Below are 57671 nucleotides of genomic sequence, written 5' to 3'. Positions count from 1 at the left end.
AAAAAGTATTTCTAGCGGCGCCCAAAGATAGCCCAAGCGATAACCACCAAAGCGCGTTTGTAGCTCACGCATCAGCAAAGCATGGAATGCTGCACCCATGACTTTTAGACCACTGCGGTGCTTAATAGGACGATAAGGAGGTAGTTGTACAGACATGGCGTTACAGGACTTTACCGAAAACAGCCCCTATGATAAGTAAGCGGGACATAAGTTACAACAATTAATCTGTACCTAAACAGATAAAGCTATGATTTAGCAAGAAATCAGTAGGTAATTATTATGTTTTATGGTGCCCATTGAGCCATTCACCATATTCTTAAATAATTTATTTCAGGCAAAAAAAAACCAATCAAATAGTGATTGGTTTTTTTAATATTACAGGTATTGCTAAAAATGGTGGCGATGAAGAGACTTGAACTCTTGACCTCACGATTATGAGTCATGCGCTCTAACCAGCTGAGCTACATCGCCATTTTAGGATGCAAATTTTACCCAAGATGTTGACTGTCGTCAACCCCTATAAGGGCATTTTTTTGCAAAAAAGATGAATTTTATTCAAATTAGCTGCATTTTTATTACGAACAATAAAAAAGGTTTGGTAAACCGATAAGCCGGGTTCTGTCGTGGACAATCATTCCTCTAGGCGCACAATCGCTCGTACGCTCAAGCAACCTACCCGCATCGAACGCGGGCCGCGCCATGCCGATGCCTATTTGGTCTTGCTACGCGTGGAGTTTACCATGCCGTGAACTGTTGCCAGCCACGCGGTGCGCTCTTACCGCACCCTTTCACCCTTACCGATGACATGAATATCTTGCGATACTCATATAAGCCAAAGGCGGTCTACTCTCTGCTGCACTGGTCGTCAAGTTACCCTGCCCAGCCGTTAGCTGGCACGCTGCCCTATGTAGCCCGGACTTTCCTCCCCTGCTCAGTCTGTTGCCAGTGTGCAGCGGCGATTGCCTAGTCTACCAAGCGCGCTAGTATAGCAAACTTATGGCAGAGTGCGAACGTCTTTTGAATTTATTTTTAGTAGCAGTACAAATAGGTTAAATAAAGTCTATTGGTAAGCCTAAATGGTGATCTTTTAACAGGTTATCAGTGGCAAATATTGCATTTTTCAAATCGGGTAGCTGTAGCCAATGCGCCATTGGATAATGCTGTGCTAGATAGTTTTGTAGAAAATCAATTGTGCTATTTGCAATCTCAGCATCCGTCTGAGCAGCATTATCATGAATATGGTTATAAATAACACTATGTACAGATAACCCACGTACTTTTATTGCCTCTAAACTCAGTAACGTGTGATTGATGCTACCAAGCCGACCTGAGGTGACCAAAACAACCGGATAACCTTGAGCAGCAATATAATCTAAAGTTAATAGTTGCTCAGTTATTGGCACGAGCAATCCACCAGCACCTTCTAGTAATACCAAGTCATACGTAGCTTGTAATCGTTTGGTGGCACTAGTGATCAGTTTAGGATCTAGCACTTCTCCTGATAATCGAGTCGCTAAGTGCGGTGATGCAGGCTTTTCATAGCGATGAACGCAAGTGGTAAAATCAAGATCACATGGCTGTAGAGGAATAGCCATGAGTTGACGATGCGCTATGATATCGTCAGCAATGCCCATCTCGCCATTGAGTGGATTAATCGCCACGCCCGTTTGCACCAGCTTTTGAGTGATGACGTTGACGCCTTGCTGCATGAGTGCCTTTGCAATCATACCCGTCGCATAAGTTTTGCCGATGTCAGTATCGATACCAGAGATAAAGAGAACGCTCATCATTAACCCTTTTGCGTTAAATAAATACTGACCACTTTTAATAACGCTTGGCAAAGGGTAGCAAGTTCGTCATCTGCAATCACATAAGGCGGCATGATATAAACCAGTTTCCCAAATGGTCTGACCCAAATACCATTCTCAATCAATAAAGCCTGAAAGATAGGCATCTCAACAGCGTCATGTAACTCAATGACTGCGACCGCACCCAAACAACGTACCTCAGCAACACCTTCTAGCAGCGCAGCTGGCGCTAGCTGCTGCTCCATAGTCCGTTGCATATTTGCAGTACGTGCTTCAATATCATAGGAGAGTATTAAATCAATTGAGGCACAAGCGACGGCACAAGCCAGCGGATTGCCCATAAAGGTCGGACCGTGCATCAGTGCCGGATAATCACTTTGGCTAATGGTATCGGCAATTTTTCGAGTGCATAAAGTCGCCGCAAAAGTCATATAACCGCCAGTTAATGCCTTGCCAATCGTCATGATATCAGGACTGATACTCGCATGCTCACAAGCGAATAATTTGCCACTACGCCCAAAACCAGTCGCGATTTCATCGGCAATTAGTACTACTTTGTATTTATCACAAAATTTGCGAAGCAGCTGCAAATACTGAGGACTATAAAAGCGCATCCCACCTGCGCCTTGAATAATCGGCTCGATAATAAAACCGGCGAGCTGATCGCTATTTTTATCAAAGAAATCTGTTAATTCATCATATTCAGACTGGCTAATATCACGTTCAAAGCCTAGTGGCGGAGCTGGCACAAAATGCTGCATAGGTAATTGCTTGCCATAGAGACTATGCATGCCATTGATAGGGTCGCAGACACTCATCGCATGCCACGTATCACCATAATAACCTGAATGGGTCGAGGCAAATTGGCACTTTTGCGGACGCTTAGCAGCAATTTGATATTGCAATGCCATTTTTAAAGCCACCTCTACCGCAATGCTACCACTATCCGCATAAAATATGGCATCCAGTCCAGTAGGAACGATTGCAAGCAGCTTTTTGCCCAAATCTATTGCGGGTTGATGGGTCAAACCACCAAACATGACATGCGCCATTTTACCCAATTGTTCAATCATCGCTGCATTCAGTTTGGGATGGTTATAGCCATGGACGCTTGCCCACCACGATGACATCCCATCAATCAGACGCGTGCCATCTTGCGTGACGATATAAATACCATCAGCGTGATCAATCACAATATTAGGATAAGTCGGCGGTAGACTAGCATAAGGATGCCAGAGATGTTGCTGGTCAAAGTCGTTCGTTGATTTCGTAGATGAGAGTGATTCTGTCATATTTTATTGACCAGTAATGCGTTTATATTTTGACAACAAATCGCTTTCGGTTTCGACATGATTGGGATCATGAGGAATACAATCGACAGGGCAAATGACTACGCATTGCGGCTCATCAAAATGACCGACGCATTCGGTGCATAAATCAGGGTCAATCACATAAATGTCATCGCCCTCTGAGATGGCTTCGTTTGGGCAGGCAGGCTCGCACACATCGCAGTTGATGCATTCATCAGTAATTAATAACGCCATAGACTGCTCCTTATATTTTTCTTATAGCACTTGTATCGTTGGCTTTGACGATTTCGATGCGTTTAAATGTTCGACACATCTTCATTTTCAGCAGGTATTTTGCTATCTAAGATTGAGTTTTTCAGCAAAAGCTTGTGACACACATGGCGGGACAAATTTAGTCACATCACCACCGAGTTTGGCGATTTCTCGAATCATCGTCGAGGAGATGAATGAGTAATTCTGCGATGGCGTCAAAAACACCGCTTCAAAGTTTTCATCAAGCTCACGGTTCATATTGGCCAGCTGAAATTCATATTCGAAATCTGACATCGCACGCAGACCTCGTAAGACAGCAGTGGCATTTTTTTCACGCATAAAGTCAACGAGTAGACCTTCAAAACTCACGACCGATACTTGCGGTAAGTCAGCAAATACCGTCTCGACTAAGGCGACGCGCTCCTCAAAATTAAATAAAGGCTTTTTGTGATGTCCTGAAGCAACCGCAATAACGACCTCATCAAACAGTTTGGTGGCGCGTGTGACCAAGTCTACATGACCATTGGTAATAGGATCAAAGGTACCAGGATATAAAATTCTGGTGTGCAGCTTTGAGGAGTTAGCAGAAGTAGAGTGGCTCATAGCGTGGCTAATAGGGTCAGTAATAGTAGGCTATATGCTAGCAAATTTTGCTCAAACTTAATACTTATCGTCGATGCATTTGTAAATAGTTACCGCCTTAACCTCACTTAATGTACTCAGTCTTCTGTTTGCGCCCGATTGCTGTGTACCCACCTTAAATGACTTCGACTATATTGGCTACATTTGTCCTAATAGCCGACTTACATTTTTGTTAGAGGCTTTGCTACAATAGGCGGTTCGACTCATCCATTTTATAAACCAAATAAAAGACAATGCCATTTATTGAGTTAGGATGAGGAATCAGTAGGACTAGTCAGATAAGGAATTTGTATTTGTAGGCAGTCCTTATGGAGAAATTATGTCAAAAAAATCAAAAAAACCAGAGAATCAAATTTGTGCCAATAAAAAAGCTCGACACGAGTATTTTATTGAAGAAACGTTTGAAGCAGGATTGTCGTTACAAGGTTGGGAAGTAAAAGCCATTCGCGCGGGCAAAATGACCATTACCGAAGCTTATATTATCTTTCGTAATAATGAGGCATTCCTGTTTGGCGCGCATATCCAGCCGCTACTATCCAGCTCGACGCATGTCAGTCCTGATAGTATCCGTACCCGTAAACTGCTGCTCAATCGCCGCGAAATAGAAAAGTTAATGGGTGCAGTCAACCAAAAAGGCTATGCCTGCGTGCCATTATCCTGCTATTGGAAAAACTCGTTGGTGAAATGTCAAATTGGCTTGGCACTGGGTAAAAAACAGCACGACAAACGTAAAACGCTTAAAGACCGTGATTGGGAACGTGATAAGCAGCGTGGCTTTAAGAAGGATTTAGATTAAAGCCATCTTTCAACAGATTGGTGTTAATCTTAAAAAAATGGACGATTCAGCATAGTGTTGAATCGTCCGTTTTTATTTGTTCAATCAAGGTTACTTATTAATTTTCAAATAGCTGGCGCAATCTTTGTCGTTTACGATTGTTGATGAGCGCGGCGCAACTGCCTAACCCCATGGGCGATTAAAAAGACAATTCCTAACCAAATCAAACCATAGCTATAAATCATCGCCGATTCAAACGGGTTGCCTAATACGGTGATTGCCAATATGAATAATAAAGCAGGCTCCAAATAGCTCATCATGCCATAGACGTTGACTGGTAGCATCTGACTGGCATCAACATTGGTTTTCATCGCAAGCACGCTCATGACACCAAGTCCCGCCAGCATCAGGATAAAAAAGCCAGAACCACTTACCACGCTCAAACTGCTGCTCGGCGCGAATAAAAACAAATAAACCAATGCAAATGGCGCGAATATCGTTAAATCAACCAATAACCCAGTCACCGCGCCAATCCCTTGCAGACGACGCAAAATATAATACAGCGGATACGTGCCGCAGACCCAAAGCGTTGCCCAAGAGACACTTTGCGTACGGATAATTTCACTGCCGACTCCTAATGCGGCAAAGCCAACCGCCAACCATTGCAGACGGCTTAACTTTTCGCCAAAAAAGACGCAGCCAAATATAACCATCATCAGTGGAAATAAAAAATAACCCATCGCGGTTTGTACACCTTGCCCATTCACGGGTGCCCACATAAATAACCAAAACTGGCTTAAGAATATCGGTGTGGGCAATAGCAACCACGCCCACTGCTTAACTGTGCCTAGCGCTTTGAGTTTATCGATGTGAAAACCTAAGCGCCCACTGATCAGCAAATATCCCACCAATGCCGCCCACATTGCCAGCATCCGCCAGATAAAGACTTGCGTACCTGATAGCGGCGCTAAAAAGCTGCTGTAAGCGTAAAGTACGCCAAATAATAAATTCGACAAGATTGCTAGTATGACGCCCAATATTAATGTGCGTTGCTGGGCGCTACCCGCTGTCCAAATCGCTGGTAATGGCAAGCGTGAGACAGTCGTTGCAAGCGTATTTGCGAAGACAGTAGAGAGCATTGAAGTAGACATAAAAGCACCGTAAGTTTACATAGATATTAGAAAACCAGCTACGAGCTTTTACTTGTTAGGGTTAAGCTTTGGTTGCTAGGCTTTAATTGCTAAGTTTTGATTGTTAAACCTTGATTAATAGCGTCTATTTTATTCAGTAGCAGTGAGATATTATTGCTATAAAACTTTATTTATGAATAAATTTAGCTTTTATAACCTTTAAAAATAAATATTTTCTTAAATTTTGACTTATAGTGATAATAATTATAAAAAATCCAGTGAATGAAATGCTTTCTAAAAGAGAGAACACCATGAGCCAAGTTTTAGATGATATCGATAAAGCGATTTTAAATTTATTACAAGACGATGCGACCTTGCCATTAAAAACGGTGGCAGAACAAGTGTATGTGTCTATCGCTACTGCCCAGCGCCGTATTCAAGCATTAATCAGCAACGGTGTCATTACCAAGCAAGTCGCTATCGTTGACCCAAATAAGGTGGGTTACGGACTCACTGCTGTGGTAATGATAGAGATGGCACGCTCAAATACCTCGATGCAACATCGGTTTGAGCGCTTGATGAATACACAGCCACAGGTGATGAGCTGTTATGAGGTGTCTGGTGATGCGGATTTTATGTTGATGGTCAATGCCAAAAATATGAGCGATTACCATCGATTCACGACTGGTTTGCTCACCTATGAGAATAATGTGCGCAACTTTAAAAGCCAATTTGTGATGAACTTTACTAAAAGTGGCACAAAGATTTTGCTCGATTAATTTGATTATGAAAACTGCTTGGCTGTTTAATTAAAAGTAGATAAGTCGCGGTCAAACAAGGTACGATATCAACGAAAGTTTGGCAGTAAATAATAGATGCCGCACCAGTAGTCCATCGCCTAGTAGACAAGGAAGCCTTACCATGACTAAAAACACCTGTACCATTAGAAAAGAAGAAAGTAATAATCCAGTACTAAAAGCATTAAGCTTTAAGACAGTGATATCAGTGGCGTCCCTTGCGGCATTGCTCGCCAGCTCAGGCTGTGCCACTAGCTCATTATTAGACAGTGACAATCGAGTCAGCAAAACGACAACTAAAAGTGTGTTGTCTGAAGATCAAATCGTAGCTTTTGGTCGCCCTGCACAGGCATTACCAAAAATGCCAAATGCGACCATGGTTATCGTTGGCGAAAAGAACAGCTATGTGCTGACCCAAGGTGGGACAGAGATGGTGGGTTTATTAACCAACTTAACGCCAAAAAATATCCAAGTCGATAATGAGATGAACTTTTATGTGCCCAATAACGATGGCTACTTTCAGGGTGAAATGAAGCTGTCTTATGCCAAACTAAAAGATGAATTTAAACGTTCTGACTATCAGTTCTTTTTGCAAAACAACGGCAAAGAATGTACCTCAGCCAGTGACCAACGTATCAATGCTCAGCGCTTTTGCTTTAGCGTTCCTGTCAAAGGCGCTATTTATCCGCAAGTGAGTAATCTCAGCTTAATCCAATCCAATTATCGCCCTTTAACTAAGCCTTATACGGTGAGCTTTTATACCCAAAGTCAGCAAAATCAAGTGTCTCGTAGTGGCGCCAATACAGCTCAGAAGCTGGTTTTATTGCCCTTTGCGTTAGCTTTTGACGTAGTTACTTTCCCATTTCAATTATTAGAGCAGTAAATCCTTACTATAAACGATGATTTGGAATAAAGATGTGCTTAGTTTCTACAAGCCTTTTTATTCATAGATTACTTAAACTATCAATAACTTATCGTCAATCCTTTGTCATCGTTTATCACATCATGAGCGTAATTCATGTTAAAATGAGCGCTTTTAAATTAGCCGTTAATATTTTTAATGAATAACGGCTTTTTTTAGTGCCATTTTTCTAATTAACAGGTCCGCTCATGTCTGCCGATACCATCGCCCGCACCGCCTTTAAACAAGGCACCAAACCACTTTACGACTACGACAAACATTGGGCAAGCTGTTACGAGCCAGCGCCTTATTTGCCTATGAGCCGCAAAGAGATGGACGATTTGGGCTGGGATGCCTGTGATGTCATCATTATTTCAGGCGATGCGTATGTCGATCATCCAAGCTTTGGTATGGCGATTATCGGTCGTCTACTAGAGTCACAAGGCTTTCGCGTGGGTATCATTGCTCAACCAGATTGGAAGAGCAAAGATGCCTTTATGGAGTTGGGCAAACCTGTCTATGCTTATGGCGTGACCGCAGGCAACATGGACAGCATGATCAACCGTTATACCGCCGATCGCAAGATTCGTAGCGATGATGCGTACTCGCCGGGCAACGTGGCAAATAAACGCCCTGATCGCGCCGCTATCGTCTATAGCCAGCGCTGCCGCGAAGCTTATCCTGATGTGCCAATTATCTTAGGCGGTATCGAAGGTAGCTTACGCCGTATCGCTCATTATGATTACTGGTCGGATAAAGTCCGCCGCAGTATCTTGATGGATGCCCGTGCCGATGTTTTATTGTACGGTAATGCTGAGCGCGCCATCGTCGATGTGGTACATGGTCTGTCTAAAGGCTATAGCTTTGAGCAGATGAGCAAATTGCGCGGTACCTCATATCTATTGACGCCAACGCGCCGCCATTGGCAAGACGATATGACTGAAGTTGCTAGTAATGACGTCGATACCGTGGGCCGTGTTGACCCGATTATCAATCCGTATGTGATGACCGAAGACGTGGATCAATGCTCAATCGAGCAAGACAAACCCAGCGATTCACCAGTTGGGCAAGCGCTCTCAGGAATGGCTTCACAGTATCCGGGCTTTGTTTCTGAACCAGTTGCGAATAAAATTCTAAATGCTGAGCAAGTTGACGAAGAAACGCAAGTGGTGCAAATGCGTGGTTTTGACAAGCCAATGACGGCGCGTAAGCATAAAATAAAAATGCCACCACGTGAAAAGACAGTCATTCGTCTGCCTGATTATGAGCACGTCAAATCTGACCCTGTGTTGTACGCTCATGCCAGCCGTATCTTACATCTTGAGACCAATCCGGGTAATGCCCGTGCCCTCGTGCAACGTCATAGTAGCGGCGCTGGTAACTCACACACCTCCATCGATGTCTGGCTCAATCCACCACCGATTCCGCTCTCGACCGAAGAGATGGATTACGTATTTGACTTGCCGTACGCACGCCTACCGCATCCAAGCTATGGCGATGCACGCATCCCTGCTTATGACATGATTAAATTCTCTGTCAATATCATGCGCGGCTGTTTTGGTGGTTGTACGTTTTGCTCGATCACTGAGCACGAAGGACGCATTATCCAAAACCGCTCGGAAGAATCTATCCTACGAGAAGTCGAAGCCATTCGTGATACCGCACCTAACTACACTGGCGTTATCTCTGACCTTGGCGGGCCAACGGCCAATATGTATCGTCTGAGCTGTAAAGACGAGACCATTGAAAAAAATTGCCGTAAGCCATCTTGTGTCTATCCTGACGTCTGCGAAAACCTAATTACCGATCACAGTAATTTGACCAAACTATATCGCAAAGCCCGTGATATCAAAGGCGTGAAAAAGATTCTTATCGCCTCTGGCTTGCGCTATGACTTGGCGGTGAAAGACCCTGAATACGTCAAAGAATTGGTCAGCCATCATGTCGGTGGTTATCTAAAAATTGCACCTGAACATTCAGAAGAAAACGTCTTATCGAAAATGATGAAGCCGGGCATGGGCAGCTATGATAAATTCAAAGCCATGTTTGAGCAGTACAGCCAAGAAGCGGGCAAAGAGCAATATCTAATTCCTTACTTTATCGCCGCGCATCCGGGCACGAAAGATGAGGATATGATGAACCTTGCGCTGTGGCTAAAAAGCCATGGCTACCGCGCTGACCAAGTACAAGCGTTTTATCCTAGCCCGATGGCGACAGCGACCACCATGTATCATACGCATAAAGATCCACTGCATAAGATCAGCCGTGATGAAGGTGACATGGATATCGTCAAATCTGGTAAACAGCGCAAATTGCATAAAGCGTTCTTGCGCTATCATGATCCAAAAAACTGGGTACTGCTGCGTAAAGCGCTACAAGATATGGGTCGTGGCGATTTGATTGGTAAAAACCGTGGCTGCTTAATCCCGCCGTTCAACGCCAGTTTAGAAGGGCGAGATGCGGCACAAGACAGCTATCAATCAGCGCGTAAAAAGAACAGCCGCTTGGGTAATGATTCGGTGAAGCGTAATAATAATTCGTCAACCAATGGCGCATCCGCTAAAGGCGCTACGGGTCAAAACACGGTCAGCAAAAACACCAAAAAGCGCGTGAGTAAAGGCAATTTCCAAACCCAGCATACTGGTTTGCCACCGCGTAAAACCAAGTAGTTAAAGCTCTTTATCTCAGTGATAAATATAGATACTTAAATGAGTGGCAAACACTTATTTAAGCTCATCAAAAAAGCGTCTATCGGTCAAAAGATCGATAGGCGCTTTTTTATTTGAAGCAGCTTATTTTTAATAAATGCATAATCAAAGCCTAAACACCAATCAAAACGCGCCAAATGATGCGTTACATTAGTCAGTGATTAAGTAACTTAATGAACACGTAACAAACAATTTCTAACATTCTTCGAGCGCTGTTTTCGTTACCATATGCGCTATATGCTTAACGCATTATTAAAAATAAATACATTATGATTTTTATATCTTTGGAGAATGCCATGAACACCCTAACTAAATTTGCTGTTGCGCTACCTACCCTTGCCTTATTAAGTGCTTGTGCGACCACGGCTCCTACTACGCCAAATGCATCAAACACGCCTGCATCAGAAAGCGTCACCGATGCCGCTTATGATCGTATGGCACCAGCACCTTATACCTGTACTGACGACAGCACCATCATGGCTAAACAATCTATCAATAAAAAACAAGTGATGCTCAATGCGACCTTGCCTAAAGTAAAATGGGCTGAGCAACCAATCATCTTAAATGGTGATGTACAAGGTGATACTGCAAGCTACGTTAATGAGTCAAATCCAGAAGCTGTCTATGCATGGCACATGAAAGGCGATAAAGGTATTTTTGCCATCAAATGGGCAAACGGTAAAGAATATCAAGTAAACTGCCAAATCTAGTTAGCTAGCTATAAACAGCCTGCCAGTTTTAAAAAACCAGCGACATATACAAGACAGTCATCATAGGATGGCTGTTTTTTTTGCGTATTGATTGAACAATATTGCATTGAATATCTGTATAAAAACTGACATCAAAACCACAGATTCAGGTCAAGCATTGGTGAGAATGAACGGTTTGCTGCTTTTGTCTAGAGAAGCATCAAGAAACCTGTCAAAATAGCACTGATAGGACATTGTCTATGATTAATAATACTAAGGATACGTCGATGGCTAAGCGCTTAATGAATATGATAATCATCGCTACTGCCAGCATGTGGGCACTGGCTGGCTGCGACAACAATGCTGAAACGGCCGCTCAAGCTTCTGAGCCAGCAGTGGCGACCGCAGACTCCTCAACGACAGCCACTAAGACTATCGACTGGGCTGTCATGGCGAGCGGTGAGAAGCCCGCTGACCCTGCCAATTATCAATATCCGTTTGCGCTTGATAGCCAAAATGTGCTCGACTACGCAGAGTATTTCAAGGTAGATAATGCCACTGCTCAACACAACCTCACTATCAGTATGGCAAGTAATGAGGCACTATCCAAAGCCTTGGATCAGCTCAGTGAAAGCTATGTCTCGCATGAGCTAACCGATGGCAATGAGATGAAACTTGTCATTCATACCACGCCTGATATCGCTGCCAGTAGCTATGATTATGTGCTGTCTGATGACTTTGCGAAAGGGTTGGTATTGCCTATCGTGATACAGCCAGATGGTAAAAAAGGTGAAGCGAAGGCACATGGAGAGGTAGTGGAGTAATTTAATTTGTAGGGTGCGCCCTGCGCACCTATAGAGTATTAAAATTCATACGGTAAATATAAATGTCACAATACATTCGTTCATACACGAAAGGTGCTACCTACTTTTTTACTTTGGTGTCATACGATCGAAGAAAAATACTGTGTGAAGATGACTTCTTAAAAGCCTTTAAAAAAAGCATCAAACAAGTTCAACAACAATATCCTTTTAAAATCATTGCATGGGTACAACTACCCGACCATCTACACTGTATTTGGAAAATGCCTACTGACGATGCTAATTATAGTATGCGTTGGTCGCAGATAAAACGATTAACCACCCAAGCCTGTCCGCAATATCATTTACCAATAGATGTGTTAAGCCGTTCAAAAATTAAAAGAAGCGAAAGAGGTATTTGGCAACGTCGATTTTATGAACATGAAATAAAAGACGAAGCAGACTTCATAAGGCATATGGATTATTTGCACTATAATCCTGTTAAGCATGGGTTAGTTAAAAATGTAGTAGACTGGCCATATTCGAGCTTTCATCGTTATGTGAAGCAAGGTGTTTATGCGGAAGACTGGGGTAATGAGTCAATTGGTTTTTCAGAGAGTTTTTCAGATAAATTAGAGTAGTTTTTTTCTAGGTGCGCTGGGCGCACCCTACGCTAACTAATCAAAAACAGTAATTGAATGATATCCAAAATTTAACGGATACTCTGATACAACCTTCTCTCTTCCATTCAAGTCTTCTATCTCCCTCCAAAAGCTCCCATAAGGTTTAGGAGTTAACTTCAAAGATATCTCCTTTTTATTTATCGCTTTTTTAATATCCTTATCACAATACATAGGTATTTCAAAAATAGTATTTCCAAAACAGATGGTTCCTACATATTCAAAAAAATCTTCTTCTAACACTTCATTTTCAGATGTATCTTTACTTCTATGTAAAATACTTACATAAGGAGAGCTTAAGTTATTGTAAGGCATAAATGTAGAAACTACTTTTATAGGTATTTGATCTGAAATCTTATCCAACTTATCATCTATTAAAAAATTTCTAACAACCTCAAAGTACATTCTATGCTCTCTAGGTAGTAAGCCATATAAAACCTTCATAAGCCCTTTATAAACATTTATAGGAGTATGTTTTGCTATTTCACAAACGTAAGTAAACTCTTTATTCTTAAAGTTTAAATCTAAATTATCATTAATTGGTATAATATAACTACCTTTTTCTTCTGAAAACTCAAACCCCTTTTTTCCATTCTTGGAGTAAGAACTAATATACTTTCTCGTTTTGCCTTTTATTTTACTAAATACTCTGCGAGGTCTTAAATATTCACTAAGCTCTCTCTCTATAGTGTTGCCAAATTCTGAGTTGCACTGATCACACTCATCGTAATGTAATAAATACTTATTCCCTAAAAACTCTGGGATTACATGTGGTTTATTTTTAAAACTGACATCAGGTTCACTTTTTAAGCAAAATGCACATTTTTTAACACTTCCTTCAAAAGGATAAATATAAGTATCTCTATCTAGGCTAAGATAATCCCTATTGTCAAATATGGAAACATACTCTTCCATATTTTCTGCAATTTTTTTAGAAAGTCTTTTATGGCTCAGTCTATCACTAACTTTGTGCTTACTCTCACTATAAGTTATTGGATAAGAAACCTCGGCATAATTAGCATATAGTTTCTTATATTTACTTATATCAGCATCCATACCCTACTCCCCAACCATCGCCAAAAACTCTTCCTCACCCACTATCTTAACGCCCAATTTTTCCGCTTTGGTGAGCTTCGAGCCAGCTTTATCCCCTGCCAGTAGCGCAGTGGTTTTTGCAGAGATACTGCCTGAGACTTTTGCCCCTAGTGCTTGCAGCTTGGCTTTGGCTTCATCACGCGCCATGCTATCGAGCGCGCCAGTGATGACCCACGTTTGCCCATCGAGCGGCAATCCTTCTGATGCTACTTGCTCGACTTTATCCCAATGCACACCTGCTTCACGTAATGCAGTAATGACTTCGATATTGTGCGGTGCGCGGAAAAATTTATAAGCAAGCTCGGCAGTAATAGCGCCAACATCAGGCGTTTGTAGGAGCTTATCGATATCAGCAGCCATTAGGCTATCAAGGTCGCCAAATTGCTGTGCCAAATTCTGCGCCGTGGTCTCACCAACGCCGCGAATACCCAGCGCATAAATAAAGCGCGCGAGTGTTGTATGCTTACTGGCTTCGATAGCGCTGAGGATGTTCTGTACTGATTTTTCGCCCAGTTTCTCAAGCGTAATCAGCTCGTCTTGATGATTGTGCAATTGATAGATATCAGCGACTGTCTTCACCAAGCCATGCTCAAAAAAGTTAATCAGCCAACTTGCGCCTAAGCCATCGATATCCATTGCCCGACGCGAGACAAAGTGGATGAGCGCCTCGACCTGCTGCGCGGGACAAAATAGCCCACCAGTGCAACGCGCTAACGCTTCATCTTTGGGCAATACCACAGGCGAGTCACACACTGGGCAGGTCGATGGCAGCTGTACCGGTTCAGAATTTTCTGGACGCTGATCTGTCCAAACACGAGTCACTTTAGGAATCACATCACCTGCACGATGGACGCTGACCATATCACCTGCGCGCACATCTAGACGCTGAATCTCGCCAAAGTTATGCAAGGTGACATTGCTGACCGTGACGCCGCCGACTTTCACGGGTTCTAATTTACCAACGGGCGTAATGGCGCCAGTGCGTCCGACTTGCCACTCGATAGCATGCAAGCGGGTCATGACAGTTTCGGCAGGGAATTTATAAGCGGTTGCCCAGCGCGGCTCACGCGATAAAAACCCAAGCTGCTGCTGCAATGCCAAGCTATTGACCTTGATGACCATGCCATCAATCTCAAACGGTAGCTCGCCGCGTGTTTCCTTTACCGATTCATAATAGGCTTGAGCCTCGCGTGGATTTTGTACCACCTCGACTGCACTGATGGTAAAGCCAATGGTCTTTAGCCATGCAAGCGCTGCTGATTGGGTTTTGATATGCTCAGGTAAACCTTGATTGACTGAATAACAGTAAAATGCGAGCGGACGGCTAGCAGCAATGGCGGGATCTAGCTGACGCAAACTTCCAGCAGCGGCATTGCGTGGATTGGCAAAAGTTTTGTCGCCCTTTTCTTCAGCAAGGCGATTCAAACGCTCAAAACCCGCTTTCGGCATCAGCACCTCACCGCGCACTTCCAATAATGGAATCTCGCTTGCAGCCGCGAGCCAAAGTGGCAAATTGCGAATGGTTTTGGCATTTTGAGTGATGTCCTCGCCCGTTTGCCCATCACCGCGTGTCACCGCTTGGACAAACTTGCCATGAGCGTATTTGAGTGACACCGCCAAGCCATCGAGCTTTAGCTCCATCTCGTATTCAGGGTTTTGCTGTGCATCGTTGAGGCGATCATTCACGCGGCGCATAAAGCCATGTAATTCATCATAATCAAAGACATTGCCAAGCGAGAGCATGGGAATATCATGAGTGACTTGGGTAAAAGCCGATAGCGGCATGTCGCCAACTTGGTTAATCGGGCTATCTGGCTGCACCAAATCCGGATATTGTTCTTCAAGCGCCAATAAAGAGCGACGCAACTGATCGTATTCGCTGTCTTCTAAAATAGGATTATCAAGCACATAGTAGGCATAATTGTGCTGCTTAAGCGCATCGATAAACGTGCGCATCTGGGTGACGATAGCATCATCATTTTTTATAGGGTTAGTAGTATTGATGTCTTTATTAATGTCTTTAGAGGTAAGTGGTGAGATAGGGTCAGTCATAGTCGGCGTCTTTTATTTGCAATTCAAGATGCCGATATGATAACAAGTTTGTAGGATGCTCGGATATAGTCGTTCCTATATAAATTAGATACTGTGTCAGGCTCGCTCAGTCTACTATGTGTAGTACTTTCACTCACCTTCCTTGTATCTAAATTATCTTGAACCGACTCTAGCATTTTGCAGAAACTAAAGCCCATTAAAAAAGGCAAATAACGTCAATCGCTATTTGCCTTTTTTAATACTGCTAATATGAATCAGCTTTTATTGATCAACCTGTATTCATACATTAAAACTAACCTTCATAATCGCGGACTTGATTACGCAATTGCTGCTTGTATTCAGGGGTGATTGGTTCGTTCTCTTCATCGAGCATAATGGCGTCCAAATCACTTGCCATCATATAAGCGATGCTCATCATACTATCGAAGCTACGCAGCGCTTGTGGATGCGGCAAAGATAAGAATACTACCACGCCATTATAAGTATTGGTCGCCACGCTATGCGGATCAAAAGGCGCGATGCCACTATCAGTGATACCCATCATGCTAAACCATAGCATACCGGTGCCGTCTTTTTGCTCATAACGATGGAACATATTCATCGCGCCATAGCGCAGACCATACTTATCAATTAATGCCAATAAATCACGTCCACGGATAATCGCGGCTGGGCGGTCGCGATATTGATGCGGCAAGATAGTGATATTAATGTTGTCTTTGGCATTGATGAGTGGACCGTTTTGCGCTTCATCCACTGGCTCTGATAAATGCTGATCGAGTATCGGACTGTTATTATCGAAGCTTGGCTCGTCTGCGGTATCAATAGAGGGCATCAAGCTGTCAGTTGCAGACATCAAGCTTGAAAACGCATCCTGCTCTTGCTCGATATGCATCTGCTCAGCGGCTTCTGCAAACTCGCTGTTGTCAGCACGCTGCTGCTCTGCTTGCCAGCGCACATAGTCAGCATCATCTATTGTGCCAGTATCGCTGTCATTAACATCCGCATGCCCAGCTGTCAGCTGCGTATCAACATGGGTATGAGGTTGAGTCAAAGGCTCGTTTTCGACCACCGCATTTAGATAACTGCGATCAGGGGCGATACTTGTTTCGCCAGCGACTGTATCGTCTAAGTCTGGCTGATCGACGATATTGCGTTCATGGCGCGGTATGATAGGAATACCGTTTTTATCATAATTGACCGCTACCGCTTCAGCATTATTGCGGCGCTTAAAGCTACGAATGACCATAAATAGCCCTGCAAGCATGATAAATGCGGCAATGGCAATCAATATAAACTGAATAGCGGTCATAAGAGATACATCCTAATATATGACAAAAGGGAATACATAAGAGGGAATAAATGGCAATAGTCTAGCATGGCTAATGAATATCGTCACCATATAGTCATCGTTTACCGTGAGGCTGACACACTTGCGTGACGTTGTAATATTGGCACATCATTTCTAACTATACCACTGACAACTGCTACCAGTTATCAATTATTTTTGCTATTTAGCGCTGCTCTTAATCAGAAAGGTAAAGCGCTGCCTCATCGAGTGACACACTGACCAAGGTAGAAATCCCTGCGCTTGGCATGGTCACGCCTTTTAACTCATCGGCAATCTGCATCGTTAATTTATTATGGCTGATAAAGATAAACTGCAAATCGTCTGCTAATTCATGAATGAGACTGGTAAAGCGGGCGACGTTGGCGTCATCAAGTGGTGCATCCACTTCATCTAGCACACAAAATGGCGCGGGATGCTGCTTAAATATCGCAAAAATCAAACTCAGTGCAGTAAGCGTCTTCTCACCGCCTGAAAGCACAGCGAGGCGGCTATTACGTTTGCCCTTTGGCTGTGCCATCAAGGTTAGCCCTGCCCGCCACTGTTCTGATTTTGGCGCACTAACAGGCATATCATCCGTATTGAGCGTTAAACTGGCCTGCCCGCCACCAAACACTTTGGCAAATAAATTGGCAAGCTCAATATTGACGGCATCGAGCGTCTGCATAAATAGCGTCTTGGTGGTCTCATTAATCGAAGCAATCGCCTCCGTTAACGTCTGCATACTCGCAGCAATATCGGCGGTCTGCTGCGAGAGTGGTTGTAGGCGCTCATTAACTTCTGCCAACTCTGCCACGGCAGCGAGATTGACCGCGCCAATTTTACTTAGCTGCTGCTCAATCTTACTATGCTCAGCCTCAAGCTCAGTGATTTTATCTGGGCGCACGCGGCGATCATGAGCGATAAAATCTGCCAATAAGTTTGAAACGCTCATCACTTGTTGCTGATGCTGTGGGTGCTGCGCTATGTCCGATTGTGCTTTATATTTATGACTCAACTTATAATAAGCATCTAGCGCTTCTTGCGTATGGCTACTAGCATCCTCTAATTTTGCAGCGCTTAATGCCAACTTGGTCGAGTGATTGGCAAGCGCATTTTGCTGGGTTTGCAGTGTGTTTTGCAAGGTATCTAGCTCAACCTGCTGCTGATTGTATTCTTGCTTGAGCACCGTTAATGCGGTCTCGCGCCCTGTTGATATAGCCTGCTGCTCATCGCGCGCGGTCTGTGCTATTTGCAATGCAGCTTGCAGTGCTGGCAGCCTATTTTGCTGCTGCTCATGACGCGTCTTTAGATTTTGCTCGCTTTGTAGCGACTTATCAAATTGCGCATTTGCCCGAGTAAGACTACTGACACTGTGTTCTAAACGCATTTCGCTCTGTTGAATACGAAGTTGCAAGGCTTGCCAAGCGTCATCATCTGCTTGACGGGTACGACTTAGCTCACTGCGCTCAGCTTGTAATTGCTGAGTTGCCGCACGAGCATCGGCGATTTGTGGCGTTAGCGCTGCTATTTTGTTTTGGATATCTTGCTGCTCATGATTGAGCGATTGTTGTTCCTGCACCAGCTCTTGTTGCTCTTGCTCGAGGGCTGCTTTATCAGCATTGAGACGTTGGCTGTCCGCTTGCAAACGTTCAGCGTTGGCGCGCTCGGTAGTGAGCTTTTGCTGATATTGATGTTTATCGCGAGTTAATTGCTCAGCTTGCGCGCGCGTTTCTTCTAAGCTAACTGTTAATGCATCATAGTTACGCTGGTCTTTTGTAATCGCTTTTTTCTGCGCTTCTATTTTGTTCTCAAAATCATCGAGCAAGTCTTCTAACGCTTGCAAACGGCTGCGCTGCTGCAAACGCTGGGTTAAAAATTGACTGTTGCTGTTATTGCTACCATTTTGTCCATCTTGCGCACCAGCAAATTTGCTTAAATTCATCGTACCCTGACGACTGATAAGCCAGCCGTCAGTCGTGAGTAAAATAGCTGACGATGGCAATGCTTTTAAAATCTCAGCAAGCGCTTCTAACGTTTGCCTATTATCTGTCTCAGGCTGTGTAATATATAAATAGCACTGCTGCCAAAGCGCTAAGTTCGGTGCGCTAATCAGCTGTGATAAAGGCAATATTGCTTCAACCAAGTTATCTGGCAAATCGCTGATAAATGGCGTTGAATCTGTACCATTTGTCTGAGCAGATAGCCACAAGCTGTGACCTGTCTCTAATAGGGTTTTATCGTTTGCACTAGCAGCCGTGTTTCGTGCCGTTTGATAAGTAAACAGATTGGCAAAGTCATGCTCAAGCACCTGCCATAAACTGTGCGGTTTCTCAGAGTCATCGCTCGCGTTATCAACATTTAGTTGATAAGTTTGGTTAGAAACCAGCACATGGCTGTCTAACCATAATGCCAACACACTATCAAGTAGCTCTGCATGCTGCTGCCCTTTTGCGCTTAACTCAATCTGATCACGTAAAGTTGTAATGGTCAATTGGCTATAGTCGCTGACTATTTTGCTTTCTAAATCACTTTTAACATCAGCAGTTTTTGCATGAACGAGTGGTTGCGATTTTGATGTCGGCTTAGAATACAAAATCTGATGCAAAGTATCGTACTCGCCTGCCAATACGGCGTGGCGCTTCTCACTCTCGCTAAGCTCACGCTGCTGCGTGTGTAATTGCTGCTGTAAATCCTGCGCTTGCGGTTGTAGCTCAGACATTCGCTCATCGACGCTGTCTTGTTGGCGTTCAATCTGATGCAATTGTTTGTTTAGCTCGGCAACTTGCGCCACTAATGTCTGCTGCAAATTATTCGTATCAGAATTATCTTGCAAACCAGCACTTGCAACTGGTGATAGCGACTGTTGGAGTTGCTGCCATAAATGCTGCCAATTTTGCTGACGGCGCTGCCATTTTTCATGGTTTTGCTGATGGCGTTTTTGTGCTTGGTTATTAATGGCTTGCTGTTGTTCTAGCATGCGAGCTTCATCCTGCAAGCGTGATAGCTGATTTTGCGCGTCATGGTAGGCGCGCTGTAATGGTTGCTCGTTGCGTTTATGCGCTTTACGTTTATTCATTAATTCATTGAGCTTAGGACGCAATCCTTCTAGCACAGTCTGCTGCTCGGCTTGCTCAGCCTTTAAGCGATTTATCTCATCGACTGCTTGCTGACGTTGTTGATCCAAGCTGGCTAGTTGCTGCTCAATAACGGTTAGCTGCGACTTTGCATCACTTAGCTGGTGCTCAGCTTGTTGATAGCTTAGCTGCTGCTGATAATGGCTGCTTTGGGCATCGTCTTTTAGCCACTGTTCTTGATTGATATGGGCAGCAAGCTTATCTTGTTTGGCTTTTAGAGCCTCATAGCTGGCTTGTAATGTGGCGACCTCACTAGCGCTACGCTCATGAGCTATTTTTTGCTGCTGCTGATTATGCTTAGCTTGATACAGTTGCTGAATGGCAAGTTGCTGCTTGATATCAGCAAGTGTTAACGCTAGCTCTTCGTAACGCTGAGCGCTTTCTGCTTGCCTAGATAAGCGTTTTTGTTGGCTAATCAGCTCGCTTTGCATATCATGCAGACGTGCTAAATTATCTTTAGTTTTCTCTAACTTTTTTTGCGTTTCTTCGCGGCGCGCTTGATAACGCGAAACCCCAGCCGCCTCTTCGATAAACTCTCGTAGCTGCATAGGGCTAGATTCAACAATTCGCCCAATCATACCTTGTTCGATAACCGCATAACTGCGCGCGCCAAGCCCAGTTCCCAAGAACACATCAACTACATCACGGCGACGGCAGCGCGTGCCATTGATAAAGTAGTCTGAGCGTCCCTCTTTATTTACCTGTCGGCGGACTGACAGCTCTTGATAGAGATTGAATTCATGGCGAATACCCGTCTGTTCATCTTGCGTATGCTCAAAAGTAAGCTCGACACTGGCAACACTTTTGGCAGATTTATCTTGCGTGCCGGCAAAGATGACATCACTCATTGCTCCGCCACGTAACTGCTTGGCAGAGGTCTCGCCCAGCACCCAGCGAATGGCATCAATCACGTTGGATTTGCCACAGCCGTTCGGCCCGACAATGGCGGTGATACCATGACGGAAGGTAAAAGTCGTTGGATTGGCAAAGGATTTAAAGCCTGCCAATTTTAAAGATTTTAAACGCATGAATAATCAATAAACTTAGCGAAAACAGGCGGCTATTCTACCTGAAATTGTGACGAGTTTTTAGAGTTTGTGAGGAATGCTATAATATGGCTGAAAATCTATATAATTCATCTAAACACTAAAAATTAAGAGCATTAATATGACTGATTATAATCCGCAAGAATTGCAACAAAAATATGAAGAATGGTGCAAACTGCATCGCCAGCAACTCGAAGCGCAGCAGCAGTTCTTAAAAGCTGAAGCCTTGCAAAATGAGTTGAAAGATTACTACCTAGACCCTCAATGGATGACAGATCGTGAAGCGGATCTGCCAATTGAACATTCAGGTGATGAATACTCTATCTTTAGTGAAGATGCGCTGTGGAATATGCTCAGCGACCATGATGAGCTAGCGAGAAAATGGATGCGTTTGGGGCTAGATGCGATTGATAAGAAGTAGGCTTTCTTTAAATTGATAAAGGCATTTTAGCTTCCCAATTCTAAATAACCTAAACTCATAAATTCTTAATAAAGCTAACGAAAATAGGTAGTTATTTCATCTGAAATTGGGATGGGGTTTAGGATCTGTGGATTGTTAAGTATAGTCTGACTTATATTTTTGAATCTCACTATATAATTCAATATACCTTTCATCAAACTTTACTTTTAGCGACTCCAGATTATCTGAATTATTATTTGTAGAGTTATGATGGCGATTATACTGTGATACGAACAACGGATTTGCTACTTCTAAGAACCTCTTGCATTCATCAACTAATTTAGGAAAGTAGAGCACAGTAATTACCTCTATCTGTCCACCTTTCTCAATAAACTCATTGATATTAATTTGCCTTGTTCCTTGCTGCTGTACATTTAACTCTAATGATCTTAAGATCATAGAAAAATCAATAAGCCTAAACACCAAATCTTCATACTTTTGTCTTAGGAAAATTTGTCGCTCATATTTATGTTCGGAGTCTTGTTTTACAAGATCATGATCGTGGTCAGAGTTCTGTTTTTTAGTATCCTGCTTATACCTTTGAACATTCAAAAAATAATTTGCTACGAATGAAACTCCTCCTCCAGTTATCACACCGATAACACCAGCTATTAATGCGTCCACTCATATTCCCTAAAGTAATATCATCCGAAATAGTCGAACGATTAGTATTCTAAATCACCCCAATCCCACTTAACAACAACTGCCCGCCTGCGACCAATAACAACACCCCAAAGGCGCGCTTAAGCGTTAGCGCAGGTAATTGGTGCGCAAGCTTGGCACCGACTTTTGCCATCGCAAAGCTAGCGACAGAAATACATAAAAAACCCGTGATATGCACAAAACCTATCGTGCCCTCAGGCAGGTTGACCACATCTTGCCCGAACCATGCAAACCCTGCTGCGCCTGCCAATGCAATCGGCAATCCACAAGCGGCAGACGTGCCGACCGACTGCTTCATCGGTAACCCTGCCCAATTCAAAAACGGCACGGTTAAGCTGCCACCGCCAATACCAAAAATAGACGACGCCATGCCAATCCCTGTACCCGCGCCGAACTGTACGCCAGTTGACGGTAGCGGTTTACCCAGCTGCTCTTTATTGGACAAAAACAGCATTTTTAAAGCAACCAATAACGCGCCGACACCGATGATGGCTTGCAATACTTTACCGTCAATCATATCGGCAATACCAGCTCCCACCAAACTACCGATGACCAAGCCGAGTGCCATTTTGCGCCATACTTCCCAACGCACGCCGCCACGCTTATTGTGCGCAGTCATTGAGCTGATCGAGGTCACAACGATAGTCGCCAGTGACGTACCAATCGCCAAATGGGTCACCACTTCTGGTGAAAAATCATAAGCGGTAAAAATCCATACCAATGCTGGTACGATAATCATGCCGCCGCCAACGCCAAATAAACCGGCACTGACACCCGCAAATGCCCCTGCAATCACAAACCACACATATAACATCATCGAATCAGCCTTTTATCACACTTATTTTTATAAAAATTATTTAGTTTTATAATCACTTGCCTATCGCATTTGCTAAATCATAATCCGACCTTTATGCTGTTTATTTGGTATTGTCTAATCGTGAAAATCTCATGACAATCGCCCAGTATAACAAAGATTATCCACGCTATATTAACCACATCGACGAAACTTATGCCGCCATTTTCCAATTTTTCTGACGACTCATTAGAGCTTCATCATTTACCACAGCTGAACCATCGCCACCTTGTCAGCAGTGCCTCCACCAATAGCGAGCTGATAGCAGATGTACAACATGGCACGTTAAATGCTGCGCAGATGCATTTACTGACCGCTGAAACCCAAAGCGCTGGACGTGGGCAGCACGGGCGCTCGTGGCAATCACCGCGCGGCAATGTCTATCTGTCGTTATATCATCCTGTTCATCTGCCGATTAGCGGTTTATTGTCACTAATCATCGGCATTGAACTGGCAAAAATGCCCGTTATTCAAATATTAAATGAGCAATTACGCGCGCAAGGATTGACGCCCATCGGCGTGAAGTGGGCAAATGATTTGGGCTTTTATCAACTGCCATCTGACTCAATGTCAAATGAGCCTAAACTGGCAGCACAGACCCTACCTTTTCATAAACTTGCGGGTATTTTAATAGAACCTGTTACCCAAACGGGCAAATTGGTCGGCGTGGTGATGGGCGTAGGACTTAATGTACAGGCAACGCCCAAACTCACTGCGCAAACCTGTGAAGGCATGAGTTATCAGGCGATTAGCCTACAGGATATTTATGAGAAGCTAAAACCAGAGACAGATATTGTGAGCCTACCAAGCCTAAAAATGCTTTACCAACAAATGAGTAAAGCCCTGCTAGCCGCGATGACACGCTTTGAGCACTTAGGATTAGAGAAGCCCACTGGTCAAAGCTATAATTTGGACAGCTTTTTAAAACAGTTTGAGTCGATGGATGCACTGGCAGGATTACGCTTGCACGTTACTCAAGAGCATAACGGTAAAACAGATAGTATCACAGGTTATGCTTGTGGTCTTGATACACATGGATGTTTGCAATTGCGTCAAGATAGCGGTAAGATTTCTGCGCTTTTTACCGGACGCATCGACGTTATTGATAAGGCTTAAATCAAAGACCCAATGGGCACGATATAAAGGGATTTTTATGCTCTGGTTAGATCTTGGCAACACCCGTCTAAAATACTGGCTCACCGATGATATCGGACAAATAGTCGCGCATGATGCCAAGCAACATTTGCAAGCGCCTGCCGAACTACTGATGGGTTTGACCGATCGCTTCGAGCGTTATGCGCCTGATTTCATTGGTATCTCATCGGTGCTGGGCGACGATTTAAATGTTAAAGTGTCAGAGACGTTAGGTCGTCTGAATATTCCGTTTGAGTTTGTCCATGTCGATGCAGCGCATGCTTTGATGAAGAGTGCTTATAATGACGAACAGCTCGGCTGTGATCGTTGGCTACAGATGCTGGGCGCCGTAGATAAGAAAAAACGTCAATGCGTGATTGGCTGTGGCACAGCAGTGACCATTGACTTGATTGATCATGCTGAGCATTTGGGCGGTTATATTTTCCCCAGTATTTATCTGCAACGTGAATCACTATTTTCAGGCACTAAGCAAATCACCATATCCAATGGCACCTTTGATAGTGTGGGTCAAGGCATGACCACACAAGATGCGGTACATCGCGGCATACTATTATCAATCGTCGGTGCCATCAATGAGATTAGCCATCGCCATCCCAACTTTGAAGTTATCATGACGGGTGGTGATGCATCTATTATCTCGCAGCACGTCAACCGTCCAGTACGCTTGCGTGATGATTTATTGTTGAACGGTCTGGCACGATATTTTGATCATACCAAACAGTCGTAATACTCAATAGATACTTTTACATTGAAAATAAAAAAAGCAGTACGTGTAAGGCGTACTGCTTTTTAGTATTGTTTAAGCTTTAGTAATACTCAAATATTATTGGAACGGTTACTTTGCCTACTACTGTCTTACTATCTTTTCTAAATGGTTTCAAAAGACTGCGGCGTAACTCTCTCATAAACTCACTATCAATTTTATCGGAGCCACTACTCTTCAATACGGTAATATTTGCAACTTTACCTTCCTGATTTACAATTAATAAAAATTTCATTTCCGCACGTTTGAGTTTGCAAGGTTCTTCCGGATCACAATTACCCTCTAAGTTGCGAATGTGACGACTATCGAACCTTGGTTGATGTACCCACTTCGCATCAGAAGTTGAAAACTGAATGACGGGTTGCGATGGTGACATGTCTGCTAACTCAGCATTTGCTGAGTGTACCGCAAATACACTCAGTAGAAATAGCGCTTTTGTCAGCACAGAAATAATAGTTAATCGCAGATTTATCTTGAAGCGTGTTTTAGGTGTGGTAATAGTCAGCAGCATAGACGATATCTTATAAATATGGCGAATAAAAAAGGCTAAGAAGCAACTCTATTAATCGATTATTGTCAATCAAAAAATAAAATATACCTTAGCACAATTGTTCGTTATTAACCAGCCATTGTCCTAAGCTAGTCTGGTTATGCCAAATTTAGAAAGTCGCTGATGATAGTATTATATTTTTATACTATTTAGTCTCATTAAATAGCTCACGACCAACTAGCATACGGCGGATTTCACTGGTACCCGCGCCAATCTCATACAACTTGGCATCGCGCCAGTAGCGACCAAGTGGATACTCATTGGTGTAGCCATTACCACCAAAGATTTGAATGCCCTCGCCTGCCATCCAGGTGGCTTTTTCGGCACACCATAAAATCACACTAGCGCAATCTTTACGTACTTCTCGGCTATGACCGGCACCGCGCGCGTCCAACATATCGAGATTTTTGCCGACAGTGTACAAGAAGCTGCGACCTGCTTGCAATATCGTATACATGTCTGCGACTTTGCCTTGAATAAGCTGGAACTCACCGATGGCTTGACCAAACTGCTTACGATCATGGATATAAGGCACGACATTATCCATCACCGCTTGCATGATGCCGATAGGACCTGCAGCTAATACTGCACGCTCGTAATCTAGCCCGCTCATCAATACCTTAACGCCTTCATTGAGACCGCCTAAGATGTTCTCTTTAGGTACTTCAACATTATTAAAGGTCATCTCACCAGTATGGCTACCACGCATGCCGAGTTTGTCCAGCTTTTGTGCTGTGCCGAAACCTTCCATGCCTTTTTCAACGATAAAAGCGGTCATGCCTTTGCCGCCTAGCTCTGGATTGGTCTTAGCATAAACCACCATCACGTCAGCATCGGGACCATTGGTGATCCACATTTTAGTGCCGTTCAACACATAGCTGCCGTCTTTTTCTTCAGCTCTGAGCTTCATGCTGACAACATCTGAACCAGCGCCTGTCTCACTCATGGCCAATGCACCGATGAACTCACCGCTGACCAGCTTTGGCAAGTATTTTTGTTTTTGTGCCTCAGAGCCATTACGTTTGATTTGGTTGATACATAGGTTTGAGTGCGCACCATAGCTCAGCGCTACCGATGCCGAAGCGCGGCTAATCTCTTCCATCGCAACCATATGTGCGACATAACCCATGTTTGATCCGCCGTACTCTTCAGGAACAGTAATACCATGCAGACCGATATCACCCATCTTCTGCCATAGATCCATAGGGAACTCATCACTACTGTCAATCTCGGCAGCACGTGGGGCGATTTCATTGACCGCAAACTGCTGCACCATATCACGTAGCGCATCAATATCTTCGCCAAGCTGAAAATTCAATCCAGGTAAACTCATAACTATTCCTTGTGTTTTGATATTTTTAAATTTCGAATTTTAATCTGTTTTTTAAAGCCACTGTAACTATATCTTTAATGCCATTTCTGATGCCATAGTCAATCCACTATACTAATTAAGACTGACGTTTATTAATGGCGTTTATTGATTAAGGCACGTGCCACGTTTGAGCCATTCGGGCGCTTTAAGAATGCACTGATACGCTCGCCTGCCACGACCAATTTATCCAAGTCGATACCCGTACTGATACCCATACCATGCAGCATATACACCACATCTTCGGTTGCCACGTTACCCGTTGCACCTTTGGCATACGGACAGCCGCCCAGTCCAGCCACCGAGGTATCAAACTCGCTAACACCCATTTGTAGTGCGGCTAAGGTATTACTTAATGCTTGACCATAAGTGTCGTGAAAATGACCCGATAGCATAGAGATATCAGCATATTCTAATGCAGCTTGTATCGCGCGTTGCACTTTGAGAGGCGTACCAACACCAATCGTATCAGCGATGCCAATTTGCTCTGAGCCAATCTCAACCAGACGCTTGGTCACATAAGCTACTTGGCTAGGGTCAATGTCGCCTTCATAAGGACAACCCACTGTACAAGAAATGACGCCGCGTACTTTGATGCCCTGCGCTTTTGCCGCAGCAGCCACTGGCGCAAAACGCTCAATACTCTCATCGATACTACAGTTGATATTCTTTTGGCTAAAGGTTTCGCTGGCTGAGCCAAAAATAACGATTTCATCAGGACGATGCAAGATAGCATTTTCAAAGCCACGTATATTGGGTACTAGGACTGAGTAGCAAATATCTGTCTGCCGTGTCGGTGCTAACGCATCAAGTAGCTCGCTATTATCGCCCATTTGTGGCACCCACTTTGGCGAGACAAAACTGGTTGCTTCTAGCTTTTTAACACCGGCTGCAATCAAATCGTTGATAAGCGTTTGCTTAACCGCAGTCGGAACCGTCATTGATTCGTTTTGTAGTCCATCACGCGGACTGACATCAACGATTCTGACATATTCTGGATACGCATTTTTCATACTAATCGTCCTTTTGATTATTTGCTTTTAGTATCAATGCGCAATAGCTCATCACCATCAGCGACCAAGTCACCTACTGCAAATAACAACTCTGCCACCACACCATCCGTCGGCGCAGTAATAGTATGCTCAATTTTCATGGCTTCAATAACTGCTAACGGCTCGCCTTTTTTCACGGTATCGCCAACCGCCACTTTAAAGGCAACAACCTGTCCTGGCATCGGTGATTTTAAACTACCGACCGCTGCGGACTCTTCACCCACATGTGCCATAATATCAACAAGCGTAATCTCGTCACGACCACTGTCTGTGAACACATAGACCGTCTCATTATTCACCCAGCTTTGCGCACTAGTACGTGCACCATCCAACCATAACGTATGATTATTTTCGTCACTGCTAACATAGCTCACTTGACCTTCATAAACTGTTTCGGTCTGAGCAGCTACGTTAATATTGCTATTATCCTGCGTGTTAGCGATTTCTTTTTCGATAGCGAGCGTAAAGCTGCTCGACTTGTCACTGCCTTTTTTACTATCAGAACAACTTGCATTATGCCAGTTGCTCATGCGGGCAGTATAAGCACTCTCATCATAAACCAAGCTAAATGAACGAGTATAATCGCTATAAGCACGGAAGCCTGTAGGTTTGCTAAATGGATCAATATCTGACTCTTGCATTGCAATCTCACTCGCAAGCTGACGAGTAATGACGGTCACAACGAGCGTCGATAAAGCTAAAGGCTGCTGATTAAAAATCGCATCACGCTCGTGCTCAATCAATGCCGTATCGAGATTGGCTTTGCTAAAAGACTCTGTATTTAAGATATAGCGTAAAAATGCCGCATTATTCGGCAAACCCACGATACGCGTTTGCGCAAGTGCTCGATCGAGCTTGGCTAATGCTTGCTCTCGCGTTGGCGCATGCACGATAAGCTTGGCAATCATAGAGTCATAGAACGGGCTAATCACATCACCTTCGCGCACACCATCATCGATACGTACGCCAGTACCATTTTTATCAATCATAAAGGTGCTATGTTCAGGTTTCTGATACGTGAACAACGTCCCTGTCGCTGGCAAGAAGTTATTGTCAGGGTTTTCAGCACAGATACGCGCCTCGATAGCATGACCATTAATAGTCAGATCGGCTTGGGTTTTTGGCAATGGTTGACCTGCCGCGACTAAGAGCTGCCATTCGACCAAATCGACACCGGTAATCGCTTCGCTGACTGGATGCTCAACCTGCAATCGCGTATTCATCTCCATAAAATAAAAATTCATAGAATCTTCGCGCTGCTCAACGATGAACTCAACTGTGCCTGCGCCGACATAATCGACCGCACGAGCCGCTTCGATAGCGGCGGTTCCCATCGCTTCACGCATCGCAATATCAACGCCCGGCGCTGGCGCTTCTTCTAGTACTTTTTGGTGACGACGCTGTACGGAACAATCACGCTCAAACAAATGCACATAGTTGCCATGCGTATCGCCAAATACTTGGATTTCGATATGGCGCGGTTTTAAGGCGTATTTTTCAACCAACACTTTATCATCACCAAAGCTGGTAATGGCTTCACGGCGACATGAGTCTAATAAATCTACAAAATCGCTGCTTTTTTCAACGATACGCATGCCTTTACCGCCGCCACCTGCACTGGCTTTGATCAAGACAGGATAGCCAATACTATCGGCTTGCTGCTGCAAAAATTCTGCGTCTTGATTGTCACCATGATATCCCGGTATCAGTGGTACGCCCGCTATTTCCATCAAGCGCTTGGATTCAGATTTGCCGCCCATGGCGCGGATAGCATCAGCCGATGGACCGATAAATACCAGTCCTGCATCCTGACAAGCTTGCGCAAAGTCAGCATTTTCACTTAAAAATCCATAACCCGGATGAATCGCTTGGGCGCCAGTCTCAAGCGCTATCGCGATAATCGCATCACCTTTTAGATAGCTGTCTTTTGGTGCCGAACCGCCCAGATAGATGGCTTCATCACAGACAGCCACATGCTTGGCCTCACGATCCGCATCAGAGTAAACAGCGACGGTGCTGACACCCAGACGCTTGGCAGTCGCGGCTACTCGGCAGGCAATTTCACCACGGTTGGCAATTAGAATTTTAGAAAACATAACTATCCCTGTGTGTTATCGTTTTTATTTGAGATCTTGTCTATTGACTCATTTGTCTCTCGTGCATTATCAATCTGCCGTCAACCAATCCGGCTTACGTTTTTGCAGAAAGGCTTGCACGCCCTCTTTACCTTGCTCTGATGAGCGAATATCAGCGATGCCTTTTACCGTATCGGCAATCAGCTTATCAGTGATGGGAGCATCAGCGACATCGTGTAATAGCTGCTTGCAGGTTTTGACTGCATCAGGGCTGTTTTTGACGACTTTGCTACAAAATATAGCGACCTCATCAGCTAGCCATTCTTCGCTAACACGTTCATGGATAAAGCCAAGCTGCCGTGCCTTTTTAGCATCAAATACTTCAGCACTTAAGAAGTAACGCTGTGACGCTCTAGCACTCAGTGCTCTGATGACATAAGGGCTAATCGTTGCAGGCGCTAAGCCTAAACGCACTTCGCTGAGGCAGAAGTTTGCAATTTTAACAGCGATGGCCACATCACAGACAGCCACTAATCCCATGCCGCCTGCATAAACATCACCTTGAATAGCCGCAACTGTTGGCTTAGGACATTCATAAATAGTTTTGAGCATCTGTGCTAATTTGTCCGCGTCTGCTAGGTTTTCCTCGTAGCTATAATCCGCCATGGCACGCATCCAGTTCAAATCGGCACCTGCACAGAATGCCTTGCCAGCAGCTGCTAATACAATGACACGTACGTCATCATCAGCGCCAAGCGTATTAAATGCATCGGTTAGCTCAGCAATCATTTCATCATTAAAGGCATTACGTATCTCAGGACGATTTAACGTCACTGTTGCCACGTGCTGTTCCACTTTAACCAGTAGGCTTTTATAGTTATTATCACTGTCTTTTTGCATTATTTTCTCTATATTTTTTATGTAAATACTTAAACAAACTCTTGGTCAATCCATAATAATGTTAATACAAGGAAACCAAGTGCAAAAACTAAGCGTAAATGTACAAACCATACTTCAAATGAGGTTAACGCACTAGTCGCTTATTATGGGAAGGCCTTAAAACTATTACATTCTAAAAACCCCAAATGTCGTCTCTTCGATCGGCGCGTTATAGGCGGCGCTCAACCCTAACGCCAATACATTACGGGTATCAGCAGGATCAATCACGCCATCATCCCATAAACGTGCAGTGGCATAATAGGGATGACCTTGCTCTTCATACATTTCGCGTATCGGCGCTTTGAACGCCGCTTCATCTTCGTCGCTCCACGCCTCGCCTTTACGGTCAAAGTTATCGCGCTTCACCGTTGCCAATACTGATGCTGCTTGTTCACCGCCCATTACAGAGATACGCGCATTTGGCCACATCCATAAGAAACGCGGACTATAAGCACGGCCACACATGCCGTAGTTACCGGCACCGAATGAGCCGCCAACGATAACAGTAAACTTAGGTACTTTTGCATTCGCCACCGCCATCACCATCTTGGCGCCATGACGAGCGATACCTTCATTTTCATATTTACGACCAACCATAAATCCGGTGATGTTTTGCAAAAATATTAATGGAATTTTGCGTTTACAGCACAGCTCAATAAAGTGCGTACCTTTTTGTGCCGACTCACTAAACAAGATACCGTTATTGGCGATAATACCGACTGGCATCCCTTCGATATGAGCGAATCCACAAACCAGCGTCGTGCCAAAGCGTGATTTGAATTCATCAAAAGCACTGTCATCGACGATACGAGCAATGATTTCTTTGATATCAAACGGCTTACGTTTATCCGTTGGAATGACGCCATATAGCTCTTTGGCGTCATAGCGTGGCTGACGTGGTTTGATTTGATTGGGCACTTGCTTCGCAGGACGATTTAGATGGCTAACGATGTTGCGCGCAATCGACAATGCATGAGTGTCGCTTTGTGCTAAGTGATCGACAACCCCTGACAGACGGGTATGCACATCGCCACCGCCCAAATCTTCGGCTGTGACTTCTTCACCTGTCGCCGCTTTTACCAGTGGTGGACCACCCAAAAAGATGGTGCCTTGGTCTTTCACGATAATAGACTCGTCACTCATCGCTGGTACATAAGCCCCTCCAGCCGTACAGCTGCCCATGACCACGGCAATCTGTGGAATACCGGCGGCACTCATATTGGCCTGATTAAAGAAAATGCGACCAAAGTGTTCTTTATCGGGAAATACGTCATCTTGATTGGGTAAATTGGCTCCACCTGAATCCACCAAATAGACACAAGGCAAATTGTTTTCTTGCGCGATTTCTTGCGCACGCAGATGTTTTTTGACCGTCATTGGGTAGTAAGTGCCACCCTTTACCGTGGCATCATTACAGACAATCATACACTCAATGCCATTGATACGACCGATACCCGCAATCACGCCCGCCGCTGGAATCTCTTCGCCATACATATCATGCGCTGCCATCGGTGCCACTTCTAAAAATGGCGTACCTACATCGAGCAAACGCTCGACGCGCTCACGAGGCAAGAGTTTGCCACGGGCTAAATGCTTGGCGCGGGCACGCTCTGAACCGCCTTGCACGACTTTACGTAAGTGACCATATAAGTCATCGACCACCGCTTGCATGGCGGCACTGTTTTGCTGAAATTCAGCGGCATTTGGACTCAGTTTACTGGTTATGATAGCGCTCATGATATCCCTTTTTCTTTAATACGTAGATACGTAAATGCGAGTGGCTTTTTTCTTTTAGTCTTGACTCATAATAATAATTTTTAATATAACAGATCTGAAATAGTCTTTAGTATTACAGATTAAGTCATCATCTGATTACAAACCCAGCTCTTCTTTCATTTGTTCAATAATTTTATATTTCTGAATTTTCCCAGTGATGGTCATTGGATATTCAGTCACGAAACGATAATAAGTCGGTACTTTATAATGGGCAATATGCTCGCTACAGAACTCGCGAACTTCCTCTTCTGTCAAGCTGTCTGCTTCTTTAGGAATAATCCATGCCGCGAGTACTTCGCCATATTTTTTATCAGGAATACCGACGATTTGCACATCCCGAATCTTTGGATGACGATAGAGATAGTTTTCGATTTCGACCGGATAAATATTCTCGCCGCCGCGAATAACCATATCTTTACTACGACCAACGATTTTGACATAACCATCTTCATCCATCGTAGCCAAATCACCCGTATGCATCCAACCATCTTGGATAGCCGCGCGGGTTTTAAAGCGACTGCCCCAATAGCCTTTCATCACTGAATAACCGCGTGTCAATAACTCCCCGGTCTCGCCCAATGCGACAATCTCACCCGTTTCAGTATTGACGACTTTGACCTCAAGCGCAGGCTGCACTAAACCAACGGTCGATACTTGCTTATCAAGCGGCGTATGTTCATTAGTCTGGCAAGATACTGGACTGGTCTCTGTCATGCCATAGGCAATGGTGACTTCGCTCATGTGCATCTCATCAATGACGCGGCGCATGACTTCAATCGGACAACTAGAGCCTGCCATGATGCCAGTACGCAAAGTCGATAGATCAAAGTTTTTAAATTCCGGATGGTCAAGCTCAGCGATAAACATCGTTGGCACGCCATGTAGACCCGTACATTTTTCTTCTTCCACCGCTTGTAATACCGTCAGTGGCTCAAAACCATCGTTCGGATAAACGATACAGCCACCATGCGTGAGAATCGCTAGGTTACCGAGTACCATACCAAAGCAGTGATAAAGTGGCACCGGAATACACAGTTTATCTTCTTCAGTAAGGTTCATGGCCTCACCGATGAAGTAACCGTTGTTAAGAATATTACGATGGCTTAAAGTTGCACCTTTTGGCGTACCAGTCGTGCCACTGGTGAACTGTACATTGATAGCGTCAGTATTTTTGAGCTGGGCTTGGCGCTCTGCAACCCGTGGATCATTGGCATCACCTTCCGCCATCCATGCAGAGAATTTCTGCATAAAGCCAAAGGTTTCTTCAGATGCTGGCTCATCAATCCAGATGATACGCTCAATCGTCGGAATCTCGACCAAATCAAGCTGAGTGTAGTCTTTATGATAAATTTCAGGACACAGTTCACTGATGAGACTGGCGTAATCGCTGGTTTTGAAATGGCGCATAAGTACGAGCGCTGAGCAGCCCAATTTATTCAAGGCATATTGCAGCTCAAAAGTACGATAGGCAGGATTGATATTGACAAGGATGACACCGACTTTTGCCGTCGCTAATTGCATGAGCAGCCATTCAACATTATTGTGCGACCAGATACCGATGCGATCACCGATTTCCAGCCCCATCTCAATCATACTACTGGCCAGCTGATTGACTTGCTGTTGTAGCTCGCGGTAAGTCCAGCGGATATTTTGATGGCGAGAAACCAAAGCTTCGCGCTCTGGATACTTAGATACAATTGCATCAAAAAAGTCACCGATAGTCGCTTCAATGAGCGGTACATCAGGGCCTTTATCATAGCTTTGGGTAAGCGGTGCATTTGCTGAGCGTGCGCCCATATTAATACTAGGAATGCTATTTAGAATAGTATCAAAATCAATTTGAGTCGCATCGAAATCAGAATTTTGCGTCATAACGAGTCCTTTCGTTTTACTTTTTATGGTACTTATTAGTCGCCTATCATCAATTCATTCTTCCTTGAACAGGTCTTGACTATCGTTAGCTACTATACCGTCTTAAATCGAAGACTGTCAATAATAGTAATACAATATGTATCATTTAAAATGATAATATACGATAAATTCATCAGTCATAATTAAATGACGAATTTCTTGAATGACTTAAATCAAAAAAGCCAGCCTTATCACATATAGAAAAAAGCTGGCTTTTCCAGTGATTAATAGTCTCAAATCACTCCAGACCCAATTCTTTTATCATTTGCTCAACGATTTTGAATTTCTGAATTTTACCAGTGATGGTCATTGGATATTCATCAACGAAACGAAAGTAGGTCGGCACTTTATAATGAGCAATATGGTCACAACAAAACTGCCTTACCTCTTCTTCGCTTAAGCTATTTGGCTCTTTTGTAATAATCCACGCCGCGAGTACCTCACCATACTTTTTATCAGGAACACCGACGATTTGTACATCGCGAATCTTCGGATGACGATAGAGATAGTTTTCGACTTCTACTGGATAGATGTTTTCGCCGCCGCGAATGACCATGTCCTTGCTACGACCCACCACAGTGATGTAGCCATCTTCGTCCATCACTGCCAAATCACCCGTATGCATCCAGCCATCCGTAATCGCCGCGCGTGTTTTAAAGCGGCTGCCCCAATAGCCTTTCATCACCGCGTAGCCATAAGTGAGTAATTCGCCCGTCTCTCCAATCGGGACGACATCACCCGTTTCGGTATCCACGATTTTGACCTCAAGCGCGGGCAGCACCATCCCTACGGTAGAAACTCTTTTTTCAAGGGGTGTTTGCGAGCTGGTTTGACAAGAAGCTGGACTGGTCTCGGTCATGCCATAAGCAATCGTCACCTCGCTCATGTGCATTTTATCCATGACGCGGCGCATGACCTCAATCGGACAGCTAGAGCCGCCCATGATACCAGTACGCAAGCTGGACAAATCAAAGCTGTCGAATTCTGGATGATCGAGCTCTGCGATAAACATCGTCGGTACCCCAAGCAAGGCGGTACATTTTTCCTCTTCCACCGTTTGCAATACCGTTAGCGGATCAAAACCATCGTTGGGATACACCGCGCAGCCACCATGGGTCAAAATAGCTAAGTTACCACCCACCATCCCAAAGCAGTGATAAAGCGGTAATGGAATGCATAGCCTATCCTCCTCTGTCAGCCTCATACCTTCGCCAAGGAAGTAGCCATTATTCAAGATATTTCGATGCGTTAAAGTAGCGCCTTTTGGTGTACCCGTTGTCCCACTAGTAAACTGCACACTAATAGCATCGGTATTCTTTAGCTGGGCTTGGCGCGCAGCTAAACGAGGGTCGTTTGCATTACCCTCTGCCATCCAAGCAGAGAATTTCTGCATAAAATTGAAATTTTCATCAGATGCTGGCTCGTCAATCCAAATGATGCGCTCAATCGTTGGAATCTCCACCAAGTCCAATTGCTGATAGTTCTTATGATAAATCTCAGGACAAAGCTCACGAATCATTTGCGTATAGTCGCTGCTTTTGAAATGACGCATTAATACCAATGCCGAACAGCCCAGCTTATTCAGTGCATATTGCAGCTCAAAGGTACGGTAAGCAGGATTGATATTGACGAGGATAACGCCGACTTTCGCGGTTGCCAATTGCATCAGCAGCCATTCAGCATTATTGTGTGACCAGATACCGATGCGATCACCGATTTCTAGCCCCATTTCAATCATGGCACTCGCTAACTGATTAACTTTCTCTTGTAGCTCACGATAGATCCAACGGATATTTTGATGGCGAGAAACCAAAGCTTCACGATCAGGATATTTATTGACAATAGCATCAAAAAAATCACCGATTGTCGCTTCAATCAGCGGCACATCAATACCTTTATCATGGCTTTGGGTGAGTGGCGCATTTGCTGAACGCACGCCTACATTAACTTTGGGGATATTATTGAGAATAATATTATTAGGCGTACTTTCATTAATAATGCTGTCAAAATCGGTAATCTGAGTCATCACGAGTCCTTTCGTTTTGCTGTTTGGTGTTTGTTATCAGAGCGGTAATAGACTACAAAGGTAAATGTCATATTCTTCCTTGAATATTCTCTGTCACCATAGACTATAATTAAATCAAGCCCTAACCAATATAGCCTCTTAAATGAAAGCCTGTCAATAATATTGATACAGGACGTATCGATTACTATTGCTGCGCCATCTTATTAAGTTGATTATTTATATAAAAGATACGATAGACATAAAAAAGCCAGTGCTGCATAAAGATGGCAACACTGGCTATAATTTATAATACTTTTACAATTATACTTTAGGCACTACAGGCGATTTAATCGTTACCGTTGCGCTGACTTCATCACTATCATTTAGCAAGTCCATGACCAACTCTTCATCACTTTCTATTTTGACCTGCCAATTGCCAGTCGCTTTTGGCACACCTGTCACCATGACGGAGATTGCTTTATTTTTCAGGCGAATCATTGGCGGCTTATGATCGTAGCCATTATGCTCTAGACCTAATACATCATCAGCAATGGTAGCAGCCTGCGCGCGCAACGGTGCGACGTAACGACACGGCACGCCATCGATAGACATACAGTCACCAATCGCATAAATATTGGCTGTACTGGTACGCAAGGTCGGCGCATCCACCACGATACCAGTGCGACGGTCAAACTCGACACCAGCTGCGGTAGGCAGTTTGTCATCGACCGTCAGACCTGTACTGGCAATCACATGATCCACGATGAGCGGTTCGATTGGCTCAGCAGTACTGCTGTCTGTCGCTGATGCTAGCGCCTCATAACTGACCTGCAGTTTTCCATCACTGAGACGAGTAATAGCAGATACCTGATACCCTCCTAAAAAGTTAATCCCTTGCGAATTGACCGCTTGGGCGATACGAGAAGTTGCTTTTGGCGGTAGCATTTGTGATAGTGGCGCATCGTTTAGATCAATGAGCGTCACTTGATGACCTGCTTTTAATAAGTCTTCTGCAATCTCCGTCCCAACCATACCCGCGCCGACAATAGCAACGTGCTGACTGCCAGTTGCTAGCTTTTCTTGCAACTGTCCAAAGCGCTCAATATGATTGACATGCCAGACTAGTTCCTCTGGCATGCTTTTTGGGAAGATAGGATGCGCACCCATCGCTAGTACCAGCTTGTCATAGCCGATCGTAGCGTAATTGGTATAAACGGGATCTGAGCGCAGCGCAGAGATAAGCTGCAACTGTTGAGTGGTCGTATCAACATCCGTCACTTGCGTGTTGGCAAGTAGCTTAACATTTGCAGCTTCTGCGGCATCAATGCCCGTTGCTCTGACCAAATCTGCTGCACTTTTCTTTTGGCTAATCGCCATGGTCAGCATTGGCTTGTGATAACGATCGCCACTGTCGGCAGTAATTAAGGTAATCGGGATACCTTTGTCTTTTGCACGAATGGCATCGATGACATGCCAGCCAGCCAATCCTGCACCGATAATGACGATACCTTTAGATGACTCTACTAATGAATTTTCTACACTCATATGAACTCCAATACGGTTTATGAATTATTTTAATTATCAAAAATATTGACCGCTATTGTATCAGTAAACAGGTATTCACTCACCTTTTCACTTATGTAGTGAATCGTACCAACGTCGCGATTGAATGCATCAATCTACTAATATTCTATTGGCACAGAAAAAGCACCTATTAATAGGTGCTCTAAAAAAATATTTTAATCCAGATCAAACTCCATACGTTTTGCTGTTGCTTGCATGGTTTTAGTATCTATTAACGTCTCCAAGCAATATAGACTGGCATGAATACCTGCGCTTATTCCTGCCGAAGTTATCAGCTTAGCACTTTCATCACTAGCGTCGACAAAACGAGTATGAGAGATCACATCAATATCAGCATAGGATGCTAGATTATCTAAGTCCATCCAATGAGTGGTTGCAGACTTGCCAGCCAATAACCCAGCCTTAGCGAGCAACAAAGCACCCGTGCAAACTGAAAGTGTCAAATCAACGAGCTTAGCTTGAGTGACAATCCAATCGATAACCACTGGATTGTTTATCTCTATTTTTTCGGCACCATAACCACCAGGAACTACTAAAACATCAATGTCTGGATGGTTGGAAAAACTGTAATCAGGAACAACACGTAGACCGTTTCTAGCAGATATCGGCGCGTGATGCTCAGCAATGGTAATAACTTTGAAGTATTTATCACTAGTAGCATTGGCAGCCAATGAAAACACCTCAAAAGGTCCTGCGAAGTCCAACACTTCGACTTCGTTAAATAGTAATATTCCAACGGTTCGCATTGATGTCATTCTTTGTCCTCGAATGAGTGTTAGATAAAATGCAACTTATTACAAGCGTATAAATACTAGAATAGAGTCACAAAAGCGTGCCTTAAAAAACGATAAAGACAGCTAACCTGTCACTATAGTTGATCCTATATAAATGAAATACGTTGTCAGGCTTATTCAGTCTACTATTTATAATACTGTCAGTTGCCCTTTTCGTACCCGCGTTATATTAAACCAACTATATCATTTACTTATACCAATAATATCCTTGAATATATAAATCTACTAATAATCTGCGGGCACAAAAAAAGCGCCTATTTAGTAGGTGCTTTTTAGATCTGCTATTTATAAATAATTCGAATAACGCAGTAGAGAGTTTTAATGATTCAAAATCTTCGATAAGAACAGTTGCGCGCGATCACTTTTTGCCCCTTCAAAAAACTCATCCTTACTACAGTTCTCGACAATATGACCTTCGTCCATAAAGATAATACGGTTGGCTACCTGACTGGCAAAGCCCATTTCATGGGTCACACACATCATGGTCATGCCATCACGAGTCAACTCGACCATGACATCAAGTACTTCTTGAATCATCTCAGGGTCAAGCGCAGAGGTCGGCTCATCAAAGAGCATCGCTACAGGATCCATTGCCAGCGCGCGTGCAATTGCAACACGCTGCTGCTGACCACCCGATAGCTCCGCGGGATACTTCGCAGCCTGTACCGTTAGTCCAACGCGATCTAAATATGCCATGGCTTTTTGCTTGGCCTCGCTCTCTTTGCGACCCAATACTTTAATTTGAGCGACCGTTAAATTATCAATAATGGTCAAATGCGGAAACAACTCAAAATGCTGAAAGACCATGCCGACACGGCTGCGTAATTTTGGCAGATTGGTTTTTGCCGCACCAACTGAGATACCATTTACCATGATCCCACCTTCTTGAAAAGGCTCCAGTCCATTGACCGTCTTAATCAAGGTTGACTTACCACTACCTGATGGCCCGCACACGACAACGACATCGCCTTTATGAACATGCGCCGTACAATCACTCAATACTTGAAAATCCCCATACCATTTGCTGACATCGGACATTTGAATGACCATCTCATCACTAGCATGACCATTATTGGTGACCAGTCCGCCAAAGGCATTTAAGTATGTATCAGCTTTGCTCATCACTGGCTCCTAACCACATTGTTTTTAATAATCGTCATTTAAAAAAAGTTAAATCAACTACTCAACCAAAGCCTCAACACTCAAAAAGCGCAAGCCAAGATAAATATCTATCAAAATCGCAAACGCTTTTGCAATTGTTGTACACCCACGGAGGCACTGACACTGATGATAAAATACACCGCACCAGCACCCAAAATGTAAGGCGTCAGCAAACCCATCAGCTCACCGCGTACATAGGCGGCACGGAAAAAGTCTGTCAAACCAATAGCGAAAACCAACGTCGTATCTTGGAATAAAATAATACACTGCTGCAAGATTAGCGGCAGCATTTTGCGAAAGGCTTGTGGCAAAATAACCAGATGCATGGTCTGCCCATAAGTCATACCCAGCGCTTTGGCGGCATTGACCTGCCCACTACCAATCGATTGAATACCAGCACGCACCACCTCTGAAAAGTAAGCGGCTTCAAACATCATAAAAGCAACCACACAAGAGGCAAAAGCAGCATCAAGTTGTAAGTACTTACCCGCTATCCAAAAATAAATCATCGGTACGGCAAAGTAAAACCACAGTAGCACCAGTAGTAGCGGTACAGAACGGAAGTAATTGACGTATAGCTTTGCTGGAATCTCAAGCGCTTTGATACCAGACAAGCGCATCAACGCCAATACCGTTCCTAAGCTAATACCACCAATAATCGCCAAAAATAGCACCTTTAAGGTGGTAATCATGCCGCCCATCAAACCAGGATAGGCTGTTGCCAATTCGGTCATCATGTTCATTTCTGACCTCCTGCAATGAGCCCAGGTACACGCAGTTTGCGCTCAATTAACCCCATAATAGCAATCAACGATAAGTTAAATACTAAATAAATAATCGTCGCGTAGGTATAAATCTCGATGCTGTTTTGGGTGTATTCGCTAATAGTTTTGGTTTGACTAATCAGCTCCATTACCCCCACTAATGAGGCGACGGAGGCGTTTTTGAAGCAGTTGGTCAGCTCAGAGCTGAGCGGTGGCAAAATAATACGAAAGGCCTGCGGTAGCAGTACTTCTTTGTAGACTTGTGGAATACTAAAGCCTAGTGCATAAGCAGCATTGATCTGACCTTCGGGCAACGACTCAATACCTGTACGCACCTGTTCAACGATACGAGCGGCGGTAAATAAGCCAAGACCGATACTCGCTGAGAGCATGGCTGAAGTGTTAGGAGATAAATCCTTATACCACCACTCTTGTATCGTGGGCGTGAGCCAGCCAGGTGCAATATAAAACCAAAAGAACAATTGGACAAGCAGTGGAATATTACGAAAAAATGTCACATAAGCGGTACCAATGGCACGAGCGGTCTTATTAGGCAAAGTACGCATGATGCCAAAGATAGTACCTACGACCATAGCAATGGCCCACGCGATACTACCAATCAATAGTAGCCAGCCAAGACCAGTAATCATCCAATGGATATAAAGCTCATTACCGATACCAGTCTGCTCAAAGAGCACACCCCAGTTCCAGCTATAATTCATGGTTGTCTCTCCGAGCAGCGACTGAAAATCCTACGTGTTCAGATTGATATCAACATCAGTCTGAACACGTAAGCAAGCTATGTTGCAGGACAATAATTACTGTGCCGTCGCAACTTTCGGCTGAGCGCTGTCATGCGGACTGGCAATCAAGGCTTTTAAGTTATCAGACATCTCAAAGTTTAAATTGACGTTCTTTGGTGGGATTGGGTTTAAGAACCACTTGTCATAAATGCTGTTGATTTCCCCTGATTTAAAGACATTCGCTAACGCTTCATCGACCACTGCTTTGAACTCAGGATCATCCTTACGCATCATACAACCATAAATTTCAAACGATTGCGGCGTGCCGACGATGACCCATTCATCAGGATTTTTTGCTTTGGCTTTTTCGCCAGCAAGTAGTACATCATCCATCATAAAGGCATCAGCGCGACCATTTTCTAGCATAAGGAAGCCTTCGCCGTGGTCTTTTGCTGAGATGATATTCATGTCCATTTTGTTGTCATCATTATACTGACGAATATAACGCTCTGAGGTCGTACCGGCAGTCGTGACCAAAGTCTTACCTTTTAGGTCTTCAAAATCTTGAATACCTGAGTCTTTTTTGGTCAATAGACGCGTACCGATTTCAAAGAAACCGTTAGAGAATGCCACTTGTTTTTGACGCTCTTCGTTGTTGGTGGTTGAACCACATTCAAAGTCGACCGTGCCGTTTTGTACCAAGGGAATACGGGTTTGTGAGGTGATAAGGTTATAACGGACGTTGAGGTCTGGCATGTTTAGCTTTTGCTTAACCGCTTCGACGACTTTCATCTCTAAATCGTGCGCATAACCAATCGGCTGATTTGGGTCGTCAGCGATATAAGAAAATGGAATAGAAGAGTCACGGTGACCGACCACGATAGTACCCGAGTCTTTGATTTTTTGTAGAGTACCGTTGGTAGTGGTTTCTGTCGCTGTTGCATCATCTGCTGGCGCATCAGTGCTGGTTTGGCTACTGTTATTACACCCTGCAAGACCTAGTGCCATAAAAGCAGCGAGAGTTAAAGGTTTAGAGAAAGACCTAGAAGATAGATAGCTCATGAGATACATCCTTTTATCACATTATCACAAGATTGAATGAGTGCTTGGACGACACAGGTCTTATTCATTGACCTTATTGCCACGCATCCATGCGGTTGTTGTTGCTGTTATTTATCACAATGCAACTTAATGTTACTGTACAACAAATTAGCGGGTGTGGGTAAAAAATTTTTAATGAGGCTTATTTTTTAAGGATATCGGGTTTAGTATCACCATAACTATCCAATAAACGCCTTTAATCTGTTAAACAATATCTAAAGAGCAATTGATAAATCACGATGAATCCCCATAAAGCTAACAACTTCTTAATACTATAAATGACCTATGACACAAGATACTCAAGTCCCTAATACGGACAGCCAGAACGCTGGCAACCATAGTGACAATGACGTACGTCAACGTTTCTTTATTGAAGATTCGCCAGTGCGCGGTGATGTGGTGCGCCTATCACGCAGCTATGCCAGTACGATAGCCCAAAAGCCTTATCCTGAAGCGATCAAGCGCTTATTGGGTGAGATGCTGACAGCAGCGAGTTTGCTTATCGGCACGGTCAAAATCAATGGTCATCTGTCCATTCAATTGCAATCATCGGACAGCGATAGCTTGCTAAACTGGGCAATGGCAGAATGCAATCAAGACGGTATCATCCGTGCCCTTGCTAGCTGGAAGGGTGAGACTGATGAGCAAGTACAGGCGTGGGAAAATATGACTCATGCCAAAGAAGCATTTGCTGAATTGGGTGCGATGGGTCAAGGCGTGTTGTTTATTAACATTCAGCCTGAAGGCGGCGAAGCCTATCAAGGCATCGTCGAGCGCAGCCATGACAATTTGGCGGACTGCTTAGCACACTACCAAAAGCAATCGGCGCAGATTCCAACCTTGATTAATTTGGCATCTGATGGTCTGCAAGCGGGTGGCATGTTGGTACAGATGCTTCCTCGTACTGCTGAAGAAACCTATGAAGTCGAGCAAAACCAAGATGCGGGTATCGACGATGACTTGTGGACACGCCTGAGCGTTTTGACACGGACAGTGAAAGCTGAAGAGTTGACCACGCTTGATGCCAACGAAATCCTTTATCGCTTGTATCATGAAGAAAATGTCGTCGCGCCCGACCCTGTTGCCTTATCATTTGGTTGCACCTGCTCACGTGAGAAATGTGAGATGGCCATTGAGCAAATCGGTGAAGCAGAAGCCTTAGACATCATTGATGAGCAAGGCGGTAACTTTGAGATGGATTGCGGCTTTTGTGGCGAGATGTATAAATTTAATAAAGACGATGTGACCACGATATTTTCTGAGTAATTAGGATTTAGTGCAGCGCGCTTAGTAATAAAAAAACCCTCAAGTGTGACGCTTGGGGGTTTTTAATGTCATGGCTTGAAATTTATGACTGACGATATAAATGGTTTCGAGCACGCTTAATTGGCTACTTCATCCACTTCTGGATAAGAATAGATACGACTATCAAGCCCATACTTTGCATCATGGGCATCGCCTAGCCTATTATCCAACAACCAAGCAATAACTTGCTCATGTACTCTATCGCTGTAGATTAAATTCATGTGATTGACCCCATAAAAAATCGCCTTATGTCCCTCTGGTACTGCTAGCGTATGCTCTTCGGTATATTCGCCAAGCGCTGATTCTACTGAGACCAACCCATCCCCAAGCAAACTTGTGGTCTTAGAGTCATAATGAGTTTCAATCAAAGCTGCCGCCACTAAATAGGTATTCACATGCAGGGGCAAACGCGTGGGATGACGAAACTCTGCTGGCAGCACGCTGCGCCCTTCGGTAGACTTCCAATCAGCATCGCGAATACTGCCGTAACGTAAATCTATAATACCAGCGCTACGCAAGTCGCCCAATTTAGCCAATGATCCTGCAAAAGGCAGCTTAGCGATTTTATCTTGAACAAAATGTCCAATCTGCTCCAAGCTTGCGCCATGATGCGGTGAGCCTAAGGTGACAAGATTGCCCACGCGTTTGACCCAGCTAAAGCCTTGCTCTTTACCGTAAAACAGCGCGCTGCGGCTCAACAAACCGCCCATACTATGACCTATTAAATCTATCTGAGTGACGTCGGGATTACTCTCAACCAAATCTTGCAAGACTTTTGCAAAGCTGCGTCCGTTGCTAGAAATACGCCGACCCGTATTATAGTTTAAATACAGAACCGTCGCTTTTGGCAAGTGATTGACCAACGCTTCACCCAAATTGCCTTCTCCAGATACCTGCCAGCTCAAGTGACTCATACAAAGCCCATGGCATAAAATAATAACACGCCCAGACAGCGCGCCACTTTGTACGCGATTGTATTCATCGTATAGCACCATCGATACTGCCAATGGATTGTGATGAGTGATAAGGTGATCGCCCATGACACCATTTAGAATATTGACCAAGCGACGTAAGTTTTTGGGTAAAGGTTGTATTTTTTTGGGTTTAGAGACAGTGTTATAAAGACGCAGCCCTGAGGCAAGATTATTGCCCACCAATTGCATCGTATAACGCACCGTGCCATAAATCCGCCCCGTGATACCGCGCTGCCAGTGCTCAATATTGCCTTTATTAAACCGCCCTAAAGGACGCAGCAGAATCTCACGATGGATAGCCTCTACAATATCAGTGACTTCCACCACGCCCATCGTTGCCAACTGAGCCAAGCCTTCAAAAAAATCAACCAACGTAATAGGCTGATGCGGTTTGCTATAGCTGTTGTCCACCGTCTCGGCGCTCAGCTCATCGACATAGATATATTCGAGTTTCGCCAACTCTTCATAGACATCGCCCTGAAAACCTTCACCAGTATCCGACTCAATAGCAGTTGGACGCCGAGTGGTGGCAAATAAATCATGAATGGTTTCTAAAGGTTTTGGACTGGTCATAGTGTTAACATATCAAGCAGTTGAAAGGATTTTCCATACTATCCTGTAATTGTCATAAACAGAAGAGAATGATTTAACTATCAAGTATTTTTATTGTCAAAGAAAAGCGCTATCCTTTAATACCAATGCTTGCATATTAATAACCATCCTCTAAAATACAAAATCCCAAGCCATGACTTGGGATTTATGTGTTGAGTAAGACACATCATTACTCATGCAAATGTCTAATTAGACAAACGACTCTGCCAGTATGACATCGCCATCTTCGCGCGTAATCATCACGGTCGCTGAGCGCGGCGTACTGCCTCCAGCAATAGCGCCCCAAGTATTACCCGGATGCTGAATATTGATAAATAAGGTTTTAAAGTCAGGAGCCATGGTAATACCTGTGACTTCACAGCCTTCAGGACCGACAAAAAAACGTTTGATATTGTCATTACTAGCAGGCATGCCGACTCGTGTTTGTTGTCCTGCTGAGGTCGTTATGGCTGTCCCATCACTGACTTTACCCGGCAGCGCCGCCAGTAACATACAGCTGCTGGTATCGGTATAAGCGCCGTCATCGGTCTGAATCCACAATACGCCACGCGGATCGAAGTACAAACCATCGGGAGAAGACAAATCATTGCTATCATTTAACTGTGACAAATTTTCTGCGGTCAGATCATAAGGCGTGGCAAACAGATAAATATCCCACTCAAAACTCATGGCCGCATGATCGCCACCTGCTTCTGCCCAGCGAATGATATGACCGTTGTCATTACCTGCCGCTTTTTCACCTGCTTGATAGCTACGCGGATTAGAGGCTGACACAGGTTGATCTTCGCGTACGCCGCGATATTTATTATTGGTCAATGTGACGTATACCTCACCCGTCACAGGGCTAACCGATACCCACTCTGGTCGATCCATTTTGGTTGCGCCGACCACATCTGCTGCGGCACGAGCAAAAACCAACACCTCATCTTGTCCATTAAAAGGCAATACCGTATTGGAAGCATCCAGTCCGTTTTGACTATGGACGAGTGCTTTCCACTCACCGCTGCCATCTTCATTAAAGATAGCAACATAGAGCGTGCCATCATTCAAATACTTATCGCCCGCTTTTAAGCCACCACCGATATCACTATTTGACCATATGGCTTTAGAGACAAACTTATAAATATATTCGCCGCGAGCATCATCGCCCATATAAAAGACCACCGGTTTGCCTTGTTCAACGGGCGCATAAGCACAGTTTTCATGGGCAAAACGTCCCAGTGCCGTACGTTTTTGCGGCATAGAGTTTTGGTCAAAAGGGTCAATTTCGGTGATATAGCCAAAGGTATTAAAGCCATTACGATAATCGTCAGCCGCACTGGTACCGACAGCGGTCATATCCCAGCGCGAAAACTCATCGGCTATCTTGGCATCTTTGGCTTCAGGTGTGTGCCACAGATACTCCCAGCCTGGGAAATCCTCTGTTGCACCATAGCGCTCGCGACCATAGTTTTGCCCATCACTTAATTGGCTAGCATCTTGCCCACGGGCGAATACCCCTAAAAAGTTCTCTTCGGTGGTCAGATAGGTGCCCCAAGGTGACAAACCTGCACCACAGTTATTATTGATGCCGCGCGTCTGAAAGCCTGTCGGATCAAACTTAGTCTTGACCAAATCAGAGCCAGCAACTGGCCCTGTTAACTGCGCCGTACTACTACTCGTGAGACGGCGATTATATTTCGAATCAGGTACCATCTCATAGCCCATGCCATCAGCGCGGCGTTTCATCTCGACCACTGCTACCCCATGGCAATTGACTTCTCGGCGCACATCACTAGCAAGTCGACGATTTTTAAAGATGGGCGCGGCGTTGTTATCTTGGATCACATGATAGCCAAACGGACTCAGCTCATTACTGTTTACATATTCATGATTCATCACTAGCAGCCCATTCTCTGCCGCTTTGGCATCATAAGCGCCGCCCTTTTTACCAAAGAACCACATCCCATCATGGTTATCACCCATGCGCCACTCGAATGACTCTGCCGACTGCTCTCGATTGTCTTTCCAATCATCGATACCAGATATTAGCGGCGTACCCAGTGGTAATATTATCTCGGCTTTATAGCCTGCTGCCACGCTCATCGTCTCGGCAGTTGAATGCGCCACTGCCGTGAACTTCAAAGTCTCAGGACGTTTGAGATCGCCCTGTGCAGGGATAGCCGCGTTATTATCAGTATTCTTGATAGGACTGCTGTCATCATCATCGCTACAGCCAACCAAAGGTAGCGCCCCAAAAAAAGCCGCCGCCGTCAATCCTGTGCCACCTTTTAGGATACTACGACGGTTCAAACGACGACTAATAATGGTTTGAAAATCGATATTGTCAGTCGGATTAGAATCTTCAACGACTTCATGGGCAAGTGGTTGTTTATTATTCAATAATGTCATTATCAGTCACCTTGCTATTAGGCTGGATTGGCGGAGAGTTGATCGCGGCTTTACAATTATCACCACAAAAATACGAATTACGCCTAAGTCTACCGAGAGTTTATGACAGAACGTTGAAACATAGATGACAGTCTCATGACAGCACTTTGTGAGCACCTCATAAAACGAAAAAATCCCAAGCGTTAACTTGGGATTTTATGATGGCGTCGCTGCATTTGACGACTGATAAAATAGTGCTGCTATAAAAACTTATTGAACCTGCGCCTGCCATTCATGGGCACCGAGCTTCAATTTTAACGCATCGCCTGCTTGTAATATGCCAACGCCGCTCGGCGTTCCAGTCATAATCACGTCACCTGCTTGTAAGCTAAAGGCATGGCTAATCTCTGCCAGTAATTCATAAACTGGAAATAGCATCAAGGCACTGTCACCATCTTGCTTCAGCTCATCATTGATATAAAGCTGATATTCGACATGACTAAAATCACCAAACGCTTGCGGATCAATCCAATCAGCAAGTACACAGGCACCATCGAAACACTTAGCACGCTCCCATGGATGACCTTTTTCTTTGAGCTTACTTTGTAAGTCACGTAAGGTCAAATCCAGCCCCAAAGTCACGCCACCTATCGCTTGCTGTGCTTGTCCAAGCGTGGCTGCCGATAAGTCTGCTGCTAATTGCACACACAGCTCAGCTTCATAATGGGTCTCACCATATATCGCTGGATTGGGACGGACGATATCATGACGCACACTGACCACTGACGATGCTGGTTTCATAAATAAGATGGGTGATTTTGGTATCTCATTGCCAAGCTCGCGGGCGTGTTCCGCATAGTTACGGCCGACACAGACCACCTTGCCGATGGATGCACGTACGCTATCGTTAACCATTGCGATGCTCGCGTCATCATTGACGCTGGCAGCAATCGCATTGATTAACGACATATGGGGTGATTGGCTCATACTAGGCACTCACAGCAGATTATTGATAGTTTGGTCATACATACTGCACTATCTGTCGCTATTTTTCTAGGGCTTATCTTCATTTTAAAAGTAGCCATAAAAATGAGATAAATGGCAGTTAAACAAAAGAATAGCGGGTTAATATTAAGATATTAACCCGCTATTTCATTGATTTTTTAGCATTATTTTGAGCCAAACCATTAAGGTATTGTATTGGTCATTACATCAGGTGGTACATAGCTTGTATGGCGGTTCATTCTTTTTTCAAACAACCTAAAGCTAAACAGAATCACCCATGATAATAGAAGGTAAATAATACCAGCGGCAAAGAACAGTTCCATCAAGGTATAAGTTCGCGCACTAATGGTTCGAGCGACACCCGTGATATCCATCAAAGCGATGGTTGACGCAAGCGCACTGCCTTTTAGCATAAAGATCACTTCATTGCTATAAGCTGGAATGACAATACCAAAGGCACGGGGTAAGGTAATACGCGTAAGCTTCTGCCATTTCGACATACCGATAGCGTCAGCTGCTTCGAGCTCACCAACAGGAATAGTCTGAATCGCACCGCGAATGATTTCTGCCAAATAAGCACTGGTATTCATGGTAAAGGCAATGATGGCACACCAATACGCTTGACTGAGCACAGGTTCCCATAAGAACGAATTCCGTATAGCCTCAAACTGTCCTAGACCATAATAAATCAAAAATATCTGTACCAGCAGCGGCGTGCCACGGAAGAAGAAGATATAAGAAAAGGGTAGTATCTGTACCAGCCAGTTTTTTGACAAGCGTAACTGGGCTAAAACCAAACCAAAAAATAGACCGATAATACCTGAGATAACCACCAGCTGTACGGTCAATACTGCCCCGTTTAATAAATCAGGAATACTATCAAAAATAACCTGCCAATTCCAATCCATAGTATCTCTCCTCTATCCTATGGTCGATTGACGGTGGGTTGACTGACGGCTCAGCTTTTTAGCATAGCGTGCCGCTGGATTGGCTCGCCATTCGAGCCACATCATAAAACCAGTAATCAACATGGTTAAACCCAGATAAATAATCGCCGCTGCCATATAAAAAGTGAATGGCTGCTGCGTTGATTGGGCGGCACGTGACGCCTGATACATGATGTCTTTGAGACCCACGACCGATACCAATGCGGTATCTTTGAGCAACACCAAAAACAAATTGCCCAATCCTGGCAACGCAATCTGCCAAACTTGTGGCAAGGTAATGCGATAAAACGTCTGAAAAGGACGCATACCAATCGCTTGCGCCGCCTCCTTCTGCCCTATCGGAATCTCTTGGATCGACATGCGGAAAATTTCAGTCGCATAAGCGCCAAACGCGATAGACAACGCCATCACGCCACCCCAAAAGGCACTGATCTCAACATATTCGTTATAGCCGAATTTTTTGAGAATCGTCATCAGCAGCATAGAGCCACCGTAATAGATAAACAGTACCAATAGCAACTCTGGAATACCGCGCATTGTCGCCGTATATACAGTCGCAATTTTACGCAGCAGCCAGACGTTGGACAGCTTAGCTGTGGCACCGAGCAGCCCTAAAGCCATGCCGATGACTAAACTGGTCATGGCAAGCTTGATGGTGACGGTAGCGCCGCTCAGTAGTAGCGCGCCAAATCCTTGTAAATCAAACACAATTATCCACTCAGTCTCTTTATATTAGCAATTTGCAAAATATGAGTTAAAAGAATCAGCATCAATCGCTGAGCGCTGCTGATAAGCGTATTTTATACCAAATAGACCTTGGTGCTTTGCGTCATAGATCGACGTCAAATCAATACGATTATTGCGGCGGAAATTGACACAGTAGAAATGAGCGCTGATTTTATCATATTCGCTGCCAGCTATGTTAATACTCACACGTAAAAGCAGTGCTTAAATAGACGCTTATCTTCTTAAAAATGCATTAGATTAGTCATATTTTTACAAACCGAACAGTCAATAGCACAAGACCGAACTATTTTTTATAAAAAACAAAAAAAGGATATCGCTATTGAAGCAATACCCTTTCTATGAAATGGAATTCAAACTAACCTATTAAAATCACTATTCTCACGGTTACGATGCAATAGTGCTAAACATATTTTAAGACTTATTCAGCAGGTTTTTCTGTCGGCTCAGTAGTGACCGTTGAGCTTGATGCTGGAATCGCAAAATATTTTTGATTGATTTTATCGTAAGTGCCATCCGCTTTAATATTGACCAATGACTTATTGATTTTTGCTTGCAATGCATCGCCTGGACGCACCGCGATGGCAAAATTATCATTGATGTCAATCTCTTGACCTTTGAGCGCATACTGACTGCCTGAGGTGGAGCCAAGCCATTCTAGCGCTGGCAGCTTATCAGACACCATCGCATCAACACGATTCGAACCCAAATCCAAAAACGCATTACTTAGCGTGTCATAAAGCTTCATGTCAGCATTGGGATAAACCTTTTCTAACCACTGCGAAGAAATGGTCGAGCGCTGAGCGGCAATAGAATGCGCATTGATATCATCGCTATTGCTAGGATCGAAGCTGCTGTCTTTTTTGGCCAAAAACACCAAGGTATTGCTAAAGTACGGCTCTGTAAAGCTGACTTGTTGCTCACGCTCAGGCGTCACCGACATGGCGGCCACAATCGCATCGTACTTACCCGCTTTTAGACCGGGGATGATACCGTCCCAATCTTGCGCTGTGATTTCACATGTTACCTTCATATCGGCACAGATAGCGTTGGCAATATCAACATCAAAACCACCAAGAGTGCCATCCGCATTGGTATAGTTAAAGGGGGCATAAGCGCCTTCGGTACCAATACGTAACACATCACCCGTCGCTGCGGTCTCAGCGGCGTCTGGGCTGACAGCATCATTTGCATCATTTTGACCATTGCTACACCCTGCTAAGGTTAAAAGCGTCGCCATCGCAAGCAAGTGCGCTGAAAAACGCCGCGCCTTGATGCCATTGATAACGGATGCGTTCGCGATTGCACGGTGTTGGTCAAAATGGTTGTTCATGATCATCCTTGGGGTTTGTGAGTAAAATAACACTCATCTCTATGAGTGAATATCGCCATACGTGACAGCCATATCAGCCGAGCACAGAGATGAGCTATGATATTAGTTAGTCGCCGCTTCAGCTGATTCTTCTTTCACTTCAACAGCATCATCACCTTCAACCACCATCACTTCCTTTACGTCGGTGGTTGCCACGGCTTTTTGCGCAGCAGCGGTAGAGCTGGTGCCAAAATAGCTGCCTGTGATTTGATCATAAGTACCGTTTTCTTTTAATTCAGCCAACGCTTTATTGAACTTAGCGACCAATGGATCGCCTTTACGAAGCGCGATACCCATGGCATCTTCGTCGGTGCTGATTTCTTGTCCTTTGACTTCATAGTCTTTACCAGCATCCGTTTTTAGCCAATCGATGCCAGTGACTTTATCGGACATCATTGCCCGTACGCGACCTGAAGTCAGATCCAGATACGCATTGTCTTGGGTATCATAAAGCTTGATATCAGCATCTGCATGTTCATCCTGCAAGTACTGTGAAGCAACGGTTGAGCGCTGTGAGGCAATGGGCTGACCTTTTAATGCATCGACGCGAATGTCATCACCTTTTTTACCGATCAAGATAATGCCGGTGTGAAAGTACGGGTCAGTGAATTCAACCACTTCTTTACGCTCAGGCGTGATCGACATACCTGCGATAATTGCATCGAATTTTTGGGCATTTAGACCAGGAATGAGGCCATCCCAATCTTGTGAGATGACTTCACATTTTGCTTTCATTTGTGCACACAGAGCGTCGACCAGCTCAATCTCATAACCAATTAACTTGCCATCAGCATCGGTATAACTGAACGGCTTATAGCTTGATTCGGTGGCAATTTTTATGTTCATAGGTGCATCGGCTGTGGTGTCAGCTGCCGCACCATCTTCTGGCGTGGCGCTATTATTACAACCAGCCAGCATAAGCATCGCGGCACTTAATGGCGCAAGCCAAAGCGCCTTAGTTTTTAATGATGATGTCATTGATATTGTCATGTTTGCTATTCCTTCATTTTTCAATCAGAAGATTATTGACCAAAGTTCGCTTGCTCAAGACGTGCCAGCTCACCGTTACTACGGATTTCGCTGAGTGCTTTATTAAAGTCGTCTCTGAGTGCGTCACCTTTACGAACAGCAATGGCAATATTGTCGTCATTGTCAATTTCGTCACCAACGATACCAAAGCCTTCAGGGTTGTCTGCCAACCATGATTTGGCAGAGACTTTTTCCGCCAATACTGCATCGCTACGACCAGACTTTAGATCCAGATAAGCATTGTCATAATTGTCATACAACTGCACAGTATTGCCGTCTTTGCCTTCATAGTTATCTTGTAAATAAGCGCCAGGCGTGGTTGAACGTTGACCACCAAGTGTCAAGTTTTTGATCGCCATAGGATCAAAACTGCCTTTGGTATCGGTCAGCCAAACCATCGTATTAGCAAAGTAAGGCTCGGTAAAGTCGACTTTTTCTTGACGCTCAGGTGTAATAGACATACCTGCAATCACTGCATCATATTTTTGTGCTAAAAGACCTGGAATAATACCATCCCAATCTTGAGCGACGATTTCACATTTGGCTTGCATCTGTTTACATAAGGCATTGGCAACGTCAATATCGTAGCCTGCCAAGCTGCCATCAGCATTGGTGTAGTTAAAAGGAGGATAAGCACCTTCAGTCGCGATACGAATGGTCTTGCCAGCCGTTTCTGCTGCAGCGGCGTCAGTGTTGCTATCAGTAGTTTCATTAGCCGGTTGACTACAGGCGCTCAGCATCAATGCGGCGGTAACGGTCATCGATGACCACAATAGGCGAGAATTCGACATCATACATTCCTTAAATTCTGATGGGTTTTTAATGTAGGGTTCTGATATTTTGTTCTCTGACGTCCCTGCCAGACAAGCAATATAGATAGCAGAATACACAAGCAGCCGTCATTATCGACCACCTGTAAACCTTTTGATAATACCTGAGTAAAATATCAAAAACAAACGTTTTACATACCGACTGTTATTAACGAGTAATAAACGGTCAACGCTGCTTACTAAGCAGTAATTTTATGCTTAAAATAAAATGACGATAGGGTGGTAAGAATATTACCACCCCATTTTTGCATATAAAACGGATACTAAATACGAGGCTAGTTCTGACGATGCGATGCCATAAAGTCTTTGACACGCTCAGAGGTAGGATTATCAAAAACTTGCTCAGGCGTGCCAATCTCTTCAATCACGCCTTGATGCAAGAACACCACTTTGCTTGATACTTCTCTCGCAAAACGCATCTCATGGGTGACGATAAGCATAGTGCGCCCCTCTTCTGCCAACTCACGCATGACAGCGAGCACTTCATTGACCAGCTCAGGATCTAAGGCTGAGGTTGGCTCATCGAATAGCAGCACTTGTGGCTGCATGGCAAGCGCACGAGCAATAGCGACACGCTGACGCTGACCGCCAGATAAATTCGCTGGATAGGCGTCTTTTTTATCAAGCAAACCGACTTTATCAAGCAGCTTTTCAGCATCGCTAATGGCTTGATCTTTTTTAATCTTTAAAACTTGCGTTGGCCCTTCGATGATGTTTTGCAAAATCGTTTTGTGCGGCCACAAGTTAAAGTTTTGGAAGACAAAACCCACGCGCGCACGCAAGTTTTCCAATTGCTTGATATCGACTGCTTGCAGCTCACCTGACTTGGCAGGCTTGAGCATCAGCTCATCATTACCTATAATAATACGACCTTGATTGGGCTTTTCGAGCAAATTAATGCAGCGCAGCAAGGTAGATTTACCTGAGCCTGATGAGCCCAAAATAGAGATGACATCACCGTCATATGCGGTAAGGGACACCCCTTTTAGCACTGCCAATGAGCCATAGCTTTTATGGACGTCTTGTAAATCTAAGGCGATAGGCCGAGTCGGATCTTTTGCAATATCAAGCATGGTTCAGCAGACTTCCAATAAATATGAGTGAAAACACGAATAAAAACAAATAAAAAATAGCGGCATAGGCAGCATAAATAGTATCAGCATAAATCATAGCATTATTGTGATAAGGCAATGATTCGTGACACAAATAGAAAAAATGCCACATTGTCTCTTATTACACAGCAAAAAGGCAAATCCTGTATTGAACCAGATGCTCAATCAACGCTGAATCAATGCTCAATCAGTGGTAAATACATACTAATAAGACACTAAATAGCTAATATAAAAAAGCCCAGACTGTATTTACAGCGCTGAGCCTTATTTTATCACTTTCGTGTACTGGGCGTAGTTTTATCTGATTATCTAGTTTTATTCGCTTATATCATCAACTAATGATAACTAGTTAATCAAGATAGCGATTTAATACGTCGAGACATGTTCTTCGCTCTCAGTACCATCTAGCACTTCGGCGTCATCTGCTGTTGCCACCGCCACATCATCATTATTACCCACTACCATGCCATCATCGGCGCTAGCAACTGCAATATCATCGCCATCACCTGCTGTCGCAACACCAGTAGCTTCATCCTCTACCGCTGTTTGTGCATCAACGGCTGGAGCAGTTTCCATAGGCGCTTCTTCTTTCTTACCGCAAGCGCCCAATGTCAATGCCGCGGCAACCAAACCAACTGTCAGCAAGCTTTTACGCGTGGTGTTGTCGATAGTGTCATTTCTAATAGCCATTTTTATTCTCCATCATTATTTCATTTGTTAAGTTGTATTTGACGAGCAACCATTCGTACATGAATGTCTGCCCTTTAATTGCTTTATGATGCACCGTTAAGCTCTACTATACGTATGATTAATGCTAGCTACCTTAGTAGTTAAAACGCAGTTCTGTTAAAACCACGTAACCGAAAGTTTGCGTTTTTGCTTTCTCTAAAACGGTGCTTGTGTCATGAAATGGCAAGGACTCAGTAATAGTAAAGTCAGTAAAATGACGCGACGACCATGCTCATACACGCTATGTAAAGTAGGCACTGTTCACAAAATCATCTTTACTATCGCCTCAATCTCCTCTATGTTAAATAGCATAATACCTGACAGGTATCAAAATCATCTTTTTGCCACATTTTCGCCTTTTTGGGCGCTTTCATTTGCTTAAAACATTTATAACATAAGGAAAATAATTTATGAGTCAATCGAATACCACAGACGTTACTGCCTATATGCAAGCTGTCGGCAAGCAAGCACGAGCGGCTTCTCGTGTGCTGGCTGCGGCAAACACTGGTGACAAAAACTCAGCATTAATGGCGATTCATGATGTGTTAAAAGAGGCCAAATCAGATATTTTGGCCGCCAATAAAATCGATATGGATAATGGACAAAGCAACGATTTAGAGGCAGCTTTACTGGATCGCTTAGAACTAAATAATGCCCGCTTTGACGGCATGCTCCAAGGGTTAAAAGATGTCGCCTCATTACCAGACCCTATCGGCGAAGTCACTGACATGACCTATCAGCCATCAGGGATTCATTTAGGTAAAATGCGGGTGCCGCTCGGCGTGGTCGGTATGATCTATGAGTCGCGCCCTAATGTGACCTTAGAAGCGGCTTCATTAGCGTTAAAATCAGGCAACGCTATTATCTTGCGCGGCGGCTCTGAAGCGTTTGAATCCAACCAAGCGATTGCCAAGTGTATTTTGGAAGGACTACAAAAAGTCGGGCTGTCTGAGCACAGTGTGCAAGTATTACAAACGACGGATCGTGCTGCTGTCGGCGAGCTGATCACCATGACAGATTATGTCGATGTCATCGTCCCACGCGGTGGCAAAGGGTTGATTGAGCGTATCAGCCGCGATGCTCGCGTTCCTGTCATCAAGCATTTAGATGGCAACTGCCACACCTTTATCGATAGTGATGCGGATGCCGAAATCGCCATCAAGGTCAGCGTCAATGCAAAAACCCATCGCTACGGTACGTGTAATACTATGGAGACGCTATTGATCGACGAATCAGTTGCGGGTGAGCTATTGCCAAAGATTGCCGAAGCCATCATCGCCGCTGATGATGCGATGCAATTGCGCCTTGATGACAAGTCGCAAGCCATCTTAAATGACAATGCTAAGCTTGCTGGACATCTGTCTGCGGCCACTGCTGAGGATTGGGATACCGAATATTTAGCGCCTATCTTAGCGGTAAAAGTTTTGTCAGGTATTGACGAAGCCATTGAACATATTAACACTCATGGCAGCCATCATACCGACGTTATCATTACCGACAACTATACCAAGTCGCAACGCTTCATCCGTGAAGTCGACTCAGCGAGCGTCATGATTAACGCCTCTAGCCGTTTTGCCGATGGCTTTGAGTATGGATTGGGTGCTGAGATTGGCATTTCGACCGATAAAATCCACGCTCGTGGCCCAGTAGGACTTGAAGGTCTCACCTCACAGAAATGGATCGTTTATGGTCATGGTGAGACTCGCGCCTAACGTCTTATCGCTTAGCCTATCATCCACTCTCTCATTTAACGTATAATCCACAAAAAAACGCCAGCT

The 57671-nt window shown here is 44.2% G+C and carries 48 protein-coding genes, 1 tRNA gene and 1 other RNA gene (1 of these 50 running past the window's edge); 12 read left to right on the top strand and 38 right to left on the bottom strand.

The window, feature by feature from the left end; translation table 11 throughout:
• The 7 genes from ACP69U_RS03050 to coaD all read right to left on the bottom strand — a co-directional run.
• Positions 1-156, bottom strand: partial view of an ABC transporter permease gene (locus tag ACP69U_RS03050; protein WP_426137783.1) — the beginning only. It extends 657 nt beyond the left edge of the window; only the first 156 of its 813 coding nucleotides appear in the window; the start codon lies at positions 154-156; its stop codon lies beyond the left edge, outside the window.
• Between the two features lie 238 nt (positions 157-394).
• Positions 395-471, bottom strand: a tRNA-Met gene (locus ACP69U_RS03045).
• A 120-nt stretch (positions 472-591) separates the two neighbouring features.
• Positions 592-975: RNase P RNA component class A (gene rnpB / locus ACP69U_RS03040), an RNA gene on the bottom strand.
• 74 nt (positions 976-1049) lie between these two features.
• Positions 1050-1787: a dethiobiotin synthase gene (gene bioD, locus ACP69U_RS03035; RefSeq protein ID WP_426137782.1), complete on the bottom strand. Its 738-nt coding sequence runs from the start codon at positions 1785-1787 to the stop codon at positions 1050-1052.
• Between the two features lie 2 nt (positions 1788-1789).
• A complete protein-coding gene (gene bioA, locus ACP69U_RS03030) occupies positions 1790-3100 on the bottom strand; it encodes an adenosylmethionine--8-amino-7-oxononanoate transaminase (RefSeq protein WP_426137781.1) in 1311 nt (436 codons plus the stop codon).
• Between the two features lie 3 nt (positions 3101-3103).
• Complete coding sequence (locus tag ACP69U_RS03025; protein ID WP_021814308.1) at positions 3104-3352, bottom strand: YfhL family 4Fe-4S dicluster ferredoxin; 249 nt, start codon at positions 3350-3352, stop codon at positions 3104-3106.
• Between the two features lie 102 nt (positions 3353-3454).
• Entirely contained in the window at positions 3455-3973 is a 519-nt protein-coding gene (gene coaD, locus ACP69U_RS03020) for a pantetheine-phosphate adenylyltransferase (RefSeq protein ID WP_426137780.1), read from the bottom strand.
• A 358-nt stretch (positions 3974-4331) separates the two neighbouring features.
• On the opposite strand from coaD, the gene smpB reads away from it, so the two are divergent.
• Complete coding sequence (gene smpB, locus ACP69U_RS03015) at positions 4332-4808, top strand: SsrA-binding protein SmpB (protein ID WP_011512728.1); 477 nt, start codon at positions 4332-4334, stop codon at positions 4806-4808.
• Positions 4809-4939: 131 nt separating this feature from the next.
• On the opposite strand, the gene rarD is transcribed toward smpB, so the two are convergent.
• Positions 4940-5938 carry an EamA family transporter RarD gene (rarD, locus tag ACP69U_RS03010; protein ID WP_426137779.1) on the bottom strand — a complete coding sequence of 333 codons (999 nt, stop codon included), beginning with the start codon at positions 5936-5938 and terminating at the stop codon, positions 4940-4942.
• A 290-nt stretch (positions 5939-6228) separates the two neighbouring features.
• On the opposite strand from rarD, the gene ACP69U_RS03005 reads away from it, so the two are divergent.
• From ACP69U_RS03005 to ACP69U_RS02980, 6 genes are all read left to right on the top strand, one after another.
• Positions 6229-6696, top strand: coding sequence for an Lrp/AsnC family transcriptional regulator (locus tag ACP69U_RS03005; RefSeq protein ID WP_426137778.1), 468 nt, complete (start codon positions 6229-6231; stop codon positions 6694-6696).
• A gap of 142 nt (positions 6697-6838) precedes the next feature.
• A complete protein-coding gene (locus ACP69U_RS03000) occupies positions 6839-7597 on the top strand; it encodes a hypothetical protein (protein WP_426137777.1) in 759 nt (252 codons plus the stop codon).
• Positions 7598-7824: 227 nt separating this feature from the next.
• Positions 7825-10284, top strand: coding sequence for a YgiQ family radical SAM protein (locus tag ACP69U_RS02995; protein WP_426137776.1), 2460 nt, complete (start codon positions 7825-7827; stop codon positions 10282-10284).
• A gap of 335 nt (positions 10285-10619) precedes the next feature.
• Positions 10620-11033: a hypothetical protein gene (locus tag ACP69U_RS02990; protein ID WP_045443583.1), complete on the top strand. Its 414-nt coding sequence runs from the start codon at positions 10620-10622 to the stop codon at positions 11031-11033.
• A gap of 239 nt (positions 11034-11272) precedes the next feature.
• On the top strand, positions 11273-11836 hold the full coding sequence (locus ACP69U_RS02985) for a hypothetical protein (protein ID WP_238048849.1): 564 nt from the start codon (positions 11273-11275) through the stop codon (positions 11834-11836).
• Positions 11837-11898: 62 nt separating this feature from the next.
• Positions 11899-12453: an REP-associated tyrosine transposase gene (locus ACP69U_RS02980; RefSeq protein ID WP_181209549.1), complete on the top strand. Its 555-nt coding sequence runs from the start codon at positions 11899-11901 to the stop codon at positions 12451-12453.
• A gap of 36 nt (positions 12454-12489) precedes the next feature.
• On the opposite strand, the gene ACP69U_RS02975 is transcribed toward ACP69U_RS02980, so the two are convergent.
• The 4 genes from ACP69U_RS02975 to ACP69U_RS02960 form a co-directional block, all read right to left on the bottom strand.
• A complete protein-coding gene (locus ACP69U_RS02975) occupies positions 12490-13548 on the bottom strand; it encodes an HNH endonuclease (protein ID WP_238048848.1) in 1059 nt (352 codons plus the stop codon).
• Positions 13549-13551: 3 nt separating this feature from the next.
• Entirely contained in the window at positions 13552-15639 is a 2088-nt protein-coding gene (gene ligA / locus ACP69U_RS02970; RefSeq protein WP_238048847.1) for an NAD-dependent DNA ligase LigA, read from the bottom strand.
• A 292-nt stretch (positions 15640-15931) separates the two neighbouring features.
• The gene (locus tag ACP69U_RS02965) at positions 15932-16948 is read right to left on the bottom strand and encodes a cell division protein ZipA C-terminal FtsZ-binding domain-containing protein (RefSeq protein WP_426137775.1); all 1017 of its coding nucleotides are present in this window, start codon (positions 16946-16948) and stop codon (positions 15932-15934) included.
• 214 nt (positions 16949-17162) lie between these two features.
• Entirely contained in the window at positions 17163-21128 is a 3966-nt protein-coding gene (locus tag ACP69U_RS02960) for an AAA family ATPase (RefSeq protein ID WP_426137774.1), read from the bottom strand.
• A 139-nt stretch (positions 21129-21267) separates the two neighbouring features.
• On the opposite strand from ACP69U_RS02960, the gene ACP69U_RS02955 reads away from it, so the two are divergent.
• A complete protein-coding gene (locus ACP69U_RS02955) occupies positions 21268-21567 on the top strand; it encodes a DUF4298 domain-containing protein (RefSeq protein WP_087813972.1) in 300 nt (99 codons plus the stop codon).
• Positions 21568-21702: 135 nt separating this feature from the next.
• Here ACP69U_RS02955 and ACP69U_RS02950 read toward each other — a convergent pair whose 3' ends face one another.
• Positions 21703-22230 carry a hypothetical protein gene (locus tag ACP69U_RS02950; protein WP_193013252.1) on the bottom strand — a complete coding sequence of 176 codons (528 nt, stop codon included), beginning with the start codon at positions 22228-22230 and terminating at the stop codon, positions 21703-21705.
• A 49-nt stretch (positions 22231-22279) separates the two neighbouring features.
• Positions 22280-23083: a sulfite exporter TauE/SafE family protein gene (locus tag ACP69U_RS02945; RefSeq protein WP_176393006.1), complete on the bottom strand. Its 804-nt coding sequence runs from the start codon at positions 23081-23083 to the stop codon at positions 22280-22282.
• 195 nt (positions 23084-23278) lie between these two features.
• Between ACP69U_RS02945 and ACP69U_RS02940 the strand changes: the two genes are divergently transcribed.
• Together ACP69U_RS02940 and ACP69U_RS02935 are read left to right on the top strand one after the other, a co-directional pair.
• Positions 23279-24238 (top strand): biotin--[acetyl-CoA-carboxylase] ligase, encoded by a 960-nt coding sequence (locus tag ACP69U_RS02940; protein WP_087813969.1) that lies wholly within the window; start codon positions 23279-23281, stop codon positions 24236-24238.
• Between the two features lie 37 nt (positions 24239-24275).
• Positions 24276-25004, top strand: a complete 729-nt coding sequence (locus ACP69U_RS02935; RefSeq protein WP_055123442.1) for a pantothenate kinase — start codon at positions 24276-24278, stop codon at positions 25002-25004.
• Between the two features lie 79 nt (positions 25005-25083).
• Here the strand turns inward: ACP69U_RS02935 and ACP69U_RS02930 are convergent, their stop codons facing one another.
• From ACP69U_RS02930 to ACP69U_RS02865, 14 genes are all read right to left on the bottom strand, one after another.
• Entirely contained in the window at positions 25084-25551 is a 468-nt protein-coding gene (locus ACP69U_RS02930) for an energy transducer TonB (RefSeq protein ID WP_238048842.1), read from the bottom strand.
• A gap of 184 nt (positions 25552-25735) precedes the next feature.
• Positions 25736-26923: an isovaleryl-CoA dehydrogenase gene (locus ACP69U_RS02925; RefSeq protein WP_426137773.1), complete on the bottom strand. Its 1188-nt coding sequence runs from the start codon at positions 26921-26923 to the stop codon at positions 25736-25738.
• A gap of 131 nt (positions 26924-27054) precedes the next feature.
• The gene (locus ACP69U_RS02920) at positions 27055-27972 is read right to left on the bottom strand and encodes a hydroxymethylglutaryl-CoA lyase (protein WP_426137772.1); all 918 of its coding nucleotides are present in this window, start codon (positions 27970-27972) and stop codon (positions 27055-27057) included.
• Positions 27973-27989: 17 nt separating this feature from the next.
• Positions 27990-30107: an acetyl/propionyl/methylcrotonyl-CoA carboxylase subunit alpha gene (locus ACP69U_RS02915; RefSeq protein WP_426137771.1), complete on the bottom strand. Its 2118-nt coding sequence runs from the start codon at positions 30105-30107 to the stop codon at positions 27990-27992.
• Positions 30108-30176: 69 nt separating this feature from the next.
• Entirely contained in the window at positions 30177-30986 is an 810-nt protein-coding gene (locus tag ACP69U_RS02910) for an enoyl-CoA hydratase/isomerase family protein (RefSeq protein ID WP_426137770.1), read from the bottom strand.
• Positions 30987-31151: 165 nt separating this feature from the next.
• Positions 31152-32762, bottom strand: a complete 1611-nt coding sequence (locus ACP69U_RS02905) for a carboxyl transferase domain-containing protein (protein WP_296240303.1) — start codon at positions 32760-32762, stop codon at positions 31152-31154.
• A gap of 135 nt (positions 32763-32897) precedes the next feature.
• Positions 32898-34673 carry an AMP-binding protein gene (locus tag ACP69U_RS02900; RefSeq protein WP_238049045.1) on the bottom strand — a complete coding sequence of 592 codons (1776 nt, stop codon included), beginning with the start codon at positions 34671-34673 and terminating at the stop codon, positions 32898-32900.
• Positions 34674-34950: 277 nt separating this feature from the next.
• Positions 34951-36738, bottom strand: coding sequence for an AMP-binding protein (locus tag ACP69U_RS02895; RefSeq protein WP_238049044.1), 1788 nt, complete (start codon positions 36736-36738; stop codon positions 34951-34953).
• A gap of 300 nt (positions 36739-37038) precedes the next feature.
• Complete coding sequence (locus tag ACP69U_RS02890) at positions 37039-38262, bottom strand: FAD-dependent oxidoreductase (protein ID WP_426137769.1); 1224 nt, start codon at positions 38260-38262, stop codon at positions 37039-37041.
• Between the two features lie 194 nt (positions 38263-38456).
• Entirely contained in the window at positions 38457-39056 is a 600-nt protein-coding gene (locus ACP69U_RS02885; protein WP_238049042.1) for a DJ-1/PfpI family protein, read from the bottom strand.
• 357 nt (positions 39057-39413) lie between these two features.
• Positions 39414-40145, bottom strand: a complete 732-nt coding sequence (locus ACP69U_RS02880) for an amino acid ABC transporter ATP-binding protein (RefSeq protein ID WP_045443837.1) — start codon at positions 40143-40145, stop codon at positions 39414-39416.
• A 182-nt stretch (positions 40146-40327) separates the two neighbouring features.
• A complete protein-coding gene (locus ACP69U_RS02875; protein WP_426137768.1) occupies positions 40328-40999 on the bottom strand; it encodes an ABC transporter permease subunit in 672 nt (223 codons plus the stop codon).
• Complete coding sequence (locus ACP69U_RS02870) at positions 40996-41742, bottom strand: amino acid ABC transporter permease (protein WP_055123453.1); 747 nt, start codon at positions 41740-41742, stop codon at positions 40996-40998. Before ACP69U_RS02870 ends, ACP69U_RS02875 begins: the two co-directional genes overlap by 4 nt.
• Positions 41743-41838: 96 nt before the next feature.
• Complete coding sequence (locus ACP69U_RS02865) at positions 41839-42825, bottom strand: glutamate/aspartate ABC transporter substrate-binding protein (protein WP_045453598.1); 987 nt, start codon at positions 42823-42825, stop codon at positions 41839-41841.
• Between the two features lie 324 nt (positions 42826-43149).
• Here ACP69U_RS02865 and ACP69U_RS02860 point away from each other — a divergent pair, with 324 nt between their 5' ends.
• Positions 43150-44130, top strand: a complete 981-nt coding sequence (locus tag ACP69U_RS02860) for an Hsp33 family molecular chaperone HslO (protein WP_055123454.1) — start codon at positions 43150-43152, stop codon at positions 44128-44130.
• 116 nt (positions 44131-44246) lie between these two features.
• On the opposite strand, the gene ACP69U_RS02855 is transcribed toward ACP69U_RS02860, so the two are convergent.
• The 10 genes from ACP69U_RS02855 to ACP69U_RS02810 form a co-directional block, all read right to left on the bottom strand.
• Positions 44247-45716: an esterase/lipase family protein gene (locus ACP69U_RS02855; RefSeq protein WP_426137767.1), complete on the bottom strand. Its 1470-nt coding sequence runs from the start codon at positions 45714-45716 to the stop codon at positions 44247-44249.
• A gap of 228 nt (positions 45717-45944) precedes the next feature.
• On the bottom strand, positions 45945-48146 hold the full coding sequence (locus ACP69U_RS02850) for a PhoX family protein (protein ID WP_426137766.1): 2202 nt from the start codon (positions 48144-48146) through the stop codon (positions 45945-45947).
• A gap of 249 nt (positions 48147-48395) precedes the next feature.
• On the bottom strand, positions 48396-49112 hold the full coding sequence (locus ACP69U_RS02845; RefSeq protein WP_426137765.1) for a fumarylacetoacetate hydrolase family protein: 717 nt from the start codon (positions 49110-49112) through the stop codon (positions 48396-48398).
• Between the two features lie 200 nt (positions 49113-49312).
• Positions 49313-50038: an ABC transporter permease gene (locus ACP69U_RS02840; protein ID WP_045443544.1), complete on the bottom strand. Its 726-nt coding sequence runs from the start codon at positions 50036-50038 to the stop codon at positions 49313-49315.
• 12 nt (positions 50039-50050) lie between these two features.
• Positions 50051-50785, bottom strand: coding sequence for an ABC transporter permease (locus ACP69U_RS02835; RefSeq protein ID WP_045453595.1), 735 nt, complete (start codon positions 50783-50785; stop codon positions 50051-50053).
• A gap of 457 nt (positions 50786-51242) precedes the next feature.
• The gene (locus ACP69U_RS02830; RefSeq protein WP_404641225.1) at positions 51243-52154 is read right to left on the bottom strand and encodes an ABC transporter substrate-binding protein; all 912 of its coding nucleotides are present in this window, start codon (positions 52152-52154) and stop codon (positions 51243-51245) included.
• Positions 52155-52256: 102 nt separating this feature from the next.
• Positions 52257-53183, bottom strand: a complete 927-nt coding sequence (locus ACP69U_RS02825) for a transporter substrate-binding domain-containing protein (RefSeq protein ID WP_109590919.1) — start codon at positions 53181-53183, stop codon at positions 52257-52259.
• A 32-nt stretch (positions 53184-53215) separates the two neighbouring features.
• Positions 53216-54016: a transporter substrate-binding domain-containing protein gene (locus tag ACP69U_RS02820; protein ID WP_198329618.1), complete on the bottom strand. Its 801-nt coding sequence runs from the start codon at positions 54014-54016 to the stop codon at positions 53216-53218.
• A gap of 311 nt (positions 54017-54327) precedes the next feature.
• Positions 54328-55125: an ABC transporter ATP-binding protein gene (locus ACP69U_RS02815; RefSeq protein ID WP_045443533.1), complete on the bottom strand. Its 798-nt coding sequence runs from the start codon at positions 55123-55125 to the stop codon at positions 54328-54330.
• Between the two features lie 405 nt (positions 55126-55530).
• A complete protein-coding gene (locus tag ACP69U_RS02810) occupies positions 55531-55854 on the bottom strand; it encodes a hypothetical protein (RefSeq protein ID WP_426137764.1) in 324 nt (107 codons plus the stop codon).
• A gap of 449 nt (positions 55855-56303) precedes the next feature.
• Between ACP69U_RS02810 and ACP69U_RS02805 the strand changes: the two genes are divergently transcribed.
• The gene (locus ACP69U_RS02805) at positions 56304-57605 is read left to right on the top strand and encodes a glutamate-5-semialdehyde dehydrogenase (RefSeq protein ID WP_426137763.1); all 1302 of its coding nucleotides are present in this window, start codon (positions 56304-56306) and stop codon (positions 57603-57605) included.
• The last annotated feature ends 66 nt before the right edge of the window (positions 57606-57671 follow it).

Origin of the sequence: Psychrobacter sp. TWR1-1-1 (genome assembly GCF_049895865.1) — a bacterium.
Classification (GTDB): Bacteria; Pseudomonadota; Gammaproteobacteria; order Pseudomonadales; family Moraxellaceae; genus Psychrobacter; species Psychrobacter immobilis_A.
The sequence above is the reverse complement of the archived record's forward strand: the minus strand, read 5'-3'. Positions and strand labels throughout refer to the sequence as shown.

Coding starts and splice junctions, on each gene's coding strand:
- ACP69U_RS02960 (WP_426137774.1), bottom strand. CDS start 21,128: ATGCGTTTAAAATCTTTAAAATTGGCAGGCTTTAAATCCTTTGCCAAT.
- ACP69U_RS02905 (WP_296240303.1), bottom strand. CDS start 32,762: ATGAGCGCTATCATAACCAGTAAACTGAGTCCAAATGCCGCTGAATTT.
- ACP69U_RS02920 (WP_426137772.1), bottom strand. CDS start 27,972: ATGAAAAATGCGTATCCAGAATATGTCAGAATCGTTGATGTCAGTCCG.
- ligA (WP_238048847.1), bottom strand. CDS start 15,639: ATGACTGACCCTATCTCACCACTTACCTCTAAAGACATTAATAAAGAC.
- ACP69U_RS02890 (WP_426137769.1), bottom strand. CDS start 38,262: ATGAGTGTAGAAAATTCATTAGTAGAGTCATCTAAAGGTATCGTCATT.
- bioD (WP_426137782.1), bottom strand. CDS start 1,787: ATGAGCGTTCTCTTTATCTCTGGTATCGATACTGACATCGGCAAAACT.
- ACP69U_RS02975 (WP_238048848.1), bottom strand. CDS start 13,548: ATGGATGCTGATATAAGTAAATATAAGAAACTATATGCTAATTATGCC.
- ACP69U_RS02980 (WP_181209549.1), top strand. CDS start 11,899: ATGTCACAATACATTCGTTCATACACGAAAGGTGCTACCTACTTTTTT.
- ACP69U_RS02865 (WP_045453598.1), bottom strand. CDS start 42,825: ATGAGCTATCTATCTTCTAGGTCTTTCTCTAAACCTTTAACTCTCGCT.
- ACP69U_RS02815 (WP_045443533.1), bottom strand. CDS start 55,125: ATGCTTGATATTGCAAAAGATCCGACTCGGCCTATCGCCTTAGATTTA.
- ACP69U_RS02850 (WP_426137766.1), bottom strand. CDS start 48,146: ATGACATTATTGAATAATAAACAACCACTTGCCCATGAAGTCGTTGAA.
- ACP69U_RS02925 (WP_426137773.1), bottom strand. CDS start 26,923: ATGAGTTTACCTGGATTGAATTTTCAGCTTGGCGAAGATATTGATGCG.
- ACP69U_RS02995 (WP_426137776.1), top strand. CDS start 7,825: ATGTCTGCCGATACCATCGCCCGCACCGCCTTTAAACAAGGCACCAAA.
- ACP69U_RS02940 (WP_087813969.1), top strand. CDS start 23,279: ATGCCGCCATTTTCCAATTTTTCTGACGACTCATTAGAGCTTCATCAT.
- ACP69U_RS02885 (WP_238049042.1), bottom strand. CDS start 39,056: ATGACATCAATGCGAACCGTTGGAATATTACTATTTAACGAAGTCGAA.
- ACP69U_RS02895 (WP_238049044.1), bottom strand. CDS start 36,738: ATGACTCAGATTACCGATTTTGACAGCATTATTAATGAAAGTACGCCT.
- ACP69U_RS03000 (WP_426137777.1), top strand. CDS start 6,839: ATGACTAAAAACACCTGTACCATTAGAAAAGAAGAAAGTAATAATCCA.
- ACP69U_RS02830 (WP_404641225.1), bottom strand. CDS start 52,154: ATGAACAACCATTTTGACCAACACCGTGCAATCGCGAACGCATCCGTT.
- ACP69U_RS02860 (WP_055123454.1), top strand. CDS start 43,150: ATGACACAAGATACTCAAGTCCCTAATACGGACAGCCAGAACGCTGGC.
- ACP69U_RS02875 (WP_426137768.1), bottom strand. CDS start 40,999: ATGAACATGATGACCGAATTGGCAACAGCCTATCCTGGTTTGATGGGC.
- coaD (WP_426137780.1), bottom strand. CDS start 3,973: ATGAGCCACTCTACTTCTGCTAACTCCTCAAAGCTGCACACCAGAATT.
- ACP69U_RS02955 (WP_087813972.1), top strand. CDS start 21,268: ATGACTGATTATAATCCGCAAGAATTGCAACAAAAATATGAAGAATGG.
- ACP69U_RS02810 (WP_426137764.1), bottom strand. CDS start 55,854: ATGGCTATTAGAAATGACACTATCGACAACACCACGCGTAAAAGCTTG.
- ACP69U_RS02845 (WP_426137765.1), bottom strand. CDS start 49,112: ATGAGCCAATCACCCCATATGTCGTTAATCAATGCGATTGCTGCCAGC.
- ACP69U_RS02985 (WP_238048849.1), top strand. CDS start 11,273: ATGATTAATAATACTAAGGATACGTCGATGGCTAAGCGCTTAATGAAT.
- ACP69U_RS02870 (WP_055123453.1), bottom strand. CDS start 41,742: ATGAATTATAGCTGGAACTGGGGTGTGCTCTTTGAGCAGACTGGTATC.
- ACP69U_RS02930 (WP_238048842.1), bottom strand. CDS start 25,551: ATGCTGCTGACTATTACCACACCTAAAACACGCTTCAAGATAAATCTG.
- ACP69U_RS02805 (WP_426137763.1), top strand. CDS start 56,304: ATGAGTCAATCGAATACCACAGACGTTACTGCCTATATGCAAGCTGTC.
- bioA (WP_426137781.1), bottom strand. CDS start 3,100: ATGACAGAATCACTCTCATCTACGAAATCAACGAACGACTTTGACCAG.
- rarD (WP_426137779.1), bottom strand. CDS start 5,938: ATGTCTACTTCAATGCTCTCTACTGTCTTCGCAAATACGCTTGCAACG.
- ACP69U_RS02910 (WP_426137770.1), bottom strand. CDS start 30,986: ATGCAAAAAGACAGTGATAATAACTATAAAAGCCTACTGGTTAAAGTG.
- ACP69U_RS02820 (WP_198329618.1), bottom strand. CDS start 54,016: ATGATGTCGAATTCTCGCCTATTGTGGTCATCGATGACCGTTACCGCC.
- ACP69U_RS02855 (WP_426137767.1), bottom strand. CDS start 45,716: ATGACCAGTCCAAAACCTTTAGAAACCATTCATGATTTATTTGCCACC.
- ACP69U_RS02965 (WP_426137775.1), bottom strand. CDS start 16,948: ATGACCGCTATTCAGTTTATATTGATTGCCATTGCCGCATTTATCATG.
- ACP69U_RS02935 (WP_055123442.1), top strand. CDS start 24,276: ATGCTCTGGTTAGATCTTGGCAACACCCGTCTAAAATACTGGCTCACC.
- ACP69U_RS02825 (WP_109590919.1), bottom strand. CDS start 53,183: ATGACAATATCAATGACATCATCATTAAAAACTAAGGCGCTTTGGCTT.
- ACP69U_RS02915 (WP_426137771.1), bottom strand. CDS start 30,107: ATGTTTTCTAAAATTCTAATTGCCAACCGTGGTGAAATTGCCTGCCGA.
- ACP69U_RS02945 (WP_176393006.1), bottom strand. CDS start 23,083: ATGTTATATGTGTGGTTTGTGATTGCAGGGGCATTTGCGGGTGTCAGT.
- ACP69U_RS03025 (WP_021814308.1), bottom strand. CDS start 3,352: ATGGCGTTATTAATTACTGATGAATGCATCAACTGCGATGTGTGCGAG.
- ACP69U_RS02990 (WP_045443583.1), top strand. CDS start 10,620: ATGAACACCCTAACTAAATTTGCTGTTGCGCTACCTACCCTTGCCTTA.
- ACP69U_RS02900 (WP_238049045.1), bottom strand. CDS start 34,673: ATGACGCAAAATTCTGATTTCGATGCGACTCAAATTGATTTTGATACT.
- smpB (WP_011512728.1), top strand. CDS start 4,332: ATGTCAAAAAAATCAAAAAAACCAGAGAATCAAATTTGTGCCAATAAA.
- ACP69U_RS03005 (WP_426137778.1), top strand. CDS start 6,229: ATGAGCCAAGTTTTAGATGATATCGATAAAGCGATTTTAAATTTATTA.
- ACP69U_RS02840 (WP_045443544.1), bottom strand. CDS start 50,038: ATGGATTGGAATTGGCAGGTTATTTTTGATAGTATTCCTGATTTATTA.
- ACP69U_RS02880 (WP_045443837.1), bottom strand. CDS start 40,145: ATGGTCATTCAAATGTCCGATGTCAGCAAATGGTATGGGGATTTTCAA.